Source organism: Streptomyces sp. NPDC040410, assembly GCF_055595715.1.
In genome coordinates this window covers 274301-330810 of the sequence record NZ_JBVIVK010000001.1, presented here as the reverse complement: position 1 = coordinate 330810, position 56510 = coordinate 274301, and the positions used below count along the sequence as shown (strand labels likewise).

The 56510-nt window shown below is 71.0% G+C and carries 53 protein-coding genes, 1 tRNA gene, 3 pseudogenes and 1 riboswitch (1 of these 58 cut by a window edge); of the genes and pseudogenes, 43 read left to right on the top strand and 14 right to left on the bottom strand.

Going from position 1 to position 56510, the window contains the following annotated elements; translation table 11 throughout:
- From ACZ562_RS01460 to ACZ562_RS01430, 7 genes are all read left to right on the top strand, one after another.
- Complete coding sequence (locus ACZ562_RS01460) at positions 1-1065, top strand: polyprenyl synthetase family protein (protein WP_471173944.1); 1065 nt, start codon at positions 1-3, stop codon at positions 1063-1065.
- A gap of 118 nt (positions 1066-1183) precedes the next feature.
- The gene (shc, locus tag ACZ562_RS01455) at positions 1184-3190 is read left to right on the top strand and encodes a squalene--hopene cyclase (protein ID WP_471172905.1); all 2007 of its coding nucleotides are present in this window, start codon (positions 1184-1186) and stop codon (positions 3188-3190) included.
- Positions 3190-3879 carry a 5'-methylthioadenosine/S-adenosylhomocysteine nucleosidase family protein gene (locus ACZ562_RS01450; protein ID WP_471172900.1) on the top strand — a complete coding sequence of 230 codons (690 nt, stop codon included), beginning with the start codon at positions 3190-3192 and terminating at the stop codon, positions 3877-3879. Before shc ends, ACZ562_RS01450 begins: the two co-directional genes overlap by 1 nt.
- 5 nt (positions 3880-3884) lie before the next feature.
- Positions 3885-4907: an adenosyl-hopene transferase HpnH gene (gene hpnH, locus ACZ562_RS01445; protein ID WP_471172897.1), complete on the top strand. Its 1023-nt coding sequence runs from the start codon at positions 3885-3887 to the stop codon at positions 4905-4907.
- Between the two features lie 4 nt (positions 4908-4911).
- On the top strand, positions 4912-6069 hold the full coding sequence (gene ispG / locus ACZ562_RS01440) for a flavodoxin-dependent (E)-4-hydroxy-3-methylbut-2-enyl-diphosphate synthase (RefSeq protein WP_471172894.1): 1158 nt from the start codon (positions 4912-4914) through the stop codon (positions 6067-6069).
- Between the two features lie 27 nt (positions 6070-6096).
- The gene (gene dxs / locus ACZ562_RS01435; protein WP_471172890.1) at positions 6097-8028 is read left to right on the top strand and encodes a 1-deoxy-D-xylulose-5-phosphate synthase; all 1932 of its coding nucleotides are present in this window, start codon (positions 6097-6099) and stop codon (positions 8026-8028) included.
- Positions 8025-9410, top strand: coding sequence for an aspartate aminotransferase family protein (locus ACZ562_RS01430; protein WP_471172888.1), 1386 nt, complete (start codon positions 8025-8027; stop codon positions 9408-9410). Before dxs ends, ACZ562_RS01430 begins: the two co-directional genes overlap by 4 nt.
- Positions 9411-9547: 137 nt before the next feature.
- Here the strand turns inward: ACZ562_RS01430 and ACZ562_RS01425 are convergent, their stop codons facing one another.
- Entirely contained in the window at positions 9548-10345 is a 798-nt protein-coding gene (locus ACZ562_RS01425) for a tyrosine-protein phosphatase (RefSeq protein ID WP_471172885.1), read from the bottom strand.
- Between the two features lie 316 nt (positions 10346-10661).
- On the opposite strand from ACZ562_RS01425, the pseudogene ACZ562_RS01420 reads away from it, so the two are divergent.
- The 3 genes and pseudogenes from ACZ562_RS01420 to ACZ562_RS01410 all read left to right on the top strand — a co-directional run.
- A pseudogene (locus tag ACZ562_RS01420) lies at positions 10662-11325 on the top strand (alpha-galactosidase); the annotation flags it as partial.
- A gap of 189 nt (positions 11326-11514) precedes the next feature.
- Positions 11515-11674: riboswitch (cyclic di-AMP (ydaO/yuaA leader) on the top strand.
- 2 nt (positions 11675-11676) lie between these two features.
- Complete coding sequence (locus ACZ562_RS01415; RefSeq protein WP_471172879.1) at positions 11677-12642, top strand: M23 family metallopeptidase; 966 nt, start codon at positions 11677-11679, stop codon at positions 12640-12642.
- Positions 12643-12912: 270 nt separating this feature from the next.
- Positions 12913-13698, top strand: a complete 786-nt coding sequence (locus tag ACZ562_RS01410; protein ID WP_471173942.1) for an SGNH/GDSL hydrolase family protein — start codon at positions 12913-12915, stop codon at positions 13696-13698.
- A gap of 409 nt (positions 13699-14107) precedes the next feature.
- On the opposite strand, the gene ACZ562_RS01405 is transcribed toward ACZ562_RS01410, so the two are convergent.
- Positions 14108-14728, bottom strand: coding sequence for a TetR/AcrR family transcriptional regulator (locus ACZ562_RS01405; protein WP_471172874.1), 621 nt, complete (start codon positions 14726-14728; stop codon positions 14108-14110).
- A gap of 113 nt (positions 14729-14841) precedes the next feature.
- A pseudogene (locus ACZ562_RS01400) lies at positions 14842-14996 on the bottom strand (glutamate dehydrogenase); the annotation flags it as partial.
- Positions 14997-15190: 194 nt separating this feature from the next.
- Here ACZ562_RS01400 and ACZ562_RS01395 point away from each other — a divergent pair.
- The 6 genes from ACZ562_RS01395 (at position 15191) to ACZ562_RS01370 (ending at position 21147) form a co-directional block, all read left to right on the top strand.
- Positions 15191-16369: an MBL fold metallo-hydrolase gene (locus ACZ562_RS01395; RefSeq protein WP_471172870.1), complete on the top strand. Its 1179-nt coding sequence runs from the start codon at positions 15191-15193 to the stop codon at positions 16367-16369.
- A gap of 488 nt (positions 16370-16857) precedes the next feature.
- A complete protein-coding gene (locus tag ACZ562_RS01390) occupies positions 16858-19056 on the top strand; it encodes a sensor histidine kinase (RefSeq protein WP_471172867.1) in 2199 nt (732 codons plus the stop codon).
- 68 nt (positions 19057-19124) lie between these two features.
- Positions 19125-19559, top strand: a complete 435-nt coding sequence (locus tag ACZ562_RS01385; protein ID WP_471172864.1) for a roadblock/LC7 domain-containing protein — start codon at positions 19125-19127, stop codon at positions 19557-19559.
- A gap of 2 nt (positions 19560-19561) precedes the next feature.
- A complete protein-coding gene (locus ACZ562_RS01380; RefSeq protein WP_471173940.1) occupies positions 19562-19933 on the top strand; it encodes a DUF742 domain-containing protein in 372 nt (123 codons plus the stop codon).
- A complete protein-coding gene (locus ACZ562_RS01375; RefSeq protein WP_471172861.1) occupies positions 19911-20510 on the top strand; it encodes a GTP-binding protein in 600 nt (199 codons plus the stop codon). Before ACZ562_RS01380 ends, ACZ562_RS01375 begins: the two co-directional genes overlap by 23 nt.
- A gap of 61 nt (positions 20511-20571) precedes the next feature.
- Positions 20572-21147 (top strand): GAF domain-containing protein, encoded by a 576-nt coding sequence (locus ACZ562_RS01370; RefSeq protein WP_471172858.1) that lies wholly within the window; start codon positions 20572-20574, stop codon positions 21145-21147.
- Between the two features lie 45 nt (positions 21148-21192).
- On the opposite strand, the gene ACZ562_RS01365 is transcribed toward ACZ562_RS01370, so the two are convergent.
- A complete protein-coding gene (locus ACZ562_RS01365; protein ID WP_471172855.1) occupies positions 21193-21789 on the bottom strand; it encodes a GOLPH3/VPS74 family protein in 597 nt (198 codons plus the stop codon).
- An 836-nt stretch (positions 21790-22625) separates the two neighbouring features.
- Here ACZ562_RS01365 and tdh point away from each other — a divergent pair.
- The 15 genes from tdh to ACZ562_RS01290 all read left to right on the top strand — a co-directional run bounded on the left by tdh (position 22626) and on the right by ACZ562_RS01290 (position 36585).
- Positions 22626-23654, top strand: a complete 1029-nt coding sequence (tdh, locus tag ACZ562_RS01360) for an L-threonine 3-dehydrogenase (protein WP_471172852.1) — start codon at positions 22626-22628, stop codon at positions 23652-23654.
- A gap of 52 nt (positions 23655-23706) precedes the next feature.
- Positions 23707-24900, top strand: a complete 1194-nt coding sequence (locus tag ACZ562_RS01355) for a glycine C-acetyltransferase (RefSeq protein ID WP_471172850.1) — start codon at positions 23707-23709, stop codon at positions 24898-24900.
- 30 nt (positions 24901-24930) lie between these two features.
- On the top strand, positions 24931-25833 hold the full coding sequence (locus ACZ562_RS01350) for a LysR family transcriptional regulator (RefSeq protein WP_471172848.1): 903 nt from the start codon (positions 24931-24933) through the stop codon (positions 25831-25833).
- A 46-nt stretch (positions 25834-25879) separates the two neighbouring features.
- The gene (locus tag ACZ562_RS01345) at positions 25880-26464 is read left to right on the top strand and encodes a helix-turn-helix domain-containing protein (RefSeq protein ID WP_471172845.1); all 585 of its coding nucleotides are present in this window, start codon (positions 25880-25882) and stop codon (positions 26462-26464) included.
- Entirely contained in the window at positions 26461-27039 is a 579-nt protein-coding gene (locus tag ACZ562_RS01340; RefSeq protein WP_471172842.1) for a GNAT family N-acetyltransferase, read from the top strand. The genes ACZ562_RS01345 and ACZ562_RS01340 overlap by 4 nt, the downstream gene beginning before the upstream one ends.
- Positions 27040-27069: 30 nt before the next feature.
- A complete protein-coding gene (locus ACZ562_RS01335; RefSeq protein ID WP_471172839.1) occupies positions 27070-27429 on the top strand; it encodes an MmcQ/YjbR family DNA-binding protein in 360 nt (119 codons plus the stop codon).
- Positions 27430-27560: 131 nt separating this feature from the next.
- Positions 27561-27634, top strand: a tRNA-Pro gene (locus ACZ562_RS01330).
- Positions 27635-28226: 592 nt separating this feature from the next.
- Positions 28227-29480: an ABC transporter substrate-binding protein gene (locus ACZ562_RS01325; RefSeq protein WP_471172836.1), complete on the top strand. Its 1254-nt coding sequence runs from the start codon at positions 28227-28229 to the stop codon at positions 29478-29480.
- A gap of 70 nt (positions 29481-29550) precedes the next feature.
- Positions 29551-30504, top strand: a complete 954-nt coding sequence (locus ACZ562_RS01320) for a carbohydrate ABC transporter permease (RefSeq protein ID WP_471172834.1) — start codon at positions 29551-29553, stop codon at positions 30502-30504.
- The gene (locus tag ACZ562_RS01315; protein ID WP_471172831.1) at positions 30504-31337 is read left to right on the top strand and encodes a carbohydrate ABC transporter permease; all 834 of its coding nucleotides are present in this window, start codon (positions 30504-30506) and stop codon (positions 31335-31337) included. Before ACZ562_RS01320 ends, ACZ562_RS01315 begins: the two co-directional genes overlap by 1 nt.
- Positions 31338-31370: 33 nt before the next feature.
- The gene (locus ACZ562_RS01310) at positions 31371-32561 is read left to right on the top strand and encodes an ABC transporter ATP-binding protein (protein WP_471172829.1); all 1191 of its coding nucleotides are present in this window, start codon (positions 31371-31373) and stop codon (positions 32559-32561) included.
- Between the two features lie 406 nt (positions 32562-32967).
- A complete protein-coding gene (locus tag ACZ562_RS01305; RefSeq protein WP_471172826.1) occupies positions 32968-33963 on the top strand; it encodes a branched-chain amino acid ABC transporter permease in 996 nt (331 codons plus the stop codon).
- 12 nt (positions 33964-33975) lie between these two features.
- Entirely contained in the window at positions 33976-34968 is a 993-nt protein-coding gene (locus tag ACZ562_RS01300) for a branched-chain amino acid ABC transporter permease (RefSeq protein ID WP_471172821.1), read from the top strand.
- The gene (locus ACZ562_RS01295; RefSeq protein WP_471172817.1) at positions 34958-35839 is read left to right on the top strand and encodes an ABC transporter ATP-binding protein; all 882 of its coding nucleotides are present in this window, start codon (positions 34958-34960) and stop codon (positions 35837-35839) included. Before ACZ562_RS01300 ends, ACZ562_RS01295 begins: the two co-directional genes overlap by 11 nt.
- A gap of 5 nt (positions 35840-35844) precedes the next feature.
- The gene (locus ACZ562_RS01290; protein ID WP_471172815.1) at positions 35845-36585 is read left to right on the top strand and encodes an ABC transporter ATP-binding protein; all 741 of its coding nucleotides are present in this window, start codon (positions 35845-35847) and stop codon (positions 36583-36585) included.
- 18 nt (positions 36586-36603) lie between these two features.
- On the opposite strand, the gene ACZ562_RS01285 is transcribed toward ACZ562_RS01290, so the two are convergent.
- Positions 36604-37860 carry an ABC transporter substrate-binding protein gene (locus ACZ562_RS01285; RefSeq protein ID WP_471172811.1) on the bottom strand — a complete coding sequence of 419 codons (1257 nt, stop codon included), beginning with the start codon at positions 37858-37860 and terminating at the stop codon, positions 36604-36606.
- Between the two features lie 232 nt (positions 37861-38092).
- Here ACZ562_RS01285 and ACZ562_RS01280 point away from each other — a divergent pair, with 232 nt between their 5' ends.
- Entirely contained in the window at positions 38093-39910 is a 1818-nt protein-coding gene (locus ACZ562_RS01280) for an ABC transporter ATP-binding protein (protein WP_471172808.1), read from the top strand.
- A 22-nt stretch (positions 39911-39932) separates the two neighbouring features.
- Here the strand turns inward: ACZ562_RS01280 and ACZ562_RS01275 are convergent, their stop codons facing one another.
- Positions 39933-40361: an ATP-binding protein gene (locus ACZ562_RS01275; protein ID WP_471172805.1), complete on the bottom strand. Its 429-nt coding sequence runs from the start codon at positions 40359-40361 to the stop codon at positions 39933-39935.
- A 148-nt stretch (positions 40362-40509) separates the two neighbouring features.
- Here ACZ562_RS01275 and ACZ562_RS01270 point away from each other — a divergent pair, with 148 nt between their 5' ends.
- Both ACZ562_RS01270 and glpK read left to right on the top strand, forming a co-directional pair.
- Positions 40510-41277: an IclR family transcriptional regulator gene (locus tag ACZ562_RS01270; RefSeq protein WP_471172803.1), complete on the top strand. Its 768-nt coding sequence runs from the start codon at positions 40510-40512 to the stop codon at positions 41275-41277.
- 42 nt (positions 41278-41319) lie between these two features.
- Entirely contained in the window at positions 41320-42855 is a 1536-nt protein-coding gene (glpK, locus tag ACZ562_RS01265; RefSeq protein WP_471172799.1) for a glycerol kinase GlpK, read from the top strand.
- A 48-nt stretch (positions 42856-42903) separates the two neighbouring features.
- Here the strand turns inward: glpK and ACZ562_RS01260 are convergent, their stop codons facing one another.
- A complete protein-coding gene (locus ACZ562_RS01260; RefSeq protein ID WP_471172796.1) occupies positions 42904-43317 on the bottom strand; it encodes a VOC family protein in 414 nt (137 codons plus the stop codon).
- A 103-nt stretch (positions 43318-43420) separates the two neighbouring features.
- Complete coding sequence (locus ACZ562_RS01255) at positions 43421-43576, bottom strand: hypothetical protein (protein WP_471172791.1); 156 nt, start codon at positions 43574-43576, stop codon at positions 43421-43423.
- Here ACZ562_RS01255 and ACZ562_RS01250 point away from each other — a divergent pair.
- Together ACZ562_RS01250 and ACZ562_RS01245 are read left to right on the top strand one after the other, a co-directional pair.
- On the top strand, positions 43575-44381 hold the full coding sequence (locus ACZ562_RS01250) for a DUF427 domain-containing protein (protein ID WP_471172788.1): 807 nt from the start codon (positions 43575-43577) through the stop codon (positions 44379-44381). The two genes, ACZ562_RS01255 and ACZ562_RS01250, sit on opposite strands and share 2 nt — an antisense overlap.
- Positions 44382-44386: 5 nt before the next feature.
- The gene (locus tag ACZ562_RS01245; protein ID WP_471172786.1) at positions 44387-44734 is read left to right on the top strand and encodes a nuclear transport factor 2 family protein; all 348 of its coding nucleotides are present in this window, start codon (positions 44387-44389) and stop codon (positions 44732-44734) included.
- 21 nt (positions 44735-44755) lie between these two features.
- Here the strand turns inward: ACZ562_RS01245 and ACZ562_RS01240 are convergent, their stop codons facing one another.
- The 6 genes and pseudogenes from ACZ562_RS01240 to ACZ562_RS01215 all read right to left on the bottom strand — a co-directional run bounded on the left by ACZ562_RS01240 (position 44756) and on the right by ACZ562_RS01215 (position 49367).
- On the bottom strand, positions 44756-45283 hold the full coding sequence (locus tag ACZ562_RS01240) for an NUDIX hydrolase family protein (RefSeq protein WP_471173938.1): 528 nt from the start codon (positions 45281-45283) through the stop codon (positions 44756-44758).
- Positions 45284-45309: 26 nt separating this feature from the next.
- Positions 45310-45654, bottom strand: a pseudogene (locus ACZ562_RS01235) (amidohydrolase family protein); the annotation flags it as partial.
- A 1-nt stretch (position 45655) separates the two neighbouring features.
- On the bottom strand, positions 45656-47059 hold the full coding sequence (locus tag ACZ562_RS01230; protein WP_471172783.1) for a glutamine synthetase family protein: 1404 nt from the start codon (positions 47057-47059) through the stop codon (positions 45656-45658).
- Between the two features lie 39 nt (positions 47060-47098).
- A complete protein-coding gene (locus tag ACZ562_RS01225) occupies positions 47099-47911 on the bottom strand; it encodes an SAM-dependent methyltransferase (protein WP_471172780.1) in 813 nt (270 codons plus the stop codon).
- 114 nt (positions 47912-48025) lie between these two features.
- Positions 48026-48892 carry a hypothetical protein gene (locus ACZ562_RS01220; RefSeq protein WP_471172774.1) on the bottom strand — a complete coding sequence of 289 codons (867 nt, stop codon included), beginning with the start codon at positions 48890-48892 and terminating at the stop codon, positions 48026-48028.
- Between the two features lie 235 nt (positions 48893-49127).
- Entirely contained in the window at positions 49128-49367 is a 240-nt protein-coding gene (locus ACZ562_RS01215; protein WP_471172771.1) for a hypothetical protein, read from the bottom strand.
- A 189-nt stretch (positions 49368-49556) separates the two neighbouring features.
- Here ACZ562_RS01215 and ACZ562_RS01210 point away from each other — a divergent pair, with 189 nt between their 5' ends.
- The 7 genes from ACZ562_RS01210 to ACZ562_RS01180 form a co-directional block, all read left to right on the top strand.
- Entirely contained in the window at positions 49557-50033 is a 477-nt protein-coding gene (locus ACZ562_RS01210) for a potassium channel family protein (protein WP_471172767.1), read from the top strand.
- A 654-nt stretch (positions 50034-50687) separates the two neighbouring features.
- Entirely contained in the window at positions 50688-51329 is a 642-nt protein-coding gene (locus tag ACZ562_RS01205; protein WP_471172763.1) for a helix-turn-helix domain-containing protein, read from the top strand.
- A gap of 45 nt (positions 51330-51374) precedes the next feature.
- Positions 51375-52703, top strand: coding sequence for a M24 family metallopeptidase (locus ACZ562_RS01200; protein WP_471172758.1), 1329 nt, complete (start codon positions 51375-51377; stop codon positions 52701-52703).
- Positions 52703-53683, top strand: coding sequence for a thiamine pyrophosphate-dependent dehydrogenase E1 component subunit alpha (locus tag ACZ562_RS01195; RefSeq protein ID WP_471172754.1), 981 nt, complete (start codon positions 52703-52705; stop codon positions 53681-53683). Before ACZ562_RS01200 ends, ACZ562_RS01195 begins: the two co-directional genes overlap by 1 nt.
- A complete protein-coding gene (locus ACZ562_RS01190; protein WP_471172748.1) occupies positions 53671-54678 on the top strand; it encodes an alpha-ketoacid dehydrogenase subunit beta in 1008 nt (335 codons plus the stop codon). Before ACZ562_RS01195 ends, ACZ562_RS01190 begins: the two co-directional genes overlap by 13 nt.
- 22 nt (positions 54679-54700) lie before the next feature.
- A complete protein-coding gene (locus ACZ562_RS01185; RefSeq protein ID WP_471172743.1) occupies positions 54701-56053 on the top strand; it encodes an amidohydrolase family protein in 1353 nt (450 codons plus the stop codon).
- Positions 56050-56510 carry the 5' portion of a cupin domain-containing protein gene (locus ACZ562_RS01180; protein WP_471172739.1) on the top strand. 421 nt of this gene lie beyond the right edge of the window, so 461 of the gene's 882 nt are visible here — the first part of the coding sequence; the start codon lies at positions 56050-56052; its stop codon lies beyond the right edge, outside the window. Before ACZ562_RS01185 ends, ACZ562_RS01180 begins: the two co-directional genes overlap by 4 nt.

Here is a 56510-nt window from a genome sequence, read left to right as displayed (position 1 = left end):
GTGCCCCCGGCCTCGACGGCCGCTCGAGAGACCGCGGTGGACGTGACCGCGCTCCTGGAGCGCGGCCGGACCCTGGCCACACCGGTACTGCGGGCGGCCATCGACCGCCTGGCACCTCCCATGGACACGGTCGCCGCCTACCACTTCGGCTGGATCGACGCCGAGGGCAACCCCGCGGACGGCGACGGCGGCAAGGCCGTACGTCCCGCCCTCGCGGTGCTCTCCGCGGAGGTCACCGGGGCCGCGCCCGAGGTGGGCATCCCCGGCGCGGTCGCCGTCGAGCTGGTCCACAACTTCTCGCTGCTGCACGACGACCTGATGGACGGCGACGAACAGCGCCGCCACCGCGACACGGTCTGGAAGGTGCACGGCCCCGCCCAGGCGATCCTGGTCGGCGACGCCCTGTTCGCCCTGGCCAACGAGGTCCTCCTGGAGCTCGGCTCGGTCGAGGCCGGACGGGCGACCCGCCGCCTGACCACCGCCACCCGCGCCCTGATCGACGGTCAGGCACAGGACATCTCCTACGAGCACCGGGACCGCGTCAGCGTCGAGGAATGCCTGGAGATGGAGGGCAACAAGACCGGAGCCCTGCTCGCCTGTGCCAGCTCCATCGGGGCCGTGCTCGGCGGCGCGGACGGCCGCACCGCCGACACGCTGGAGAAGTACGGCTACCACCTGGGCCTCGCCTTCCAGGCCGTCGACGACCTCCTCGGCATCTGGGGCGACCCGGTTTCCACCGGCAAGCAGACCTGGAGCGACCTGCGCCAGCGCAAGAAGTCCCTGCCGGTCGTGGCCGCGCTCGCCGCGGGCGGCCCCGCCTCCGAGCGGCTCGGCGAGATGCTCGCCGCCGACGCCAAGAGCAGTGACTTCGAGAACTTCTCCGAGGAGGAGTTCGCGGCCCGCGCCGCCCTCATCGAGGAGGCGGGCGGCCGAGAGTGGACGGCGCAGGAGGCGCGCCGTCAGCACACCGTCGCCGTCGAGGCCCTCGACGGCATCGACATGCCCGACCGGGTACGGGCGCGGTTCGCGGCGCTCGCCGACTTCGTCGTCGTACGAAAGAGATGATCACCATCGGTCGAATAGCCCTCGCGTAGTCGCCGGCCGGTGCACCGAGCGCGTGATCACCGGCCGACGGCGGACCCACAGCAGACGCACGGCATGCACACTGCAAGAAGGGGAAGCCATGACAGCGACGACCGACGGAAGCACCGGGGCCCTGCCGCCCCGGGCTGCCGCGGCCAGCGAAACCCGCGCCCACACCCCCGTGGCGGCCGGGGTGCACGACGCCGCCGTACGCGCCGTGCGACGCGCCACCGACTTCCTGCTCTCCCTGCAGGACGCCCAGGGCTGGTGGAAGGGCGATCTCGAGACGAACGTCACGATGGACGCGGAGGATCTGCTGCTCCGTCAGTTCCTGGGCATCCGTGACGAGGCGACGACTCACTCCGCCGGGCTCTTCATCCGCGGCGAGCAGCGCGAGGACGGCAGCTGGGCAACCTTCTACGGCGGACCCGGCGAACTCTCCGCCACCATCGAAGCCTACGTCGCCCTGCGCCTGGCCGGCGACGCGCCGGACGCGCCGCACATGGCGAGGGCCTCCGCCTGGATCCGCGAGCGGGGCGGAATCGCCGCCGCCCGGGTCTTCACCCGGATCTGGCTCGCCCTGTTCGGCTGGTGGAAGTGGGAGGACCTGCCCGAACTCCCGCCGGAGCTCATCTACTTCCCCAAGTGGGTACCGCTCAACATCTACGACTTCGGGTGCTGGGCCCGGCAGACCATCGTCCCGCTGACGATCGTCTCCGCGAAGCGCCCGGTACGGCCCGCACCCTTCCCGCTCGACGAGCTGCACACCGACCCCGAGCGGCCCAATCCGCCCAAGCCCCTTGCACCCGTGGCGAGTTGGGACGGCGCCTTCCAGCGGCTCGACAAGGCGCTGCACGCCCTGCGCAAGGTCGCACCGCGCAAACTGCGCAGGGCCGCCATGAACAGCGCCGCCCGCTGGATCATCGAGCGGCAGGAGAACGACGGCTGCTGGGGCGGCATTCAGCCGCCGGCCGTGTACTCCGTCATCGCGCTGCACCTGCTCGGCTACGACCTTCAGCACCCCGTGATGCGCGCGGGCCTTGAGTCCCTGGACCGCTTCGCCGTGTGGCGCGAGGACGGCGCCCGGATGATCGAGGCCTGCCAGTCGCCCGTGTGGGACACCTGCCTGGCCACCATCGCGCTCGTCGACGCGGGTGTGCCCGCGGATCACCCGCAGATCGTCAGGGCCGCGGACTGGATGCTCGGCGAGGAGATCGTCCGGCCCGGCGACTGGGCGGTCAAGCGGCCCGGACTGCCGCCCGGCGGCTGGGCGTTCGAGTTCCACAACGACAACTACCCCGACATCGACGACACCGCCGAGGTCGTCCTCGCGCTGCGCCGCGTCCGGCACCACGACCCGGAGCGGGTGGAGAATGCGATCGGGCGCGGGGTGCGCTGGAACCTCGGGATGCAGTCCAGGAACGGCGCGTGGGGCGCCTTCGACGTCGACAACACCAGCCCGTTCCCCAACCGGCTGCCGTTCTGCGACTTCGGCGAGGTCATCGACCCGCCGTCCGCCGACGTCACCGCGCACGTCGTCGAGATGCTGGCCGTCGAGGGGCTCTCCCGCGACCCCCGTACCCGGCGCGGTGTCGAATGGCTGCTGGCCGAACAGGAGCCGGACGGCTCGTGGTTCGGGCGCTGGGGCGTCAACTACGTCTACGGCACCGGGTCGGTGGTGCCCGCGCTGACCGCCGCCGGCCTCCCTGCCGCGCACCCGGCGATCCGGCGGGCGGTGACCTGGCTGGAGTCGGTGCAGAACGACGACGGCGGCTGGGGCGAGGACCTGCGCTCCTACAAGTACGTCGAGGAGTGGAGCGGCCGCGGTGCCTCCACCGCCTCGCAGACGGCCTGGGCGCTGATGGCGCTGCTGGCCGCGGGGGAGAAGGACTCCAAGGCCGTCGAGCGCGGCGTCGAGTGGCTCGCCGCCACCCAGCGCGAGGACGGCTCCTGGGACGAGCCGTACTTCACCGGCACCGGGTTCCCCTGGGACTTCTCCATCAACTACCACCTCTACCGGCAGGTGTTCCCGCTCACCGCACTCGGCCGGTACGTGCACGGAGAGCCCTTCGCCGAGAAGCCGCTCGCCAGGGCCGAGGGGGGCTGATGAGCTCCCAGCCCGCCCCGGTCCCGCTGCTGATCGCCTGTGCGCTCGGCATCGAGCACCTCGCCCTGCGCATGAGCGACCGCAGCGTGAGGCGGAGTGGCCTTCAGCGCCCCGGAGCCGGACCAGAGGAGTGGGCCGCCGGCGGGCCGGTCACCGTCCTGCGTACGGGCATGGGGCCCAGGGCCGCCGAGCGCGCGGTCACCCGGCTGCTCGCCGACCCCGCGCTCGACGGGGCCGCCGTCCTGGCCACCGGCTTCTGCGCGGGACTCGCCCCCGGTATGCACCCCGGCGACCTGGTCGTCGCCGAGGAGACCCGGGACCCGCGCGGGAACGTCCCCTGCGTGGGTACCGACCTGCTGGTCAAGGAGCTCGCGCGCGCCGTGCCCGGGCGCACGGTCCACACCGGACCGCTCACCGGCTCCGATCACGTCGTGCGCGGCCTGGAACGGCCGGATCTGCTCGCGACCGGCGCGATCGCGGTCGACATGGAGTCGGCGGCGACGCTCCTGGGCGCCCTGCGCACGGGCGAGCGCCCGGTTGCGGCCGTCCGGGTGGTGGTGGACGCTCCAGAACATGAACTCGTCCGGATCGGTACGGTGCGCGGTGGAATATCAGCTTTCCGTGTTCTTCGTTCGATCCTTCCCGCTTTCTTCGAATGGCACCGTTCTTTGCTGCTCCCCAGGAGGTGAGCCAGATGGCCATGCCGCTGCGTCAGTCCATCAAGGTCGCTACATACTTGGCTGAACAAAAGCTCCGCAAGCGGGACAAGTTTCCGCTCATCGTCGAGCTGGAACCTCTGTTCGCGTGCAACCTCAAGTGCGAGGGCTGCGGCAAGATCCAGCACCCGGCCGGGGTACTGAAGCAGCGCATGCCGGTGGCCCAGGCGGTCGGAGCGGTGCTCGAATCCGGTGCCCCGATGGTGTCCATCGCGGGCGGCGAGCCCTTGATGCACCCTCAGATCGACGAGATCGTAAGGCAGTTGGTCGCGAAGAAGAAGTACGTCTTTCTGTGCACCAACGCCATGCTGCTGCGCAAGAAGATGGACAGGTTCAAGCCCTCTCCCTACTTCGCCTTCGCCGTGCACATCGACGGGCTGCGGGAGCGGCACGACGAGTCGGTTGCGAAGGAGGGCGTGTTCGACGAGGCCGTGGAGGCCATCAAGGAGGCCAAGAAGCGCGGCTTCCGGGTGACCACCAACTCGACCTTCTTCAACACGGACACCCCGCAGACCATCATCGAGGTGCTCAACTTCCTCAACGACGACCTCAAGGTCGACGAGATGATGATCTCGCCCGCCTACGCCTACGAGAAGGCGCCCGACCAGGAGCACTTCCTGGGCGTGGAGCAGACCCGCGAGCTGTTCAGGAAGGCCTTCGCGGGCGGCAACCGGCGCCGCTGGCGGCTCAACCACTCCCCACTGTTCCTCGACTTCCTCGAGGGCAAGGTCGACTTCCCGTGCACCGCGTGGGCGATCCCGAACTACTCGCTCTTCGGCTGGCAGCGGCCCTGCTACCTGATGAGCGACGGGTACGTGCCGACGTACCGCGAGCTGATCGAGGAGACCGACTGGGACAAGTACGGCCGCGGCAAGGACCCGCGCTGCGCCAACTGCATGGCGCACTGCGGCTACGAGCCCACCGCCGTCCTCGCCACCATGGGGTCCCTCAAGGAGTCGCTGAGGGCCATGCGCGAGACGGTCTCCGGAAACCGGGAGTGACGTCATGACCGCCGTCTCCCTGGGCGTCCCCGAGGTACCGGTCCGGCCGATCGCCGAGCGGCGTGTGTCGCGGCGGATCCACGTCGGTCCGGTGGCGGTCGGGGGCGGCGCACCGGTGTCGGTGCAGTCGATGACGACGACCCGTACGTCCGACATCGGTGCCACCCTGCAGCAGATCGCGGAACTCACCGCGTCCGGCTGCCAGATCGTCCGCGTGGCATGCCCCACGCAGGACGACGCGGACGCCCTCGCGACCATCGCCCGCAAGTCGCAGATCCCGGTGATCGCGGACATCCACTTCCAGCCGAAGTACGTGTTCACGGCGATCGAGGCCGGCTGCGCGGCCGTACGCGTCAATCCCGGCAACATCAAGCAGTTCGACGACAAGGTGAAGGAGATCGCGCGGGCCGCCCGGGACCACGGCACGCCGATCCGGATCGGGGTCAACGCGGGGTCGCTGGACCGGCGCCTGCTCCAGAAGTACGGCAGGGCCACGCCCGAGGCGCTGGTCGAGTCGGCACTGTGGGAGGCGTCGCTCTTCGAGGAGCACGACTTCCGGGACATCAAGATCTCGGTGAAGCACAACGACCCCGTCGTGATGGTCAGCGCCTACCAGCTGCTGGCCGAGCGGTGCGACTACCCGCTGCATCTCGGGGTCACGGAGGCCGGTCCGGCCTTCCAGGGGACCGTCAAATCGGCGGTCGCGTTCGGGGCACTGCTGTCGCGGGGGATCGGGGACACCATCCGGGTGTCCTTGAGCGCCCCGCCCGCCGAGGAGGTCAAGGTCGGCATCCAGATCCTCCAGTCGCTGGGCCTTCGCGAGCGCCGCCTGGAGATCGTGTCGTGTCCCTCCTGCGGGCGCGCCCAGGTCGACGTCTACAAGCTGGCCGACGAGGTCACGGCGGGCCTGGAGGGCATGGAAGTCCCGTTGCGCGTCGCGGTGATGGGGTGCGTGGTCAACGGCCCCGGCGAGGCACGGGAGGCGGACCTGGGGGTCGCCTCCGGCAACGGCAAGGGTCAGATCTTCGTGAAGGGCCAGGTCATCAAGACCGTCCCGGAGTCGAAGATCGTGGAGACGCTCATCGAGGAGGCGATGAAGATCGCCGAGCAGATGGACAAGGACGGCGTCGCGTCGGGGGAGCCGGCCGTCATCGTGAGTTGAACAGCACGGACCTGGAGGGGGCCCGACGTGACGATTCTGGAGAACATCCGGGGACCACGCGACCTGAAGGCGCTGTCCGAGCCGGAACTCGGTGAACTGTCCGAAGAAATCAGGGAGTTCCTGGTGCACGCGGTCGCCAGGACCGGCGGACACCTCGGGCCCAATCTGGGCGTGGTGGAACTCTCCGTCGCGCTCCACCGGGTCTTCGAGTCACCGGTGGACCGCATCCTGTGGGACACCGGCCACCAGAGCTACGTGCACAAGCTGCTGACCGGCCGTCAGGACTTCTCCAAACTGCGCGGCAAAGGAGGGCTGTCCGGCTACCCCTCGCGCGAGGAGTCCGAACACGACGTCATCGAGAACAGCCACGCCTCCACCGCGCTCGGCTGGGCCGACGGGCTCGCCAAGGCCCGCCAGGTGCAGGGCGAGAAGGGGCACGTAGTCGCGGTGATCGGCGACGGGGCGCTGACCGGCGGCATGGCCTGGGAGGCGCTCAACAACATCGCGGCCGCCAAGGACCGGCCGCTGATCATCGTCGTCAACGACAACGAGCGGTCGTACTCCCCGACCATCGGCGGACTCGCGAACCACCTGGCCACCCTGCGGACCACCGACAGCTACGAGAGAGTGCTCGCCTGGGGCAAGGACGTGCTGCTGCGCACGCCCGTCATCGGCACCACGGTCTACGAGTCGCTGCACGGTGCGAAGAAGGGGTTCAAGGACGCGTTCGCGCCGCAGGGCATGTTCGAGGACCTGGGCCTGAAGTACGTGGGCCCGATCGACGGGCACGACGTGGGGGCCGTCGAGTCCGCGCTCCGGCGCGCGAAACGCTTCCACGGGCCGGTCCTCATCCACTGTCTGACGGAGAAGGGCCGAGGGTACGAGCCCGCGCTCGCCCACGAGGAGGACCACTTCCACACGGTCGGCGTGATGGACCCGCTCACCTGCGAACCCCTCGCGCCGTCCAACGGCCCGTCCTGGACCTCGGTGTTCGCCGACGAGATCGTCAGGATCGGCGAGGAGCGGGAGGACGTCGTGGCGATCACGGCGGCCATGCTGCACCCGGTGGGCCTCGGCAAGTTCGCCACCCGGTTCCCGGACCGCGTGTGGGACGTCGGCATCGCCGAGCAGCACGCGGCGGTCTCCGCGGCCGGCCTCGCCACCGGCGGACTGCACCCGGTCGTCGCCGTGTACGCCACCTTCCTCAACCGTGCCTTCGACCAGCTCCTGATGGACGTGGCGCTGCACCGCTGCGGGGTCACCTTCGTCCTCGACCGAGCCGGTGTCACGGGCGTCGACGGACCCTCCCACAACGGCATGTGGGACATGTCGATCCTCCAGGTCGTGCCGGGCCTCAGGATCGCCGCACCGCGCGACGCCGACCAGTTGCGGGCGCAGTTGCGGGAGGCCGTCGCCGTCGACGACGCGCCGACGGTGGTGCGCTTCCCGAAGGAGTCGGTGGGGCCGTCGCTGCCGGCGATCGACCGCGTCGGCGGAATGGACGTCCTGCACCGCGGGCCGGACACGCCCGAGGTGCTGCTCGTCGCCGTCGGTGTGATGGCACCGGTGTGCCTCCGGGCCGCCGAGCTGCTGGAGGCCCGCGGGATCAGCGCCACGGTGGTCGACCCCCGCTGGGTCAAGCCCGTCGACCCGGCGCTCCCCGGCCTCGCCGCGGGACACCGTCTTGTCGCGGTCGTCGAGGACAACAGCCGCGCGTCCGGGGTCGGCGCCGCGGTGGCGCTGGCGCTGGGGGACGCCGAAGTCGACGTACCCGTACGGCGGTTCGGCGTTCCGGAGCAGTTCCTCGCGCACGCCAAGCGCGGGGAGGTGCTGGCCGACATCGGGCTCACGCCCGTCGATGTGGCCGGCCGGATCAGCGCGAGCCTGGCCGTCAAGGATCAGGCCGGAGGCAGCCACGACGGTCCAGCCGTCGTGCCAGTCAAGGAGAAGGCCGAATGACCAAGGAGTTCGATCTCGGTGCCCTCCTGGCCGGGCGCGGAGCCGAGCGCTACGAGCTGTACAGCAGGTACCTCAACCACCAGCTCCCGCGCATGCTGCACACCATCGGCTTCGACAAGGTCTACGAGCGGGCCGAGGGCGCGTACTTCTGGGACGCGGACGGCGACGAATACCTGGACATGCTCGCCGGGTTCGGGGTGATGGGCCTGGGCCGCCACCACCCCGTCGTCCGCAAGGCGCTGCACGACGTCCTCGACGCCCAGCTCGCCGACCTCACCCGTTTCGACTGCCAGCCGCTGCCCGGACTGCTGGCGGAGAAGCTGCTCGCGCACAGCCCGCACCTGGACCGCGCGTTCTTCGGCAACAGCGGTACGGAGGCGGTCGAGACCGCGCTGAAGTTCGCCCGCTACGCCACCGGCAGGCCGCGGGTCCTGTACTGCGACCACGCCTTCCACGGGCTGACCACGGGGTCGCTCTCGGTCAACGGCGAGGGCGGTTTCCGGGACGGCTTCGCCCCGCTGCTGCCCGACACGGCCGTCCCGCTCGGGGATCTCGACGCCCTGGCACGGGAGCTGAAGAAGGGCGACGTCGCCGCCCTGATCGTCGAACCGATCCAGGGCAAGGGCGTGCACGAGGCCCCGCCCGGATACCTGCGTGCCGCCCAGGAGCTGCTGCGCAGGCACAAGGCGCTGCTCATCGCGGACGAGGTGCAGACTGGCCTCGGCCGGACCGGCGACTTCTACGCCTACCAGCACGAAGAGGGCGTCGAGCCGGACCTGGTGTGCGTCGCCAAGGCCCTGTCCGGCGGCTATGTACCGGTGGGCGCCACCTTGGGCAGGGACTGGATCTTCAAGAAGGTCTACTCGTCGATGGACCGGGTGCTGGTCCATTCGGCCAGCTTCGGGTCCAACGCGCAGGCCATGGCGGCGGGCCTGGCCGTGCTGTCCGTCATGGAGAACGAGCAGATCGTCGCCAACGCCCGCGCGACGGGGGAGCAACTCAGGTCCCGGCTCGCGGCGCTGATCGACAAGTACGAGCTGCTCGCCGACGTCCGCGGCCGGGGCCTGATGATCGGCATCGAGTTCGGCAGGCCCAGGTCGCTGAAGCTGCGCAGCCGCTGGGCCATGCTGCAGGCCGCGCGCAAGGGGCTGTTCGCGCAGATGGTGGTGGTCCCGCTGCTGCAGCGGCACCGGATCCTCACCCAGGTCTCCGGCGACCACCTGGAGGTGATCAAGCTGATCCCGCCGCTGATCGTCGGCGAGCGGGAAGTGGACCGGTTCGTGGACGCGTTCACCGCGGTGATGGACGACGCGCACAGCGGCGGCGGGCTGATGTGGGATTTCGGCAAGACACTGGTGAAGCAGGCGGTGGCGAACCGCTGAGCTTTTGCCTCTCGGGCAAGGCCGTCTCGCAGCGATGAGACAGTTGCCGAGGGACGCGGCGTGCGGGCACTGTCCGTCCGCGTCCCGGTCGGGTGCCCGGCGACAGCGCGCACCTCGACTCGCAAGAGGCTGAGGAGTCAGTCGAGCAGCCGCTCCCGCAGCCGCTCGCGGATCTCCGGGGTGACGCACAGCCCCTTCTCCAGGTAGGCGTCGACGCCGCCCCACGTCTCCTCGATGGTCTCGAGGGCCGCCGTAAGGTACTCGGCGCGGGCGTCGAACAGGGGGCTGAGCAGCTCCATGACCTCGGGGGAGTAGGCCGCGGCGGACTTGCTGCTGCGGTGCACCTTGTAGCGGCGGTGCGTGGCGTTGGACTCCAGGTAGTCGGCGAGGATCGCCTCGCGCTCCACGCCCAGGGCGAGCAGGGTCACCGCGATGGACAGTCCCGCCCGGTCCTTGCCCGCCGCGCAGTGCATCAGGGCGGGGACGCTGTCCTCGGCGAGCGAGCGAAGCACCCGGGAGTGCTCGGCCGTCCGTTCCTTGATGATCCTGCGGTAGGAGGTGATCATCCGGTTCGCGGCCTTGCCGTCGGCGAGGATCGCGCGCAGCTGGTCGATCTCGCCGTCTCGGACCATCTTCCAGAACTCGGCACCGTCCGCGGGGTCGCTCAGCGGCATGTTCACATTGCGCACGCCGGGCAGCTCGACGTCGTGGCCTTCGAGCCGCTGGTCGGCCGCGTTGCGGAAGTCGAAGATCGTGTGCAGGCCCAGGGAGCCGAGGAAGGCGGCGTCCTCCTCCGTCGCATGGGCGAGGTGGCCGCTGCGGAACAGCACTCCGTGCCGCACCCGCCGCCCGTCCGCCGTCGGCAGTCCGCCGACGTCACGGAAGTTGCGCACTCCGGCCAGCTCGGGCTCGGTCGACGGGACCTGCTGCGTCACGGGGGCTCCTCCCAATCCAGCCCGTCGACGCGGCTCATCGACGGGCGCGCTCTCGACGATACGACATGGATTCCTGGGGCAATGAGTTGTCCACAGGCGTTGCCTCACACCCCCGCGACCATTGATGATGTTGGGCCTTGATTGCACCTGTTCGGATCTGCAAGGTCCTGATGCTGGAGATTGCCGAAAACGGCTCTATGCGGCTTCTGTCCGGGCCGACCGGCAGTGAGGACGGCGCGGCATCGAGTGGACCTTCGAGCGGCACGAGGTGGCGGACGACGGGCTGCGGCTGGTGTTCCGGGACACCGGGCCGGCCGTGCACGCGCTCGGCATGCGGTTCGCCCTCTGGGATCGAGCCGGAAATGGCCGATCGGACAGCGACCTGCACCGCGTGCACCCCGACTGGGTGCAGTTCCAACCCGGACGAAAGCGCATGGAAGCCGCAATCAGCTTGTATCGCACCTCGCCTGTGAAGACGTCCAGGAGTACCTCCGGGGGCAGCCCCACGGCCTGCTCTCCAGCGCGCCGGTCGACTACGTCACATAGGACTTCAGCCGCTGCTTCACCGACGCCGGCTGGCCCGGCGAGCCGTGTCCGCGGCGCCTCCGGGTCGACCATGTGCGGGCCTCGTACGGCCTGTTGGACCGGCTGTGGGCGACACACCCCGGCGTCGCTTCGAGCCCTGCTCCGGCCACGGCGAGCCCGTGCCGGCGCTGCGGCTGTGCGGTCCCGGCCCGACAGTGCCGTATAAATGCCGCTAAACGGGCGGAGTTCACCGTGGTGCGGTGTTGCCGCATCACGGATTGCGGACCGGACTGCATGGCGACCTCGATGCGGCGGTTTTCCGGCTCGGCCACATCTGGGCCTTCTGTCCGAATTGCAGCCTTCATTCCAACTCCTTCTGGAATATGGCGTCCTGGGGTGAGGCGCGTGAGCAGCGTCATATTCGTGACCGTGCGTCGCCCGTCATGTTCACGTAATTCAGGTGCTTTTCAAGGGCTTTTGAGGAGAGTGGCGGCCGCTTGATTCACGCACGGTGACCGTAAATTCCCGTAAGGGATCTAGTAAAACGCATTCGCACGGAACCTGTTGGTTGTCCCATTGCGTCTTGGTCGCTTACGTTCGCCACCGATCCGGACGGACGCCCAATCCTGCCGCCGCCCGGAGCCCGCACACACTCACCCGTGCACGGCAGGAGCGGGGGACCCACAGGTACAACCGCCTGTTCCGGTCTCCGGAACGGCTAGGGGTAAAGCCGCGTTTCGACGTGGCCGGGCATCTCCAGTCCGCACCCGACAGCTCACCTCGCAGGCGCCGGAGAGGAATTCGCCATGCCCGCGAAGGGTAAGCATCGCCGTCCCAAGTCCCGTCGTTTCACCCGCTCGATCGCCGTCGCCGGAACCGGTGGCGCCGCACTCGCCCTCCCCTTCATGGGAGCCACCGGCGCCCATGCGGCCACTGCCCAGTCCGTTTCCCAGAATGTTTCGGAAAAGGTCGTGCAGTCAGCTCCGGCCGCGAAGAAGGCGACCGGGAAGAAGGACACCGCGCAGAACGTGGATGTGCGGATCTATTCGGTGCGCGTGGGCGATTACCTCTCGAAGATCGCCGCGGAGCAGCATGTCAGCGGTGGCTGGCAGAGGATCTACCAGGACAACCGTGATGTCGTCGGCGACAACCCGTCGCTGATCCACCCCGGGCAGCGGCTCAGCATCAACAAGAAGGCCGCGACGAGCAAGCCGAAGGCAAGGCCGTCGTCCTCATCGGCGAATTCGTCCGCCGCGAAGTCGTCCTCGGCCAAGCCCTCTTCCGCGAAGGCGTCTTCGTCTTCGTCCGCCTCGAAGAAGACGACGGCCACCACCCAGGCCGCCCAGTCCGCTGCCACCTCCAGCGGCTACGCCCTCCCGGTGAGCGGTGCCTCCGTCGGCACGGCGTACCACGTGGCGGGCAGCATGTGGTCCAGCGGCTACCACACCGGCGTCGACTTCGTCGTCCCGACCGGCACGTCGCTCAAGGCCGTGGCCGCCGGTACGGTCGTCTCCGCGGGCTGGGGCGGCGCATACGGCAACCAGGTCGTCATCAAGCTGAACGACGGCTACTACGCGCAGTACGGCCACCTGTCCTCGCTCTCCGTCTCGGCCGGCCAGACCGTCAGCGCGGGCCAGCAGGTCGGCCTCTCCGGAGCGACCGGCAACGTCACCGGACCTCATCTGCACTTCGAGATCCGCACCACACCGGACTACGGCTCGGACGTGGACCCGGTCGCGTACCTCCGCTCGCACGGCGTCGCCGTCGGCTGAGGCCGGCGTACGACCACACCTGCCCGACACGCTGCCGAAGGCCGGACCCCGATCCCCGGGTCCGGCCTTCGGTGTGTCCCGGCGGCGACTTCCGAGTGCGGCAGTCCACGCCGCAACATCCTTGATCAGAGGCTTATTCCTGGTTTGGTGAGCCCTTTAGGAGTGGCTTATCTCACCGGTCGTCAACCCTTTCCTACGATCGCGTAGGTCACAACCGAAGGTGAATCATGGGCCGATGTGGCAGACGATTCGAAGAGTGACAGCAGATCAGTGATCGGGTCGTACGTGTCGGTGGGGGACAGCTTCACCGAGGGCGTCGGCGACCCCGGCCCCGACGGGGCGTTCGTCGGCTGGGCCGACCGGTTCGCGGTACTGCTCGCGGACCGGCGGCCCGAGGGCGACTTCAGATACGCGAACCTCGCGGTGCGCGGCAAACTCCTCGACCAGATAGTCGAGGACCAGCTTCCGCAGGCCGTCGAACTGGCCCCGGACCTGGTGTCGTTCTCTGCCGGCGGCAACGACATCATCCGGCCCGGCACCGACCCCGACGAGGTCGCCGAGCGCTTCGAGCGGGCGATCGCCCGGCTCACCGAGGTCTGTGGCACCGTCATGGTGACCACCGGCTTCGACACCCGTGGCGTACCCGTTCTCAAGCACCTGCGCGGCAAGATCGCCACCTACAACGGTCATGTGCGGGCCATCGCCGACCGGTACGGCTGCCCGGTGCTCGACCTGTGGTCCCTGAAGACCATCCAGGACCGCCGGGCCTGGGACGACGACCGGCTCCATCTGTCGCCCGAGGGCCACACGCGGGTGGCGCTGCGCGCGGGTCAGGTCCTCGGCCTGGAGGTCCCGGCCGACCCGGACCAGCCGTGGCCGCCCCTCCCGCCGCGCGGCACCCTCGACGTCCGGCGGGACGACGTCCACTGGGCGCGCGAGTACCTGGTTCCGTGGATCGGACGCCGGCTGCGCGGGGAGTCGTCGGGGGACCATGTGACGGCCAAGGGGGCGTTGTCGCCGGACGACATCAAGATGCGGATCGACTCGGTGGCGTGAGGGCCGGGGCCCTCCCGTCCGCCGGACCGCGTCCGTCGTGGCGGGTTCCACGAGCACCGGCAGGGGCAGGAGCGGGGGGGTGTTCCGGCCGGAGGCGAGGGCCCGGCCGAGCGGCTCCGCCGCCCGCCGCGGTGCGAAGCCGGCCGCGCCCGGACGAGTCCGTCGACGGGCCCGCCGTGTTGATCGGCCCGGTCGAGCCGGCGCCGTGTTGCTCGACGGCGCGCCCGCGGCCGCAACGCCGGCGATGCCGGTCAGCGCGACCTCCCCCGGCGTGCTCCCGGGCACCGGAGCGGCCGGGGCGCCGTCGGGCGATCCGGTGTCCACGGCAGTCGTGCCGAGCGCCGTGCCACGGGTCGTCAAGTGACCCGGGAGGACGATCATTTGAGGCGGGGCAGAGGCGGGTGGCGGCTCACCGGGCCGCTGCCGTCAACGCCTCCCGTGCCAGGCCCAGTTCGCGGGCGAGTGCCTCGTCCACCCACGTCAGTGCCCGGGTACGTGAAACCGTGCCCGCGTAGGTCGTCATCTGTACGGCGAGCCCGTCGAGCAGGGCGGTCAGGCGCAGGGCCGCGCCCGTCGGGTCGGGGCACTGGAACTCGCCCGCGGCCACCCCCTCCGCGACGACCTCGGTCAGGGCCGCCTTCCACTGCCGGTCGAGGTCACGGATGACCTCCCGCAGCACGGGCTCGCGCAGGGCCACCGCCCAGCCCTCGATCCACAGCCGCCAGCCCTTGGCCTGGCCGGCGGGGGCGTACCAGCGTACGGCCGACCGCAGCCGGCGCAGCGCGGTGGTGCGCTTGCCGAGAAGCTTGCGCAGCTGCGCGAGGTCGTCCTCGGCCGCATGGGTGAACGCGGCGGCGACCAGCTTCTCCTTGGTCGAGAAGTGATAGAGCACCAGCGCGCTGCTCACGCCGAGCACCGAGGCCACGTCGGCGATCCGGACCGCCGCCACGCCTCGCGCCTCGATCTGCTCGACGGCGGCCCGCAGCAGTTCCTCCCGCCGCTCAGCCACGCTCAACCGCACTCTCGTCACGGCGTCACCCTACACAGCCCTTTCCCGGCTGTGACGTGCGCCGACGTCCGCATCTCGGCAGCCCGCGGGCGGGGCCGCCAGGAGGTCCCGGGGCGGGGCCGTGCCGGGACGGCGCCGTCACCGGTACCGGCGACCTCGTCCAGGGTGCAGCCCCGGCGCATGCGCAGCCCGCCGCTGGACACACCGCGCACCAGCCGGTCGACGACCAGGAAGCCCTGCGGCCGGAGAGGTGGTCGGTCCAGGTGAGCGACATCAAAGGGGTGGACACGCGGTCTCCTCGGGGGGCGATCAGAGCCGGTTACTGAATCGTGAGTCAGTGTCCGAACCGGCGTCACGGCCTGTCGACGCGGCGAGGTGAGCACCGTCGGCGCCCCGGGCGGACCGGCCGAGATCGGTCCGGCCCCGTGCTGTCGGATCGGCCGACCATAATGGAATGTCTCACCGACTCCATCTGGAGGTACCGTGGCCGGTTTCCGTTCCCTCAGCTCCCGGCTCCGCGCGCTGCAGCCCGCGGCCTTCGGTGTGGACCCCAGTGGTGAGCGCATGGCACGCATCCGCAGATCCCCCCACTTCAAGGACGGCGTCTTCCAGAACCCCGGAGGCACGGCCCGGACCCGGCCCTCCGGCTCGGCGCCGTCCTTCGCGAAGGTCTTCTTCGACAAGGACTCCCGGTTCCGCCGCGCCCCCAGCGGCACCATCCCCGTGCACGGAACCACGCTCGCCGACATCGCGCGGCCGCCCGCCACCGGACTGCGGCTGACCTGGATGGGCCACTCCAGCGTGCTCGCGGAGATAGACGGACAGCGGGTGCTGTTCGACCCCGTCTGGGGCGAGCGCTGCTCCCCCTTCCCCTTCGCCGGACCCCGGCGACTGCATCCGGTGCCCCTGCCGCTGGCCGCTCTCGGCCCCGTAGACGTCGTCGTCATCTCGCACGACCACTACGACCACCTCGACATGCCGACGATCAAGGCGCTGGCCGGCACGGACACCGTGTTCGCCGTGCCGCTCGGCGTCGGCGCCCATCTGGAGCACTGGGGCGTGTCGGCCGGCCGGCTGCGCGAACTGGACTGGCACGAGACGACGAAGGCCGGCGGACTCACCCTGACCGCCACACCGGCCCGCCACTTCTGCGGCCGCGGCCTGCGCAACACCCAGCACACGCTCTGGGCCTCCTGGGTCGTCGCCGGAGCGGAGCACCGGATCTACCACAGCGGAGACACCGGGTACTTCGAGGGCTTCCAGGACATCGGCGCCGCGCACGGCCCGTTCGACGCCACGATGATCCAGATCGGCGCCTACTCGGACTTCTGGCCCGACATCCACATGACCCCGGACAAGGGGGTCCGCGCGCACCTCGACCTGCAGGGCGGAGATCCGGCCGTGGGCGTCCTGCTGCCGATCCACTGGGGGACCTTCAACCTGGCGCCGCATCCGTGGGCGGAACCCGGGGAGTGGACGATGCGGGCGGCGCACAAGGCCGGGGTGACGATGGCGGCACCACGGTGCGGCGAGCCGTTCGAGCCGGGCGACGCTCCGTCCGCGACGCCGTGGTGGCGCGCCGTCGCACGGCCGCCCGCCGGGGGCTGGCCGACGTGGCCGCCGGTGGCGTCCGGTCCGGAACAGACCCTCGTGGGGGAGTAGGCGGCCCGGCGCACGGCTCGATTCGGCCCCGCACCGCCGTCTCCGGTGACCGTCGGCCGGATACGGCCGGTGATGATCTCGGGGCGAGGCTCCGTGGGCGCGAGAGCCCCGGCGGCCGTGGGCGTGGGCCGGGCGCAGGCTGAGGAGCGGCTGTCGAAGGGGGGCGGGGGTGTGAGCGGCCCGACCCCGCCGTCTGTTCGCGACCGCTTCTGAGCAGGTGCGATCAGTCCCTGCCGTGTCGTGGACGCGAGGTCGCCGGGGTTTATCGGTCTGTCGTACGAGGCCTCATACCAGAGCAGGACGCTGTGGGCGGGACTTTGCCAACTGCCCACCGCACCTGATGCGTTGCCGACTACTGTGAGTGTCCGTCGGGCGACGCAGGGACGAATTCATCGGCTCTGCCGACCGGCACAGCGATGGCGCATGCCCGAGACGCGCAGACCGCGCGAGCCCATGCCCACGACCGACGGACCAGTACGAGGACGCCGATGTCTCACCTCCGCGCCCCGGCCGCCCGTGCAGACCGCCGAGAGGGCGGACGGCACGGCCGGCCGCCGGCCGCCCGCACCGCACCCGTGCTGCCCGAGGCCCACATACGGCCCCAACTGCTGCGTCTCGCCGTGCTTCCCCCCGTCGCGGTCGCCCTCAGCGCCTGCGCGGCCGTCCTGTTCACCGTCCGCTCCACCGGGGCGCGCCCCGGTCTCACCCTGTGGGGCGTACTCGCCGGCGCGGTCTCCGTGGCCCTCGCGGGCATCCTGATCGCCGCCGTGGCCGCGAACCGTACCGCCGCCTGCGTACGCGACCGCATCGGCGCACTGCGCCGCAGCAGCGCGCGCGGCGAGGCCGAGCTGCGGGCCCTGGTCGAGGCGTTGCGCCGGGGCGAGGGCCCGCCCAAGCGGAAGCCCCGCAGCGGTCCGCCCGAGGACGCCGACGACTTCGAACTGCTCGCCGCCGACCTGGCCCGCGCGCACGACGGCGCCGTCACCGCCGTCGTCCAGGCCGCACAGCTCTCCAGCCAGGCGGGCAGCGAGCAGAAGCTCGAGGTCTTCCTCAATCTCGCCCGGCGCCTGCAGTCGCTGGTGCACCGAGAGATCTCGGTCCTCGACGAGCTGGAGAACGAGATGGAGGACCCCGACCTCCTCAAGGGCCTCTTCCACGTCGACCACCTGGCCACCCGCATCCGGCGCCACGCCGAGAACCTCGCCGTGCTCGGCGGCGCAGTCTCCCGCCGGCAGTGGAGCAACCCGGTCGACATGACCGAGGTGCTGCGCTCCGCCATCGCCGAGGTCGAGCAGTACTCACGGGTCAAGCTCGTCCCGCCGATCGACGGCACCCTGCGCGGCCACGCCGTCGCCGACGTCATCCACCTGCTGGCCGAACTCGTCGAGAACGCCACGGTGTTCTCCGCCCCGCACACCCAGGTCCTGCTGCGCGCCAACCTCGTCACCTCGGGACTCGCCGTCGAGGTCGAGGACCGCGGACTCGGCATGCCCGTCGCCGAGCAGAACAGGATGAACGCCCTGCTCGCCGACCCCGACCAGGTCAACGTCGCCAGCCTGCTGGCCGACGGCCGGATCGGCCTGTTCGTGGTCTCCCAGCTCGCCAAGCGGCACGGCATCCACGTCCGCCTGCAGACCAACATCTACGGCGGGGTGCAGGCCGTACTCGTCGTTCCGCAGGAGCTGTTGGGCCCGGTTCCGGGTGCCGCCGGGACCGCGGCCGGGCCGCCGGCGCAGGAGACGCCGGGGGTGGCGGGAGTGCCCGGGGCACCCGGTGCCGCCGTACCGCACTGGCAAGGGCAGGGACACGGACACGGTCGGGGCGTTCCGGGCGCCCCCGGAACCGTATCCGTACCGCCGGGACCCTCCGTACCGCCGCCGCGGCAGCATCCGCAGCCCGGTCCGGAGGCGGGGCAGCGTGTCCCGTCAGCACGTCCGGCCGTCGACCCGCGTCCGCGGCACCAGGAGGCCACGGCGCCCGGTGACCGGCGACCGCTCCCGCGGCAGCCGGAGACCGCGCGGCCCGCTGTGCCGGCGGCCGACGGGAGCGGGCCGGCTCCCCTGCCCCGGCGCGGGGCCCAGGACGAACGGCCCCACCCGGCGGACGCCCCGCCCGGCATCCGGCCCGACGAACGGCGGCTCGTCGCGGACAACACGGCCGCGCCGCCCACCCCCCGCCCAGGTGCCGTACGCGGCACCATGGGCAAGCCGCAGCTGCCCCGGCGCCGTGCCCAGGAACACATCGTGCCCCAGCTGCGCGGTGGCCCGGCGCCCCGTCAGGACACCGAGCACGTGGCCGGTCACGACCCGGGGCTGATGGCCGCCTTCCAGCGCGGCATCGGCCTCGCCGAGGCCCAGCAGCACGCGGAGTCGACGTACACCGAACCGACTCCACCGACCGCGTCGGCGTCCGTGCAGACGGAGTCCGCACACACGGAGGCGGGCCACATGGTGTCCGCCCCCATGGAGCCGACGTCAATGACCCTGCCGTCGGCCCTGGAGGCTCTCCACACAGACGCGAGACCCGTCACCCGGCCGCGTGCCATGGAGGCACCACCCATGGACGCGTCGCCCGCGGCCCCTCGCAGGAGCGAGGCAGCGCGCGGTGCGCGGGACAGCGGGTCCGCGCCCGCCCTCGACCGGTTCGACCACCCCACCCGGCACGACGGGAGCGCGCCGGCCGGATGACCGCCCCCGCCACCACCCCCACCCCCAGCGCTCCCGCAGACCTTCGTACCTCAAGGAGTCGATCCACCATGGCGAGCGATGCGCCGACCGGCCACGTATCCGATCTCGACTGGCTGATGAGCGGCCTCGTGCAGCGCGTACCGCACACCACCAGCGCGGTACTCCTGTCCTGCGACGGACTCGTGAAGTCGGTCCACGGCCTCGACCCGGACAGCGCCGACCACATGGCGGCCCTGGCCTCCGGCCTCTATTCCCTCGGCCGCAGCGCCGGCGTCCGCTTCGGCGACGGCGGGGACGTCCGTCAGGTCGTCGTCGAACTCGACTCGACCCTGCTGTTCGTGACCACCGCCGGCTCCGGCACCTGTCTCGCGGTGCTCGCCGGCCGCGAGGCCGACGCGGCGGTGCTCGGCTACGAGATGGCGATGCTGGTCAAGAGCGTCCGCCCCTACCTGTCGACCGCGCCCCGCCAGCACGCCGTCGAACCGCCGGCGATGAGGCCTTGAGCGTGGCGGCGGCCGGCGACGGGCCCTGGCTCGACGACGCGGCCGGACGGCTGGTGCGCCCCTTCACGGTCAGCAACGGCCGCACCCGGCCCAGCATCGCGCTCGACCTCCTGTCGCACGTGATGGCCACCGGCGCCACGCCCCTCGGCTACCTGGGCCCCGAGCACACACAGGTGCTCGACCTGTGCCGGGCGCCCGTCTCGGTCGCCGAGGTCGCCGCTCATCTCAAGCTGCCGGCGGTGGTCACCAAGGTGCTGCTGTCGGACCTCCTCGACGGCGGGGCGCTGACCACCAAGCCCCCCGAGTTCCACCACAACCCGACTGACCGGGCCCTTCTGGAGGCAGTGCTCGATGGACTACGACGACAGCTCTGATGCCTTCCCCACCGCGCTCAAGATCCTCGTGGCGGGAGGTTTCGGAGTAGGCAAGACCACCTTCGTGGGCGCGGTCAGCGAGATCGCGCCGCTCAGCACCGAGGAGCTGCTCACCACGGTCAGCGCCGCGACCGACAACCTCGACGGCATCGAGAACAAGGTCGAGACGACGGTGGCCATGGACTTCGGCCGCATAACCCTCGACCCGGAACACGTCCTGTACCTGTTCGGAACGCCCGGACAGGAGCGGTTCTGGTTCATGTGGGACGAGCTCTCCGAGGGCGCGCTCGGCGCGGTCATCCTCGCCGACACCCGGCGCCTGGAGGAGTGCTTCGCAGCCGTCGACTTCTTCGAGCAGCGCGGCCTGGGGTTCATCGTCGCGATCAACGAGTTCGACGGCTCGTACCGCTACGACCCCGAGGAGGTCCGCGCCGCCATCGACCTCGACCCGGTGATCCCCGTCATCCGCTGCGACGCCCGGATCTCCAGCTCCGGCGTCCAGACCCTGCTCACCCTCGTCCGGCACCTCATCGCCCACGCCCCGGCGCACGCGCCGAGCCACGGCGCCCACATGTGACCCCCGAACACCCGCCACGGAGCCCCTGTATGAGGTACGTCCACAGCGACGGAGCCCGCCCATGAGGTACGACCCGTCGCGCCCGGCCGGCCGTCTGCTGCTCACGCCGGAGGACAAGGAGGCCCCCGCCCGGGCCCTGCGACTGCGCCGGCTGGGTCTGGGGCAGCACCCCGAACCCGCCCTGGACGCCTTCACGGACCGCCTCGCCGAGGCCACCCGCACGCCGTACGCCATGGTCAACTTCATCGACGAGAACGGACAGTTCTTCGCGGGCCTGCACACCCCGCCCGCCGGTCTGGTCGTGAAGAGCGACGGCACCAGGCCCGAGGTCGGCCGCTTCATGCCCCGCGACCACGGGTTCTGCCCCCATGTGGTGGTCCGGCGCAAGGCGCTGGTGCTGGAGGACGTCTGCGACTACCCGAGGTTCGCCGGCAACCCGGTCGTCGACGAGTACGGCATCCGCTCCTACCTCGGCGCTCCCCTCATCGACACCACAGGGATGGTCCTGGGCACCGTGAGCGTCGCCGACATCCAGCCGCGCCCCTGGGGGAAGATGGGTCTGGAGGCCATCAAGTCGACGGCCGCGGACCTCGCGGCGCGGCTGGAGCGGCGGGAGGACGACGGCTTCCCGCTGTGAGTCCCCTGCCGCCGCGTCCGCCGTCGCCGTGGCGCCCGTGCTTCGTCACAGGCCTCGCCAGACGTTGTCGAAGGCCGCGTCCTCGACCTTTCGCCGCTGCCGCACGGCTTCCAGCTCCGTCACCGCGTCGCCGACAGCCGCCAGCACGCTCACGAGCGCGTCGTCCGCGGGGCCGTCCGTCGGCTCGTCACGGATCCCGGCGGCGGCAGCCAGGGCGGCGAGGACGGGCTCACCCGCTGCCCGGCGTTCCTCGGCCTGCCGACGGGCCGGCGAGTCGGCGAGTGTCGTCCGGCCGGTCGGGACCGGAATCCAGCGGCCCCGCGACCGCGTGATCAGGCCGTCCTCTTCCAGGCCGGCGAGATGCGCCGAGTACAGGCCGCGGCCTCGGCGCCACAGCCAGTCCTCGACCGTCTCGTACGGCTTCTGCCGGACGAGGGACGACGCCGCCCGGTCCAACAGGCGGTCGTCCGTTGCCGGTTGCGGGCCGGGCACGATGCGGTCACCGTCCAGGGCGACGGCTTCGGCCTCCAAGAGGTCGATCAGTTCGGCCCCCGCGAGGGCGAGGGACAGATCGCCCGGCTCCACAGGTCGGCCGGGTTCCACGTCCATGGCGACGATCATCAGATCCCGTGCTGTGGTCATCGGGGCTCCGCGTCGGTGTGCCGGCTTCGGGCGGCTTCGTCGGGCAGTGGCTCCCCGGTCCGGACTTACGGAACGGGCGTTGTCCCTGGTGACGCGTCGCCGTCCAGAGGGCGAGTGTTCGAGGGGCGAGTGTCGTACGACCACCATCTCGTGCGGGAGGCAGATCCGCACCACGGCGGCGGCCCCGGCCCGCCGAGGATCACGACGGCGGCTGGTACCAGGGCACGGTGGCATCTGTGGCGGAGCGTCGGGGCGACGGCGCACCCGGTGTCCGGCCGACGGACACGCGCAGCCTCCCGGCCCGCCGGGCAGGGCCCGACGTGGAGCTGCGCCGACTGCGGTACTTCGGCGCGGTCGCCGGGGAACCGAACTCCGGCCGGGCCCCCGAGCGGCTCCTCATCGCCGGACCCTCGCTCTCCCGGCAGCTCAAGGGCGCTCGAACGCGACCTGGGTGTCCGGCGGTTCGACCGCGACCGTCGCTAGGTGTCCTTCGCCCCGGCCGGTGCCACGCCCGCGCCGGGTCCCGCCTCGACCGACCGCCGGGGGGAGGGGGCACGGTGCCGCGCGGGCGGCACACCCAAGGGGCCGGGTGCGGGGCGACCCGGTCGCCGCGCGCGGCAGGAGTCGTACGAGAAGTGCCGCCGCCGGACCCGGAGCTGACCGCCTGCATCGAGCCGGGGGCGGGTGTGAAGCAAAGCTGTGGCGCCGCTTAAGAAATCCTCGATGGACCGGGGTGCCGCCGGTACGGCAGATTGCTACGCGATCCCACCCCTCTCCCCGGAACGGGCTTCTTCGGCATGCCCGGACCCGGGACCTCACCCACAGGAGCCGTAGCGTTGAAGGCGCTGGTCAAGGAGAAGGCCGAGCCCGGGCTGTGGCTCGCGGACGTCCCGGAACCCGCCGTCGGACCCGGCGACGTGCTGATCAAGGTGTTGCGGACCGGTATCTGCGGCACCGATCTGCACATCCGGTCCTGGGACGGCTGGGCGCAGCGGGCGATCCGCACCCCGCTCGTGCTCGGGCACGAGTTCGTCGGCGAGGTCGTGGAGACCGGCCGGGACGTCACCGACATCAAGGCGGGCGACCGGGTCAGCGGCGAGGGCCACCTGGTGTGCGGCAAGTGCCGCAACTGCCAGGCCGGCCGCCGGCACCTGTGCCGGGCCACGGTCGGACTCGGCGTCGGCCGGGACGGCGCGTTCGCCGAGTACGTGGCGCTGCCCGCGTCCAACGTGTGGGTGCACCGGGTTCCCGTGGATCTCGACGTGGCGGCGATCTTCGACCCGTTCGGCAACGCGGTGCACACCGCGCTGTCGTTCCCGCTGGTGGGCGAGGACGTCCTGATCACCGGTGCCGGCCCGATCGGCCTGATGGCGGCGGCCGTCGCCCGGCACGCGGGTGCCCGGAACGTCGTCGTCACGGATGTGAGCGAGGAACGGCTGGAGCTGGCCCGGAAGATCGGTGTGAGCCTGGCGCTGAACGTCTCGGACGCCACGATCGCCGACGGACAGCGGGAGCTGGGGCTGCGCGAGGGCTTCGACATCGGCCTGGAGATGTCCGGCCGTCCGGAGGCGATGCGCGACATGATCGCCAACATGACCCACGGCGGCCGGATCGCGATGCTCGGCCTGCCGGCCGAGGAGTTCTCCGTCGACTGGGCTCGGATCGTCACCTCGATGATCACCGTCAAGGGCATCTACGGGCGGGAGATGTTCGAAACCTGGTACGCGATGTCCGTGCTTCTGGAGGGCGGCCTCGACCTCGCCCCCGTGATCACCGGCCGGTACGGTTACCGCGACTTCGAGGCGGCGTTCGCCGACGCGGCGAGCGGCCGCGGCGGCAAGGTCGTCCTGGACTGGAGCGCGTAGGCCGTGAACCGCGTAACTCCCTTTCCGCGCAAGCACTTTTAGGAGCTTTCCGATGTTCGACTCCGTGCGCGACGACCTCCGCGCCACCCTCGACGAGATCCGTGCCGCCGGCCTGCACAAGCCCGAGCGTGTGATCGGCACGCCACAGTCCGCGACCGTGCAGGTCACCGCGGGCGGCCGTGCCGGCGAGGTGCTCAATTTCTGCGCCAACAACTACCTCGGCCTCGCCGACCACCCCGAGGTCGTCGCCGCCGCCCACGCGGCCCTGGACCGCTGGGGCTACGGCATGGCGTCCGTCCGCTTCATCTGCGGCACGCAGGAGGTGCACAAGCAACTGGAGTCACGCCTGTCCGCCTTCCTCGGCCAGGAGGACACGATCCTCTACTCCTCCTGCTTCGACGCCAACGGCGGTGTCTTCGAGACGCTGCTCGGCGAGGAGGACGCGGTGATCTCCGACGCGTTGAACCACGCGTCGATCATCGACGGCATCCGCCTGTCGAAGGCCCGCCGCTTCCGGTACGCCAACCGCGATCTGGCGGATCTGGAGGCGAGGTTGAAAGAGGCGTCCGACGCGCGGCGCCGTCTGATCGTCACCGACGGCGTCTTCTCCATGGACGGCTATGTCGCACCCCTCCGCGAGATCTGCGACCTCGCCGACCGTTACGACGCCATGGTCATGGTCGACGACTCGCACGCCGTCGGCTTCGTCGGCCCCGGCGGGCGCGGCACCCCCGAGCTGCACGGCGTCATGGACCGCGTGGACATCATCACCGGCACCCTCGGCAAGGCGCTCGGCGGCGCCTCCGGCGGCTACGTCGCCGCCCGCGCGGAGATCGTCGCCCTGCTGCGCCAGCGCTCCCGCCCCTACCTCTTCTCGAACACCCTCGCCCCCGTGATCGCTGCGGCCTCGCTGAAGGTGCTCGACCTGCTGGAGTCGGCGGACGACCTGCGCGTCCGTCTGGCCGAGAACACGGCCCTGTTCCGCCGTCGCATGACGGAGGAGGGCTTCGACGTCCTGGCCGGCGACCACGCCATCGCGCCGGTGATGATCGGCGACGCGGCAAAGGCGGGCCGCCTGGCCGAGCTGCTCCTGGAGCGAGGCGTGTACGTGATCGGCTTCTCCTACCCGGTCGTGCCGCAGGGCCGGGCCCGCATCCGCGTGCAGCTGTCCGCCGCGCACTCCACGGACGACGTCGACCGGGCCGTGGACGCCTTCGTCGCGGCCCGCGCCGAGCTCGAAGGCTGAGCTGCCCCGACATATTGCGATAATCGATCCATGATCGAAGCGCGGCGGCTCCACATCCTCCGTGCGGTGGCCGACCACCGTACGGTGACGGCGGCTGCCGCCGCGCTGTACCTCACGCCGTCGGCGGTGTCCCAGCAGCTCACCGCGCTGGAGCAGGAGACCGGCCACCGTCTGGTCGAGCGCGGCGCGAAGGGCGTCCGGCTGACCCCGGCCGGCGAGATCCTGCTCAGCCACACCAACGCGGTCCTCGCCCAGCTGGAGCGGGCGGAGGCGGAACTGGCCGCGTACGGCTCGGGCGCGGCCGGCACGGTCACGGTCGCCTCCTTCGCGACCGGTATCGCCCTGGTCGTCGCGCCCGCGGTGGCCCGCCTCGCCGTGTCGGCGCCCGGCATCCGCATCCGCGTCCAGGACGCCGAGGGCGACGCCAGTCTGCCGATGGTCCTCGACCGGCAGGTCGACGTCGCCGTCGCCGTCGAGTACCGCGGGGCCCCGCCGGCCGACGACCCGCGGCTGAGCCACTTGCCGCTGTACGCCGAGCCCTTCGACGCGGTGGTCCCGGTGAGCCACCGATTGGCCGGCGCGAGCGACGTGCCGTTGGCCGAGCTGGCCAAGGACTCCTGGATCGGCCCCTACCCGGGCAACCCCTGTCATGACGTGGTCGTCCTGGCCTGCGAGGCCGCCGGCTTCCAGCCGCGTATGGAGCACAGTTCGGACGACTTCCGCGCGGTCGTGGCACTGGCGTCCGCCGACGCGGGAGTGGCACTGGTGCCCCGCTCGGCGCTGCGCGGCATGGACCTCGCGGGGGTGGTCGTGCGTCCGGTCGACGGTGTGGCGCCGACCCGCCGGGTGTTCGCCGCCGTACGGCGGGGGGCCGAGGAGCATCCGCTGATCCGTCCCGTGCTGGAGGCGCTGGGAGAGGCCGCGCGGGCGTGAGCCTCCCGTAACAACGGCGTTTCATATCTGGGATAGCGTCCCAGATATGAAACAAGCAGAGAGTGCACCCGCTCCTGATCCGGTCGACTCCATGCTGGGCACCCGCCTCGCCGAACTACGGGCAGAACGCGGCTGGTCACTCGGGGAACTGGCGGAGCGCAGCGGGGTGAGCCGGTCGACCCTGTCCCGGGCCGAGCGCGCGGAGATCAGCCCCACCGCCTCGCTCCTCAACCGCCTGTGCGGCGTCTACGGGCGCACCATGTCCCAGCTGCTCAGCGAGGTCGAGGCCGAGCCCGCGCCGCTGGTGCGGGCCGCCGAGCAGCCGGTGTGGGAGGACCGGGCCTCCGGGTTCGTACGACGGTCCGTGTCCCCGCCGCACTCCGGGCTGCGCGGCGAACTCGTCGAGGGACGGCTCGCCGTCGGCGCCGACATCGCCTACGACCGCCCGCCCGTGCCCGGCCTGGAGCAGCACATCTGGGTCCTGGACGGGGCGCTCGACGTGATCGCGCAGGACGTCGGGCACCGTCTCGACACCGGGGACTGTCTGCGGCTGCGCGTGTGGGGGCCGACGCGCTTCCGGTGCGCCGGCCCCGGGGAGGCGCGGTATGTGCTGGCGGTGGTGCTGCCGTGATCGTGACCCGGCTGGACGACGCTCACCTGCGCTCGCGTGTGGACGAGTTGGCCGGTCTGCTGGTCGACACCGTCGACGGCGGCGCCTCGGTCGGCTTCCTCGCGCCGCTCCACCACGCGGCGGCCGTCACCTGGTGGAAGGGGCGTGCCGGCCCGGTGCGCGCCGGGCAGCTCGCCGTATGGGCGGCGTACGACGGCTCCCGGGTGGTCGGCACCGTCAGCCTGGCCTTCGCCGACAAGCCCAACAGCCGCCACCGCGCGGAGCTGGTCAAGCTGATGGTGCACCGGGACGCCCGTGGTCGGGGGCTCGGCCGCAGACTCCTGACCACCGTCGAGGAGGCGGCCGTCGCGGCGGACGTCACCCTGCTCCACCTGGACACCGAGACCGACAGCCCCGCCGAGCACCTCTACCGCTCGGCCGGCTGGACCCGGGCAGGCGTGATCCCCGACTACGCGGCGGACCCGGCCGGAGTGCTGCGGCCGACGACGCTCTACTACAAGCACGTGGGTGCGACGGGAGCAGTCGCGGCTGCCGGTACGGGCGCCGGCGCGGGTCCGGGGGCTCCCGCCGGGTGACTGTCAGTGGCAGCGGCTACGGTGCCTGTCATGCCGGACGCCGAAGACGTACGCCGTATCGCCCTGTCCCTCCCGGACACGACGGAGAAGATCGCCTGGAGCATGCCCACGTTCCGGGTGGCGGGCAAGATGTTCGCCACGCTGCCCGAGAACGAGACCTCCCTCGCCGTGCGCTGCCCGAAGGAGGAGCGTGACGAACTGGTCCTGGCGGAGCCGGAGAAGTTCTGGATCGCGGACCACGAGGCCCAGTTCGCCTGGGTGCGGGCCCGCCTCGCCGCGATCGAGGACGAGGGTGAACTGCGGGACATCCTCGCCGACTCCTGGCGCCAGGCGGCGCCGCCCCGACTCGTCGACGCCTACCCCGAGTTGGGCCTGCCGGGCGCCGGGTGACCGTCCCCTCGCCCGCCGCGGCGCCCCGGCTGTCCGCCGGTCACGAACAAAGGAGTGCGCGATCACCGACCCGAGTGCGGTATTGTTTCCATGCACGCTCGGCCAGGGAAAACACCAGGTCAGACGGGCATCGGGACGTGGCGCAGCTTGGTAGCGCACTTGACTGGGGGTCAAGGGGTCGCAGGTTCAAATCCTGTCGTCCCGACTTGCGAAGTAGCAGGTCAGAGGCCGTATCGGAGCAGTCCGATACGGCCCTCTCGCTGTCCCGCCTCAGAGGGCGCTCTCGTGTGCCCGCGATGGCTCCGGGATCCCCGGAGGCAGCCGGCGCGCCCGTGTGACGGTCGACTCCCACAGCCGTTCGTGGTGTCGGCCGGCTCGACGCGGCGCGTCACGACCCGGTTGAGCTCACGTGCCCGGAACCGCGCCCCGTCGAGGCTCACCGGTGAACCGAGTCCCCGTCATGTCCGCGTGCTCGAACGCCTTGCCGCGCGGATCGGCGAAGCCGCTGTCGCCCGTCGGCGGTCAGACCAGGGCACGAGCAGTGCCCACCCGGATCAGTGGTGCCTTCGTCCGACATCCGACGCTGCCTCTCGGCCGTTCCGGGTTCGACCGGACGACATGAGCGATTTGCAGCGATATGTGCTTGATGTTGCTCTTCGCAATGCTTAGCGTCGCCGGAAGAGGAACCGCTGCGGGGTGTGAGTCCCGTGTCACCGTCCCGGAAGCGAGGTGTGGAGCGCGTGCACGTGAGGTGCGGCTGCCGGCCCATTTCGGGGAGAAAGGCGCGTCCCAAGGGGATGCGGCGGCTGCGGGCGTTCGCCGTGCTGCCGTTGCTGGCATCGGTGCTCGCCGCCTGCGGCGGCGACGAGGGCACCGGCCGGCCGACCCTCAACTGGTACAACTTCCCCGACGACTCCGGTGCGCTGCAGAAGGCGGCCGACAGGTGCAGCCAGGCATCCGGCGGCCGCTACCGGATCGTCTACAACAAACTCCCGCGCGCCGCCGACGGCCAGCGCCAGCAGCTCGTCCGCAGGCTCGCCGCCGAGGACGACTCGATCGACATCCTGGGCCTGGACGTCACCTGGGCGGCGGAGTTCGCCGAGGCCCGCTGGATCCGTGAGTGGACGGGGGCGGCGAGGCGGCAGGCCACCGAGGGCACCCTGCGGGTACCGCTGCAAACCTCGACCTGGAAGCGCAGGCTGTACGCCGTCCCGTACAACACCAACACCCAACTCCTCTGGTACCGCAAGGACTTGGTGCCTACCCCGCCCAGGACCTGGGCCGAGATGCTGGACATGTCCCGTAAGCTCGCCCAGCAGGGCAAGCCGCACTTCGTGGAGATCCAGGGCGCCCAGTACGAGGGCCTGACCGTCTGGTTCAACACACTGATCAACAGCGCGGGCGGCTCCATCCTCAACCGCAGCGCCACCGAGCCCTCCCTCGGCCCTCCCGCTGTGCGGGCCGCCGGGATCATGCGCGAGCTGGCGAACTCTCCGGCCGCGGACCCCTCCCTGTCCAACCAGATGGAGGACCAGAACCGGCTGGCCATGGAGGCGGGGACGGCGGCGTTCGAGCTCAACTACCCGTTCGTCTATCCGTCGATGAAGGCCAACAACCCCGAGCTGTTCAAGAACTTCCGCTGGGCGCCGTACCCCCGGGTCGACGCGAACCGCCCGTCACGGCCCACCATCGGCGGCATCGACCTGGCCGTGAGTGCCTACTCGCGCCACCCCGGCCTGGCCTTCGAGGCGGCCCTGTGCCTGCGCAACCGGGAGAACCAGCTCACCGCCGCGATCGACGGCGGCCTGCCGCCGACCCTGCGTGCCCTGTACGACGAGCCGGCGCTCATCAAGCAGTACCCGTTCGCCAAAGAGGTTCTGGCCGCCCTGGAGACTGCGAGCGTCCGCCCGCTCACTCCGGCCTACCAGAACATCTCGATCGCGATCTCCCACACGCTGTCCCCGCCGTCCGGGATCAAGCCGGTGAGCTCGGTCAACACCATCAGGGAACAGATCGACGAGGCTCTGCGATCCGAGGGCGTGATCCCGTGAACCACCTCCACCTCCACCACCCCGCCGGCCGGTCACCCCGCGCGCGGGTCTCACCCCCGGGCGGTCCGAGATGAGTATGCAGGCGGAACCGGCCGGAGCCCCGCCGCCCCCGGAGGCGGAGCAGACACGCAAGGGACCCGCGGCGCTCTCGGTCGGCGCCCGGCAGGAGCGGCGGCTCGGCTGGCTGCTGTGCGCACCGGCCGTCGTCGTCATGCTCGCGGTGACCGCCTACCCCATCGGATACGCCATCTACCTCTCCCTCCAGCGCTACGACCTGCGCTTCCCGGGACAGGCGAAGTTCGTGGGCCTGAGCAACTACGGGGCGGTGCTGACCTCCCCGTTCTGGTGGGACGCCTTCTGGGTCACGCTGTTCATCACCGTGGTGTCCGTGGTCATCGAACTGGTCCTCGGCATGGGGCTCGCGCTGGTGATGCACCGCACGATCTTCTGGCGCGGCGTGGTCCGCACGTCGGTCCTGATTCCGTACGGCATCGTCACCGTGGTCGCCGCCTTCTCCTGGCAGTACGCCTGGACCCCGGATCTCGGCTACCTCGCCGAGCTGCTGCCCAGCGGAGACGCCCCGCTGACCGAACAGTGGCCTGCCCTGTGGCTGATCATCCTCGCCGAGGTGTGGAAGACGACACCGTTCATGGCCCTGCTGCTGCTCGCGGGCCTCGCCCTGGTCCCCGAGGAGACCCTGAAGGCGGCCATGGTGGACGGCGCCACCCCCTGGCAGCGCTTCACCAAGGTCATGGTGCCGCTGATGAAGCCGGCCATCCTGGTGGCCCTGCTCTTCCGCACCCTGGACGCGTTCCGGATCTTCGACAACATCTACATCCTGACCGCGGGCGCCCAGGGAACCGGCTCCGTGTCGATCCTCGGGTACGACAACCTGTTCACCGCGCTGAACCTGGGCATCGGGTCGGCGATCTCGGTCCTGATCTTCATCTGCGTCGGGATCATCGCCTTCACCTTCGTCAAGCTGTTCGGCGCGGCCGCACCCGGCGCGGAGGTGAAGCGCTGATGGCCGCCGTAGGCAAGACGCATGCCACCCGCTGGGGTGTCCTGAACGTGGTGGTGGTGCTGTACGCCCTGTTCCCGGTGTGGTGGATCGCCGCGCTGTCGTTCAAGGACCCCAGCACCCTCACCGACGGCGACTACATCCCCAGGGACTGGACCTGGGAGAACTACCGGGGCATCTTCGAGACCTCGGAGTTCACCCGGGCGCTCGTCAACTCGATCGGTATCGCCCTGATCGCCACGGTGATCGCGGTGGCGCTGGGCACGATGGCCGCCTACGCGGTGGCCAGGCTGCGGTTCCCCGGCAAAAAGGTGCTCATCGGCATGTCTTTGCTGATCGCGATGTTCCCGCCGATCTCCCTCGTGTCACCGCTGTTCAACATCGAGCGGATCATCGGGATCTTCGACACCTGGATCGGGCTGATCATCCCGTACATGACCTTCTCCCTGCCGCTCGCGATCTACACCCTGTCGGCGTTCTTCCGGGAGATCCCCTGGGACCTGGAGAAGGCGGCCAAGGTGGACGGGGCCACACCCGCGCAGGCCTTCCGGATGGTCATCGTGCCGCTGGCCGCGCCCGGCGTGTTCACCACGGCCATTCTCGTGTTCATCTTCTGCTGGAACGACTTCCTGTTCGCGATCTCGCTGACCTCCACCGAGTCCGCGCGTACCGTGCCGGCGGCGATCGCGTTCTTCACCGGCAGCTCGCAGTTCCAGCAGCCCACCGGGTCGATCGCCGCCGCCGCGGTGGTGATCACCATCCCGATCATCTTGTTCGTTCTGTTCTTCCAGCGACGGATCGTCGCCGGACTGACCTCCGGGGCGGTCAAGGGATGACCCCGAAGGCATGAAGGCAAGGAGGCACCACCCATGGCCGAGATCGTCCTTGAGGGAGTCACCAAGCGTTTTCCCGACGGATCCCTCGCCGTCAAGGACGTGGACCTCGACATCGCCGACGGCGAGTTCGTGATCCTGGTCGGTCCGTCCGGATGCGGCAAGTCCACCACCCTGAACATGATCGCCGGACTCGAGGACATCACCGACGGCACGCTGCGCATCGGTGACCGGGTCGTCAACGACCTTGCACCCAAGGAACGCGACGTCGCCATGGTGTTCCAGAGCTATGCCCTGTACCCGCACATGACCGTCCGGGAGAACATGGGCTTTCCGCTGCGCTTGGCCAAGGTGGACAAGGCCACCATCAACACCAAGGTCGAGGAGGCCGCCCGGGTTCTCGACCTGGCCGAGCACCTGGACCGCAAGCCCGCCAACCTCTCGGGCGGCCAGCGCCAGCGCGTGGCCATGGGGCGGGCGATCGTGCGTGACCCCAAGGCGTTCCTGATGGACGAGCCGCTGTCCAACCTGGACGCCAAACTCCGGGTGCAGATGCGCACCCAGATCTCCCGGATCCAGCGGCGCCTCGGTACCACCACCGTGTACGTCACCCACGACCAGACCGAGGCGATGACCCTCGGCGACCGGGTCGTGGTCATGAGGACGGGCCTGGTCCAGCAGATCGGCACGCCCGCGGACCTCTACGACCACCCGCGCAACCTGTTCGTCGCGGGCTTCATCGGCTCCCCGGCGATGAACTTCCTGAATGCCACCCTGGAGAACGGTGTCCTGCGCTCGCCCCTGGGCGACCTGCCCCTGGACGACCGTACGCGGCAGGCGCTGGAACGGCAGAACGCGCCCCGCGAGCTCATCGTCGGGCTGCGGCCCGAGGCGTTCGAGGACGCGGCCCTCTCGCACGACCGGGAGCGGGGCGGCCCCGTCTACACCGCCACCGTTGACGTACTGGAGTCGCTGGGCTCCGACGTGTACGTCTACTTCAGCGCGGAGGGCGGGCCCGTGACCACCGCCGAACTCGAGGAGCTCGCCACGGACTCGGGCCTGCGCGACACCGGCGCCGAGGCCGGCCAGCAGATCGTGGCCCGCCTGGACGCCGCCACGCGCGCCCGCGAAGGCGAACCCGTGGAGCTGCAGGTCGACATGGGCAAGGCCCATGTGTTCGACCCCGCGACCGGAGCGAACCTCACACATCCGGAGAGCGTCGGCTGACGATGCGTCACCGCATCGGCGTCTTCGTCGGGTCCAGGACCCCGGCCTGACCGGTCGGGGCCCTCGCCCGGGTCTGCGCGGCCGGTGACGAACGGTCCCGCCCGGCGACAGCCGCCTCGTCTGCCTCCCCGCGCTGCTCCGGCGCTAGTCCCGCACCGGATTCCGTACCTCTCGGCCAGGCTGCTCAGGCTGCGCGCGCCCGGTGTGCCGTCCCCTGACGACGGGCCCCGTGGGGAGGGGGTGGCCGTCCGGCTTCTCGCCGGGACGTGGGGCGCCGTTCCGCACCCGGTGGGAGAGCGGCTTGCGCAGGCTGTTCTCGCCCCTGGCAACGAACGTGGGAAGCCACGACGGTGGGGGATGCGTTTACACTGTGTAACAGGAGCATTCAGGGCATACCGGGAGCATCATGTCCCGTCCGCGCATTCTCCTTCCGGTGCTCGCTCTGGCACAGGTGCTGTTGTTCGCATCCCCCGCTTGGGGACAGGGCGAGGAGGTCCCGCACGGCCGGGGGTTCGGAGCACGGCTGCTGCAGGCGCTGATCGACGGCATCCAGTTCGGCGTGATCATCGCCATCACCGCCGTCGGGCTGTCACTGATCTTCGGCACCATCCACCTGATCAACTTCGCGCACGGCGAGTTCGTCACGATCGGCGCCACGTTCGCGTTCTTCCTCAACGTCTCCCCGGCGGGCCCGGGGTGGCACCTCGTGCCGGCCACGATCGCGGCCGTCCTCGTCGGTGCGCTGCTGGGCGCGGCCGTGGACCGCACCATCTGGCGCCCCCTGCGGGCACGGGGCACCGGGCTGATCAACCTGTTCATCGTCACGATCGGACTGTCCCTGCTGCTGCGGCACATCGTGCTCGTCCTGTACGGGACACGGCCCGCCTCCTTCGCCCAGTACGACATCCAGAAGGCGTTCGACTGGGGGCCGGTCGGCATCACCCCGCGGGACCTCACGGTCACCCTGCTCTCCGTCCTCGTGCTGCTCGGCGTCGCCGTCCTGCTGCAGCGGACCCGGGTCGGTACGGCCGTCCGCGCCGTCTCCGTCAACCGCGATCTCGCGGAGGCCTCGGGCATCGACGTTCAGCGGGTGGTGCTGTTCGTGTGGATGCTCGGCGGCGGCCTGGCCGCCCTCGGCGGGGTCTTCCTGGGTCTGGTGGAGATCATCACCTGGGACATGGGGTTCAAGCTGCTGCTGCTGATGTTCGCCGGGATCATCCTGGGCGGACTGGGCTCCGCCTACGGCGCGATGGTGGGCAGCCTGGTCATCGGGATCGTCGCCCAGGTGTCCAGCCTGTGGTTCCCGGTCGACCTTCAGTACGCCTGGGCGCTGCTGGTCCTCATCGTCGTGCTGCTCGTCCGGCCGCAGGGCATCCTCGGCCGCCGCGAACGCGTGGGATGAGGAGGCGGGCCCATGGACTGGTCGGTCATCTTCTCCGACGCACTGCGGTCCGGCATCGGTCCGATCGCCGCCGTCTACGCGCTCGCCGCGATGGGGCTGAACCTGCACTTCGGCTACACCGGCCTGCTCAACTTCGGCCAGGTCGGCTTCATGCTGGTGGGCGGCTACGGGCTGGCGGTCACGGTGGCGACGTACGACGGGCCCATGTGGCTCGGGGTGCTGGCCGGACTCGCCTGCGCCGTCGTGCTGGCCCTCCTGCTGGGTGTCCCCACGCTCCGGCTGCGGGCCGACTACCTCGCGATCACCACCATCGCCGCCGGGGAGACGCTCCGGCTGTTCTACCGCTCCAGCTGGGCCGAGGACGTCACCGGCGGGGTGTTCGGCCTGCAGAGGTTCGCGAGTGACTTCTACGACCTCAGCCCGATACCGCGGGGCACCTACGGGGTGTGGCGGGTGGAGTTCAACTCCCGTGACGTGTGGGTGCTCATCATCGGATGGGGACTGGTGGCGGTGGTCGCGGTACTGCTCGCCCTGCTGGTGCACAGCCCGTGGGGCCGCGTCATCCGCTCCATCCGCGACGACGAGAACGCCCCCCGCAGCCTCGGCAAGAACGTCTACGCGTACAAGATGCAGAGCCTGGTCCTGGGCGGAGTGATCGGGGCGGTCGCGGGCATGCTGCAGGCCATCCAGGTGCAGTCGGTGAACCCCGACAGCTTCGACCCGGCCGTCACGTTCTTCCTGTACACGCTGCTCGTGCTGGGGGGTGCCGGGCGGATCCTGGGGCCGGTCATCGGCTCCATCCTGTTCTGGTTCGTGCTCAGCTTCCTCGACAGCGCGCTGCGGCAGGCCATCGACGCCGGCTACATCTCGTCCGACGTGATCAGCACGTCCGAGATCGGGGCCGTGCGCTTCGCGCTGGTCGGCCTCGCCCTGATCCTGCTGATCGTGTTCCGGCCGCAGGGCATCCTCGGCAGCCGGAAGGAGATGCTGCTCAGTGAGCGATGATCAGGCACCCCCCACGGGCGGGTCCGCCGCGGCCGGCCCGCGGCTCGCCGGGACAGCGCCCGAGCCGGGGGCACCCAAGCCGGACGCGCTGCTCGTCCTGGACCGGGTTACCCGCAGCTTCGGCGGACTCGCCGCCGTACGGGTGGAACACCTGGAGGTGCAGCGAGGGGCCATCACGGCGCTCATCGGCCCGAACGGCGCCGGCAAGACGACGCTGTTCAACATCGTGAGCGGATTCGACCGGGCCGACGGCGGCCACTGGTGGTTCGACGGGCATCCCCTCGCCGGCCGCCCCGCGCACCGGGTGGCGCGGCACGGCCTGGTCCGTACGTTCCAGCTCACCAGGGTCATTCCCCGGCTGTCCGTGCGGGAGAACATGATGCTCGCGGCCTCCGGACAACGCGGCGAGAAGCTGCTGCCCGCACTGCTGCGGCCGCTGTGGCACGGGCAGGAGCGGGAGGCCCGGCGCAGGGCGGACGAGCTGCTGGAGCGGTTCAGGCTCGGGCAGCTCCGCGACGACTACGCCGGCACCCTGTCGGGAGGACAGCGCAAACTCCTCGAGCTGGCCCGCGCGCTGATGGCCCGGCCCGTCATGGTGCTGCTCGACGAGCCGATGGCCGGCGTCAACCCGGCGCTGACCCAGAGCCTGCTCGGACACATCACCGAGCTGCGGGACGAGGGAATGACCGTCTGCTTCGTCGAACACGACATGGACGTGGTGATGGGCATCAGCGACTGGGTGGCCGTCATGGCCGACGGCCGGCTGGTGGCGGAGGGCCCACCGCACACGATCGCCCGGAACCCCGACGTCGTGGACGCCTATCTGGGCAGACGGCACGACGAACCAGGAACGCCCCGAGGCCAGGAGTGACGCTCATGCCCACCGACGACCAGGTACCGATGCTGACGGCCGAGGGCATCGTCGCCGGTTACCTCCCAGGAGTCGACGTGCTGCGCGGATGCAGTGTCCGGGTGGACCCCGGCGAACTGGTCGGTGTGATCGGCCCCAACGGAGCCGGAAAGTCGACCCTGATCAAGGCGGTCTTCGGCCTGCTGCGCGTGCGCGGGGGGACGGTACGGCTGCTCGGCGAGGACGTCACCAACCGGCCCGCGCACGAGCAGGTCCGCCGGGGCGTGGGATACGTACCGCAGCTGCAGAACGTCTTCCCGGCGCTGACCGTCGAGGAGAACCTCCGGATGGGTATCTATCTGCGGCCCAAGGCCTTCGCCGGGCGGGCCGCGGAGCTGGAGGAGCTCTTCCCCGTGCTGGCCGCCCGCCGCAAGCAGAAGGCCGGATCCATGTCGGGCGGCGAGCGGCAGATGCTGGCCATGGCACGGGCGCTGATGATGGAGCCACGGCTGCTGCTGCTCGACGAGCCGTCGGCGGGCCTGTCCCCGGCCCATCAGGACCTCGTGTTCGAGCGGGTGAAGGAGATCAACGGCGCGGGAGTCGCCGTGCTCATGGTCGAGCAGAACGCCCGCCGATGCCTGCAGATCTGCCACCGCGGCTACGTTCTCGACCAGGGCCGGAACGCGTACACCGGTACGGGGCCGCGTCTGCTGCGCGACGAGAAGGTGATCGAGCTCTATCTCGGCACCCTCGCCCGCGTCCGCTGATCTCCTCGGCTCGTCGTCTCAGTCCTGGGCGGTGCTCACCTCGGTGCGGACGGTGCGCAGCTTGCCCTGGTCGTCATAGGCGTACACCTCGATCGTGGCCCGGCCCGGTTCACCCTTGTCGGTGAAGTCCAGCGGACCGCTCACTCCGTCGTAGTCGATGTCCCTCCCGGCCGCGATCAGCTTCTTGCACGCGGCGAACGTGTTGCACTTCTCGCCGTCCTTGGTGACCCCGACCATCTCCTTGGAGAAATCCTCAGGGTTGTCCGACTTGGCCTGCTCAGTGGCGAGGGCGATGGTCGTCGCACAGTCGAACACCTGCGGCGCGAACTGCAGCTCCCTGAGTTTGGGCGCGAACTTCTTGAGATCCTTCACGAACTGCGCGTTGGACGCCGACGCGGGCGCCGTCCCCTTCATCCCGGCGAGCCGCTGCGGGTTGCCGGGGGCGACGATCGACGGCAGTTCCTCACTGCGCAGGCCGTCGGCGCCGTAGACGCCGACCTGGTCGGGACCGAGGCCCGCCTCGATCAGCGCCTGCAGTACCTGTGCGCCCTCCTCGAACGCGATCACCGCGACCGCGTCAGGATTGGAGTCCTTGGCCTTCTGCACGATCTGGTCGAAGTTCGTCGCCTTCGGGTCGTAGGTCTCCGCGAGCGTCACGGTCGCGCCGGCGTCCTCCAGTTCCTGCTTGGTGGAGTCGACCAGGCCGCGCCCGTAGTCGTCGGCCCGTCCGATCAGTGCCACCCGGTTGTGGCCGTCCCCGCGTATCAGCTTCGCCAGGACCGGCGCCTGGAGCACGTCGCTCGGCGCGGTGCGGAAGTAGAACCCGCCGTCGTCGTAGTCGGTGAAGGTGGGTGCCGTGTTAGACCCCGAGCACTGGACCACGCCGGCTCCCGTCACCCGGTCGATGAATGCCAGCGACATCCCGGAGGCCGCCGCGCCGATGATCGCGTCCACGCCGGACGCGAGGACCCGGTCGGCCGACTCTGCCGCGACGGCTTCCTGACCGGCTTCGTCGCCGCCGACCGGCGTCGGAACCGGCTCGCCGAGGACACCGCCCGCGTCGTTCATCGTCTTGATCGCGAACTTCAGGGACTCGATCTGCGGCGGCCCGAGGAAGGCGAGCTGACCGGTCTCCGGCAGCACGTAGCCGAACTTGAGCTCACCGTCTTCGTCGGCCGGGGCCACGGCCCCGGCACTGCCGGTCGCGCCGACGGCCGCCCCCAGCAGGGCCGCCGCGCCTGCGAAGATCGCGAACCGTTGCACTGACGCTTTCATGTCCGCCTCCTCTCGGTGAGGCGGACGTCGGTCGAGGGGCCGGCCGGCGCCCGCCCTCACTACAGAGGGTAAGACTTGCAGGTCGCGGGCGGCGAGGGCCGACCCTGCTGCGGCCGCCGGGCGGTCAAGCGGCAACGGTCCGGGAACCGGGCCGCCGGCTGAGAAAAACGCTTGGACTCCGGCGGCGCCGTCGCGGGACACTGCGACTTCACTCGACAACACAGGGTTTGGGATGGGATCGCCTGAATCGCGCAAGTCCTTACCGGGCAGGGGCTCGGTGCTCCTCGCACTCCGTTACTACGGACGGGAGTTGTCCCGTCTCCGCCGGCTGGCCGTACCCGCGATGCTGCTGCCGGCGCTGGGCAACACAGGCATCGCCTACATCGCGCCGCTGGTCGTGGCGAAGCTCGTCGGCCGGATCGCCGACGACGACGCCGGAATCACGATCGGCGCGACGCTGCCCTACGTCCTCGGTTTCGCCGGTGTCCTGCTGCTCGCGGAGGCGCTGTGGCGCCTCGGTCTGCACTGCCTGAACCGCCTCGACGGCCTCGGCATCGAGCATCTGTACGTGATCGGCATGGACGAGCTGTTCGCCAAGGACGCCGCGTTCTTCCACGACAACTTCGCGGGGTCGCTGACCAAGCGGGTGCTGAGCTTCGCCTCCCGCTTCGAGGAGTGCGTCGACACCCTGACGTTCCAGGTCGTGGGCAGTCTCGTGCCCCTGCTGTTCGGCTCGGTGGTCCTGTGGAGCTACGAACCGCTGCTCGTGGTCGGGCTCCTGGTGATGATCGCACTGACGGCACTGTGCGTGGTGCCCCTCATCCGTCGCCGCCAGGCGCTGGTCGACCAGCGTGAGGAGGCGATCGCCCGGGTGTCGGGCCACGTCGCCGACAGCCTGATGAACATGGACACGGTCCGGGCGTTCGCCGCCGAGGAACGTGAGGCCGCGGAACACCGGGCCCGCGTCGCGGAGTCGCGGCGGCTCATGCTGAGGTCGTGGGACTACGGCAATCTGCGCATCGACACGCTGGTCGCGCCGATGTCGGTGCTGACCAACGCGCTGGGCCTGCTGCTCGCCGTCACGCTCGGCGGGGGAGGGCACGGCGTGGAGGCGGTCGTCGTCGCCTTCACCTACTACAGCAACGCGACGCGGATCATGTTCGAGTTCAACCAGATCTACCGCCGTCTGGAGAGCTCGATGACTGAGGCCGCCCAGTTCACCGAGCTGCTGCTGACACCGCCGACCGTGCTCGACCCGGCGCTGCCGGAGCCTGTGCCGTCGGGGGCCGCCGACGTCCGCTTCGAGCGGGTGACCTTCGCCCACGGGGGCGCGGAGCCGCTGTTCGAGGGCCTCGACCTGGCCGTCCCCAGCGGGACGAAGATCGGTCTCGTCGGCCGGTCCGGCGGAGGCAAGACCACGCTCACCCGGCTGCTGCTGCGGATGACGGACATCGACGCCGGCCGGATCCTGATCGCAGGCCAGGACATCAGCAAGCTGCGCCAGGCCGACCTGCGCAGTCTGCTCGCCTACGTGCCGCAGGACCCGGCGATGTTCCACCGCACGCTGCGGGACAACATCGCGTTCGCCCGGCCGGACGCCACCGAGGCCGAGATCCGCCGCGCGGCCGAGGCGGCACACGTCACGGAGTTCGCCGACGCACTGCCGGAGGGCTTCGACACCATGGTGGGCGAGCGCGGCGTCAAGCTGTCCGGCGGACAGCGCCAGCGGGTCGCTCTCGCCCGGGCGATCCTGCGAGACGCGCCGATCCTGCTGCTCGACGAGGCGACCAGCGCCCTCGACTCCGAGAGCGAGATCCTCGTCCAGGAGGCGCTGTGGCGACTCATGGAAGGGCGGACTGCGCTCGTGGTGGCGCACCGGCTGAGCACGGTCGCCACCATGGACCAGCTGGTCGTCCTCGACCGCGGACGGATCGTCGAGCAGGGCACGCACCAGGATCTGCTCGCCTGCGACGGCGCCTACGCCAAGCTCTGGCAGCACCAGTCGGGAGGCTTCCTCGAAGACCGCCCCGCACGGGCCGACCTGCACTGAACCGGGCGACCCGGACCACGGCTCAGACGAACTGCACCTCTGCCCACCTGCTGGTTCCGCCCGGGTGCACGTGTATGCCGCACCGGGCGGACAGCGCGTGGACGATGCCGAGGCCGCGGCCGTGCTCGTCCGGGTCGACGGCGGAAGCCGCCAGCGCGGCCGGGGCCGCGGGCCCGTTGTCGGTCACCTCGACGCGTACGGCGCCGTCCCGGTCCACATGGTTCCGCGAGAGCGTCAGCGTCGCCGGGGGCACGGCGTGCACGATCGCGTTGGTGAGCAGCTCCGAGACCACCAGCAGCACATCCTCGGCGACGTCCGCGGCCAGGCTCCAGTCGGTGAGGACCCTGCGCACGCTTCGACGTACGGCCGAGACGGCGCCCGGGGCGTGCGGAAGCGGGAAGACGTGTTCGACTTCCCCGTGCGGCGCGGCGTCGAGCTGCGCTGTTGTCATTGTGCCCTCCTCCAAGGGGAAGTGTTGCCCCCGGCCGTGTGCCGAGCTCATAGCACGCTAAGGAGGGAGAAGCCGTGAGTCAACGAACAGGGGTCGGCATTATCGAACGACAGTCCCGAATGGGGAAGATTCGGACTACCATCGCTACATGGCCGGCCCAGTCCAGTCCATAGAGCGGGCGGCGGCGATCCTGCGTCTGCTCGCCAGTGGATCCCGCCGGCTTGGGCTGGGCGAGGTGGCCTCGTCGCTGGGGCTGGCGAAGGGCACCGCCCACGGCATTCTGCGCACCCTACAGCACGTCGACTTCGTGGAGCAGGACGCGGCGACCGGAAAGTACCAGCTCGGGGCCGCACTGCTGCACCTCGGGACCAGTTACCTCGACGTCAACGAACTGCGCTCGCGCTCCATCAACTGGGCCGACGCCCTGGCCGCCCGCAGTGGAGAGGCGGTCCGCCTGGGGACGCCGCTGGAGGGCAAGGTGCTCGTCATCCACCACGTCTTCCGGCCGGACGACACCCTCCAGACCCTGGACGTCGGCGCACTGCTGCCGCTGCACGCCTCCTCGCTCGGCAAAGTCCTCCTGGCCTTCGGGACCACCCCGGTCGAGCCCGTGCTGGAGAACGAACCGGAGGCGTACACCCGCCACACCCTGGTCCACCCGGAGCAGCTCAACCGGGCGCTCGGCGAGATACGGGACTTCGGCTGGGGTGCCGAGGTCCAGGAGATGAGCATGGGCGAGGCCGGAATCGCCGCGCCCATCCGGGGGCACGGCGGTCTGGTGGTGGGCGCGATCGGAGTGTCAGGCCCCGTCGAGCGGATCTGTGACACCAAAGGCCGGCCTATGCCGGCCCTGATCACCGTGCTGCGGGAGGCGGCACGCGCGATCTCCAGAGACCTGGGCGCGGCCCGCTGGTAGGTCCCCAGCACCTCCGCGACGCATCGGAAGGCAGGGCCGATCATGGTGGAACGGTATGTGATGTCCATCGACCAGGGCACCACGTCCACGCGATGCATCCTGTTCGACCACGGCGGGCGGCTGGTGTCGGTCGCCCAGCGGGAGCACGAGCAGTACTTCCCCCGGCCCGGCTGGGTCGAGCACGACGCGGTCGAGATCTGGCGCAACCTCCAGCGCGTCGTACCCGAGGCCCTGTCGAACGCCCGTATCGACGCGGGACAGATCTCCGCCATCGGGATCGCCAACCAGCGCGAGACGACAGTGCTCTGGGACCGGCGGACGGGGATCCCCCTGGGCAGGGCGATCGTCTGGCAGGACACCCGCACCGCCCCGCTCGTCGAGGAGCTGAGGAGAGAGCCCGGAGACGACTTCTTCCTCGAACACTGCTGCCTCCCTCCTTCGACCTACTTCTCCGCACCCCGTATCCGCTGGCTGTTCGAGAACGTCGACGGGCTGGAGAAGCGCGCCTGGGACGGCGAGGTGCTGTTCGGCACCATCGAGAGCTGGCTGATCTGGAACCTCACCGGCGGTACGAACGGCGGCCTGCACATCACCGACGCCACCAACGCCAGCCGCACCATGCTCATGGACATCCGGACGCTGACCTGGGACGAAGCGCTGATGGACTTCTTCGGGGTGCCGCGCCCCATGCTGCCGGAGATCCGGTCCTCGGCCGAGGACTACGGCGAGGCCCGTGCGCTGCTGCCGGGCGTCCACATCACAGCCGCCCTCGGTGACCAGCAGGCGGCCCTGTTCGGACAGACCTGCTTCTCGCCCGGCGAGGCGAAATGCACCTACGGGACCGGCAGCTTCCTGGTGATGAACACAGGCACCGACCTCGTACGTTCCCGGCACGGGCTCCTCACCACGGTCGCGTACAAGATCGCGAACCAGCCCACGGTCTACGCCCTGGAAGGCCCGATCGCCGTCACCGGCTCGCTGGTGCAGTGGTTCCGCGACCGTCTGGGCCTGATCCACAGCGCTCCCGAGATCGAGACGCTGGCGCGCACCGTCGAGGACAACGGCGGCTGCTACATCGTCCCGGCGTTCTCCGGTCTGTTCGCACCCCACTGGCGCAGCGACGCCCGGGGCGTCATCGTCGGCCTCACCTCGTACATCACGAAGGGCCATCTGGCCCGAGCCGTCCTGGAGGCCACCGGCTGGCAGACGCGGGAGGTCGTCGACGCCATGAACGCCGACTCGGCGCTCGCCCTGAAGCAACTCAAGGTGGACGGCGGCATGACCTCCGACCACCTGCTCATGCAGATCCTCGCCGACGTGCTCGACGTTCCCGTCGTACGGCCCCTCGTCCACGAGACGGTGTCGCTGGGCGCGGCCTACGCGGCCGGACTCGCGGCCGGCTACTGGCCGGACCTGCAGGTCCTGCGCCGCAAATGGCACATGGCCGCCCAGTGGCTGCCGGACATGGACCCCGAACGGCGGGAGTGGGAGTACGAATCCTGGCAGCGGGCCGTCGAGCGGTCCCTGGGGTGGATCCGGCCGCCGAGGCGAAAAGGGGGGAGCGAGCCGGACGGCTGAGTCCAGGTCCCGGCGGCCGTCGGTCGGCGGGACCCGGGTGTGGCCCGCTCAGCTCTGCGGCTGCACGATGTCGACCATCCAGGCGATGCCGAAGCGGTCCGTGCACATGCCGAACACGTCGCCCCACATCTGCTTCTCCAGCGGGACGGACACGGAGCCGCCGGCGGACAGCTGCTCCCAGTAGCCGCGCAGCTCGGCGTCGTCGTCACCGCTGACGCTCACCGCGAAGTTGCTGCCCGGCGTGTGCTCCATGCCCGGAGGTGCGTCGGCACCCATCAGGGTGAAGCCGCTGTCGGTCTCCAGCATGCCGTGCATGATGTTGTCGGCCCCCGGGGCGTCCTTCTGGCCGAAGTCCCCGAAGGTGTTGAGCTTGAGGGTGCCGCCGAAGACCTCCTTGTAGAACTCCATCGCCTGCCGGGCGTCGCCGCCGAAGCTGAGATACGGGTTGAGTCGCGAGGCCATGAAAACCTCCTGAAACGGGCAAACGGTCTTCTCCGGGCACACTAGCGCGGGCCGCCGGCATCGGCCCGCCCGCGCCGGCAGGACGTGGGGCTTACGGCGATCATCACCCGGCCGGCGAGCGGTGGTCGCGCCGGAGCATGCCGCCCGGCAGCATCAGCTGGACGCCCTGGGTGTCCTGGCAGACGGGGGAGCGGTGGCCCTGGCGGTCGCCGGCGTCGTGTGCCTGACTGGAAGGAGCCGACGGAAGGAGAACCGTCATGAGCACCCTGCCCAACGAGCGATCCCCCAGGAGCACCCCCGAGGGCCTCCTGTGGGAGCCGAGCGAACGCTGGGTGCGCGGACTCAAGGGTGATGTCACCGTCGTCGACAGCCGCCACCCCGTCCTGGTGTGGGAGCCGGCACTGCCCGTTCCCCAGTACGCCTTCCCGCGCGAGGACGTCCGTCAGGACCTGCTGCGCCCGGCGAAGAACCCGCGCACGGGCACCCACACCGGATCGCGGATCTTCTACGACCTCCAGGCCGGCGGCGAACTGCTGGAGAACGCGGCCTGGACCTTCCCCGCCGAGGATCTGGCCGGACACATCGCCTTCGAGTGGTTCCGGCACCGGGGCAACGGCCTCGACCACTGGTACGAGGAGGAGGAAGAGATCTTCATCCACCCCCGCGATCCCCACAAACGCGTGGACGCGATGCCCAGCAGCCGCCATGTCCGGGTCGAGATCGACGGCACGACCGTCGCCGACACCCGCAGCCCGGTGCTGCTCTTCGAGACGTCCCTGCCCACCCGCTACTACTTCCCCCGCGAGGACGTCCGCCTCGACCTGCTCGCCGCCACCGACCACCACACCGGCTGCCCGTACAAGGGCACGGCGAGCTACTGGTCCTGGCGGGGCGAGGCCGACGTACCGCCGAACATCGTCTGGAGCTACCCGGAACCGCTGCCCGGGGTGCGGGCCGTGAAGGGGCTGCTCGCCTTCTACAACGAGGCGGTCGACATCACCGTGGACGGCGAACGCATGGAACGCCCGGTCACCCCGTTCACCGCGATGCTCGCGAAGCGGTGACCGACATGACCGACCGTACGGCCGGCCCGACGCAGGTCGTCGAAGCCGCGTTCCGGGCTCACCTCGCCCAGGACCGCGGCGCCGCCTTCCCCCTCTACGCCGACGAATTCTCCTTCACCAGCCCGCAGGACGACCACATCGACAAGACCGCGTTCTTCGAGCGGTGCTTCCCGACGGCCCACCGGCTGAAGGAGCAGCGGCTGCTCCACGTCACTCCGGCCGACGGCGAACTCGTCTTCGCCCACTACGAGTACGAGCTCACGACGGGCGGCCGGCACCGCAACGTCGAGGCCATCACCGTCCGGGACGGACTCATCCGTCAGGTGCAGGTCTTCTTCGGCGGCAAGGCGTGACGGAAGGAGGAGGCAGCGGCCTCAGATCACGCAGCCCGCATGCGCCAGCGCCTGCTTGAGCAGCACCCCGTGCCCGCCCGGCATCTCACTCTGCACCGCGGGTGACAGGGCCTCCTGCGGGCTGAACCACACCAGGTCGAGGGCGTCCTGCCGGGGGCGGCAGTCGCCCGTCACCGGGACGACATAGGCGAGCGACACTGCGTGCTGGCGGGGGTCGTGGTACGCCGTGATGCCCTGCGTCGGGAAGTACTCCGCGACGGTGAAGGGCTGCAGGGAGGCCGGGATCCGGGGCAGCGCCACCGGCCCGAGGTCCTTCTCCAGGTGCCGCAGCAGGGCGTCGCGCACCCGCTCGTGGTGGAGCACCCGGCCGGAGACCAGGGTCCGGCTGACCGTTCCGTCCGGCCCGATGCGCAGCAGCAGGCCGACACTCGTGACTTCGCCGCTGTCGTCCACCCGCACGGGCACGGCCTCGACGTACAGGATCGGCATGCGGGCGCGTGCCATCTCCAGTTCGTCGCTGGTCAGCCAACCGGGCGTGGTTTCGGTCATGTCAGACATTGCTAGATCATACTTTCCGGTGGGTGCGGGCGCTCAGTCGCGGTCGTCTTCTTGCCGGCGGCGGTGAGGAAGCGGCGGTTGACCTCGCGCGCGCCGAGTCCGGCCCGGCGCGCCAGGTACTCCTCGGCGGGTGCGTGCCGCGGCAGGTCCAGCAGGGGAGCGCAGTGTCGCCGGACGGCCACGCCGACCGGGCTGTCGAAGGGCGAGATCCCGGGCCAGGCCGCGCCCTCCGTGATCAGCGACTCGAAGCGCTCCCGGCTCAGGCCGGCGGTGACGACTCCGTGGCAGTGGTGGTCCACGAGCGGCAGGGCGGCGAGGGCCTCGTGCACCGGCCCCTGCCGCGCGGCCGTGGTCGCACCCATGTCAGTACTTCCAGCGGTACGCGGCCGCCGTCCGCTCGTCGTCCAGCCCCTCCACCGCCGCGAGTTCCCCCTGTCGTACGGCGATCACCGCGTCGGCGAGGACCGGCCCCAGAGCTGCCCGCAGCGTTTCGTCCTCGCGGAACTCCGCGACGGCCTCGTCGAGCGAGACGGGCAGCCGGCGCACGCCCAGGGCTGCCGCCTCCTCAGCGCCGAGGCGGGCCGGATCGCCGGTGATCTCGCCGGGCAGGACCGCGGACGACGCCAGCCCGTCGAGCCCCGCCGCGACCAGACAGCCGAGCGCCAGGTAGGGGTTGGCGGCCAGGTCGACCGGCTTCACCTCCAGGTTCGCCGCCCGGTCGCGGTGCCCCACCGTGCCGGTGATCACCCGCAGCGCCGCCTCGCGGGTCTCGCGGCCCCAGGCGGTGAACACCCCGGCCCACTGCGAGGGTTTGAGGCGCAGATAGCTGACCGGGCTGGGCGCGGTCACCGCGGTCAGGGCCGGCAGATGGGCGAGCACTCCGGCCGCGAACGACTCGGCCTCGGCGGTCATCCCGTAGCGGCGCGCGCCCCCGGAGTGCAGGTTCACCCCGTCGCGCCACGCGGAGAGGTGGACGTGACCGCCGTTGCCGACGCCCTGGGCGACGACGGCCGGGGCGAAGGAGACGGCGAGCCCGTGGCGCTGCGCCACCGCCCGGATCGTCTGCCGCACCAGCACGCTCCGGTCGGCCGCCGCCACGGGGTCGAGAGCGCCCACGGACACCTCGAACTGCCCGGCCGCGTACTCGGGATGGAGCTGGTCGACGTCAACGCCCTGTTCCGCGAGGGCCGCCAGCAGGTCCGCGGTGCAGTCACCGAGTTCGGTCTGCCGGATGGCGCCGTACGCCGGACCGCTCGTCGCGGGGACGAAGCCGCCCTCGGCCGTGGGTGCTCGGGCGACGGTCCACTCGACCTCGACGGCCGCCTTGAACGTGATGCCATGGTGCTCGGCCGTGTCCGCGACGATCCGGCGCAGAAAGGTGCGGGCGCACCCCGGATGCCGCTCGCCCTCCTGTGTGATCCGGTCGACCGGGGCCCACGCCCAGCCGGGCTGCCCGGACAGCACCACCAGCCGGCCGAGGTCGGGATACAGCCGCAGATCGCCGTCCGGGGAGCCGAGGACGTCGGTCGTGACGATCGAGTCGTTCGCCAGGAAGGTGTCGAACACCGGCGACATGCCGACTCCCCAGGCCGCGGCCGAGGCCAGCTTGGCCGTCGGGATCGTCTTCACCCGGCCGATGCCCGCGGTGTCGACATAGGCCAGGACCACGCCGTGCACGCCCCGTCCGGACAGCTCCCCGGCGAGCGCGGTGGCCCGCTCGACGTCGCCGGGCCGCCCTCCGGGCACGGGGTCGGCAAGCGTGGTCATACGTCCTCCTCGACTGGCTCGGCGAGTGACGGCCGTGCGTCAGGGTTTCACGGCCACCGCGCCGAACTGCGGTACCGCTGCGGGAGAGCCGGGCTCGGCACGCCATTGCGCACACGACACCAGGCCCGGTTCGAGCAGCTGAAGGCCGTCGAAGAACACGGCGATGTCCGCCCGGCTGCGGGCGGTGATCGGCGGAGTGGCGTTCTCGTTCCAGAACTTCATCGCCGGGATCTGGCCTTCGCCGCCCAGATCGGCCTCGAAGGTGGGGTGCGTCAGGACCAGGAAGCTGCCGGAGGGCACCGCGGCCATGATCTTCCGGGCGATGTCGCGCGCCTTGTCGGTGTCGAGGACGAAGTTGAGGATGCCGAGCATCATGACGGCGACCGGCCGCGTGAAGTCGAGGCTCCGCGTGGCGCGTTCGAGGATGGCTTCCGGGTCGTGCACGTCGGCGTCTATGTAGTCGGTGACGCCCTCGGACGTGCCGGTCAGCAGGGTGCGCGCGTGCACGAGCACGATCGGGTCGTTGTCGACGTAGACGATCCGTGAGTCGGGCGCGATCCGCTGGGCGATCTCGTGGGTGTTCTCCGCCGTCGGCAGCCCGGTGCCGATGTCGAGGAACTGCCGTACCCCGCGCTCGCCCGCCAGGTGCCGCACCGCCCGGCCGAGGAAGTCGCGGTCCGCGCGCGCGATCTCCCGGATCACCGGGAACATCGCGGCGACGTGCTCGCCGACCCGCTGGTCGACCTCGTAGTTGTCCTTGCCGCCGATCCAGTAGTTCCACACGCGCGCGTTGTGCGCCACACCGGTGTTCAGCCTCGCCGACCCGCCTGACGGGATGTGGCTCTCGCTCACGTCTCTGCTCCTTCGCACGCCTGTGGCCGTCGTCGCCATTGTGACGTCACGGTGATCACATTGTCCCGTGAATGCCATGAGCGGCCGCGGCCCCTCGGCGTCAGGCGCCTGGGTTCAGTCCAGCTCTCCGGGATCCGGTGAGGGGGTCTTTCCCGCGAGTACGTCCTCAAGGCGCGGGGTGCCCTCCGTGACCGCTTGCTGGACCGAGTCGGCCTGGTCCCCGGAGAGGCCGCCGCCCGTGACCGTGATCGCGTCCGTGCCGACGCGGACGGCGGCCACGTCCAGGGTCAGCGTGGCGGGCTCGCCGTCGGCCGTGCCCTGCACCGTGACGCGCAGCCCCTGCCGGGCGTCGCCCTCGTCGGGCACCGAGGTCTCGATCACCTCGACCGTCCGCTTGTCCGAGCCGTCGGTCAGGGTGAACCGGTCGCACTCGGCCGGGAGGGACTTCAGCCAGTCGAAAGAGGAGTCCAGCGCGGCCTTGTCGTAGGCGGCGACCTGGTAGAGCAGGCGGGAGTCGCCCTGCTGGAAGCCGGTGAGGGCGGACGCCCCGGACGGCTTGCCGAGGAGGTCGTCGTCGTACAGCGAGTCCAGCAGCTTCTGGCAGTCGGCGGCGTCCGTCTTGCCGGTGACGAAGTCGGAGACGTCGACCGTGCCCACGAGCAGGCTCTCGTGCCAGGAGGCGGCGTCCTTGGACCGCGACCAGTCGTCCTCGATGTCGGCCGCGGTGATCAGCGCGGCCTGCGCGCCGGCGCCGGTGAGGGCGCCGCCGGCCGCGGTGAAGGCGCCGGACGGCGAAGGGGTGGGCGACTTCCCGGTCAGGGGCTTCGCGGCCCGGGACTCCCCGGCGACGGGGGACGCGGACATGTCGGAGGCGCCCGAGCCGCCGTCGCCGCCGTCCGCGCAGGCCGCGGTGGTCAGCAGCGCGCCCGCCGCCAGGGCCGAGGCGAGGAGTCGGGCGGGGCCGGACGGACGAGGGCTCATCGCGGATGCCTCCTGAGAACGTGGTGCCTGCCGTCCTCAGGCCACCATCGGCCCTGCGGGCGCACCAGCGCACCGGACCGTTCGGGTGAGGTGCCGGAGCGGTGGGGTGCCTGGGGGTGCGTGGGGTGCCTCGGGGGTGCCTGGTGGTGGGTGGGGTGCCTCGGGGGTGCCTGGTGGTGGGTGGGGCGCATGGGGTGCGTGGAGCGCGTGCGGTGCGTGTGGCGCGCCCACCGCGTCAGTGTGTGCGGGCCTCCCGGATCCGCACCCTGCGTGCGCCGCACCGGGGGCAGACGGCGTCGGTGAGCGGTGACCTGATCGCCCGGCCCGCCTCGTCGACGTACTCCTGGGTGGTCAGGCCCGAGGCGTCCAGGGGGTCGGTGAAGAACATGACCTGGAAGGTGGCCTCCCAGCTGTGGCCGCACACGCCGCAGGTGAACGCGAAGGTCTCCGGCACGGATCGGGGCTGCGCCGCCATGGGCTCGCTCCTCCGTCCTGAGTCGGGTAGCGGGACGCCCCCCTCTCTCCAGGGCACAACGCCGCACGTCGTACGGCAACTCGAACGCCCCGCCCGGCATGCCCGCCCGCCTCCGCGCGACGACACTGGCCGTATGCCGGCGCCCGACGTCCGGCCGCCGGCGCGGCACCCCGACCGGAAGGAGCGGCCATGCTGCCCGGATTCCTCGCCAGGACGGTCGAGTTGCTGCGCGGCCGGGAGCACTCGCTCCACCTGAAGGCGGCGGGCGGCGCCATGCTCGTTCTCCTGCTGGTGATGCTCTCGGGTTCGTGGGCCGTGGTCGTCGCCGAACACGGCGCGCAGCGCGCCAATCTCACGTCGTATCCCAAAGCCCTGTGGTGGTCGATCGAGACAGCGACCACCGTCGGATACGGCGACTTCTATCCGGTGACCCTGTGGGGCCGGATCGTCGGCTCGGTGGTGATGGTCGTCGGCATCACCACGTACGGCATGGTGACCGCTGCCCTGGCCACCTGGTTCGTCGGCCGGGAACAACGCCGACGTCACCGACTCGCCCACGGCGCCCGGGAGTTGGGTGACGAGGCAGCACGCGCCCTGCACGAGCGCTTCGACCGGTTGGAGCGGCTGCTGGCCGCGAAGGTTTCCGCCCGGGAGAAGGACGGCTGACCGGTGGCGGCGGCCGCGTGCCGCCGAAGCCGCACACGTCACCGCGGCGCGGGAACTGCATCCCGTCCCTGCCGGCATCGAGCGTGCCGCCACCGAGGCGCCGGCCTCCATGCGCCGTACGGTCGGCGTGCTGCCGGGCACCGGCCCGGGGGCGGCCGGCCGCCCCCGGTGGGCGACCTCGCGGGCATCGCCGGCCCCACCGACGGATTCGCGACCCCGGGCCATGCGGTCCCCCTGCACCGTGATCCCGCCCTGCCCGGCGACCTCCCCGCACGCGGTGCAGGCGGCTGCCTTCCGCGTCGTCCAGGAGGGCGCGGCCGATGTCCGGCGGCACACGGCCGCCGCCACCGCGATCACCGTCCGCCGCGCCGGGACGACGATCGCCCGGAGGCGACGGTGTCCGACGACGGCCGCCGCGGCACCCGGCTCCCGGATGCGGCCCATGGCGGCGGCTTGGCATCGTCGCGCTGAAGGAGCGGGTGACGGCCCTGGGCGGACAACTGCGCGCCGGGCCGCGCAGCGGGGACGGCCGGGAGCTCGGCGCGGTGCTTCCGGCGGACAGGTCCTGGCGAGGCCGTGGGGCGGGCCTTCCGCAGTGCTCGGCCGCCGCTGTTCAATGGAACTTCACGCACCGGGCCGGGAGAGGAGGCGCCCGTGTCCCCCGCCTCCGTGCCGTCGTTGGGCGCGCGCATCCGGCAGGCGCGTCTCGCGCGCGGGATCAGCCTGCGCGGACTCGCGCGGGACATCGGGGTGTCCGCGAGCCTGGTCTCCCAGATCGAGACGGGCAAGAGCCAACCGTCGGTCCGCACGCTGTACGCCATCACGACGGTCCTCGGCATCTCCGTCGAGGCGCTGTTCGAGGGAGGGGGTGGAGCGGTCCGGGCCCGGCCGGCCGCCGGCCCTCCCGGCGCCGCCCTGCGCGCCCTCGCCGCCTTCGCCGCCGACCCGGGGCGCCGGATGGGCCCGCTGGTGGGTCCGGACGAGCGGGAGACGCTGGAGCTGGACCCGGGCGTCGTCTGGGAGCGCCTCGGCCATGTCCCGGGCAGGGACGTCGACTTCCTGCTCGTCACCTACCGGTCCGGTGGTTCCTCCTCCGGCGGCGGGGGTCTGATGCGGCATACGGGCACCGAGTACGGCTACCTGATCTCCGGGGAGCTCGTCCTCACCCTCGGTTCCGACGAGCACACGCTGCGTCCCGGCGACGCGGTGTGTTTCGAGTCGACGACCCCGCACCGGTACCGCAACGACGGCGACGAGCCGGCCGTGGGCGTCTGGTTCGTGTTCAGTCCCGCTTGACACCCGCTGTGCGTGGTCGTTGACTCCGAAGTGGGGGTGGTCGCCATGGCGATCCGTACATACGGCCCCAACGCCGTCGACTGGGAAGAACGCGTCGACCTGGACCGGCTGCGCCGGCAGCGGCTGGCCCTGCTGCACGACTCGCTGAACCGCTCCCACCTGGGCGCCGTGCTCAGCTTCGACTTCGCCAGCATCCGTTACATGACCGCCACGCACATCGGCACCTGGGCGATGGACAAGCTGATCCGCTTCGCCCTGCTGGTGCGCGGCGGCGAGCCGGTCGTCTGGGACTTCGGGTCCGCGGCCCGCCACCACCAGCTCTACAACCCCTGGCTGGACTACAGCGACGGCAAGGGCGGCCCGCCCACCGGCGCCCGCGCCGGCATCTCCACGCTCCGCGGCGCCTTCCACCCGGACGCGGGCATCGCCGAGGACGTCGCCGCGAAGATCGCCGGCGAGCTGCGCGAGCACGGCCTCATGGGCGAGCCGCTCGGCGTCGACGTGGCCGAGATGCCGGTCCTCGCCGCCCTGCGCGCCGAGGGCATCGACGTCGTCGACGGACAGCAGGTCTTCCTGGAGGCCCGCCGCATCAAGACCGGCGACGAGATCTCGCTGCTCACCCAGGCCTGCGCGATGGTGGACGCGGCGTACGAGGAGCTCTACGGCCACCTGCGCCCCGGCGTGCGCGAGAACGAGTGCGTCGGGCTGGTCAGCAAGGTCCTGTACGACCTCGGCAGCGAGTACGTCGAGGGAGTCAACGCCATCTCCGGTGAGCGGTGTTCACCCCACCCGCACGTCTACAGCGACCGGCTGATCCGCCCCGGCGACCCCGCCTTCTTCGACATCCTGCACAGCCACCTCGGCTATCGCACCTGCTACTACCGCACCTTCGCCGTGGGCAGCGCCTCCCGCGCCCAGCGCGACGCGTACGTCCGCTGCCGGGAGTACATGGACGAGGCGATCGCGCTGGTCCGGCCGGGTGCGACGACCGCCGACATCGTCCGGGTGTGGCCGCGCGCCGAGGAGTTCGGTTTCGCCGACGAGACCGCCGCCTTCGCCCTCCAGTACGGCCACGGTGTCGGCCTGTCGATATGGGAGAAGCCCATCTTCAGCCGTCTGGTCTCGCTGGAGCATCCCGAAGTCCTCGAAGAGGGCATGGTGTTCGCCCTGGAGACGTACTGGCCCGCCGCCGACGGCTGGTCCGCCGCCCGCATCGAGGAGGAGCTGGTCGTCACCGCCGACGGCTGCGAGGTGATCACCAAGTTCCCGGCGGAGGAGCTGCTGGTCGCGGGCCGCAAGTACTGGACCGTGGGCGGCGAGCTCGACACCCGGCGCGAGGCGCAGTCGCACCTCAACACGCGCGGGGGCGACTGATGGCCGGCGGGGACGAACTCCTCTCGCTGTACGAGCAGATGGCCCTCATCCGCCGTACGGAGAAGGCCGCCCACGACCTGTTCCTGTCCGGACTGGTCAAGGGCACCACCCACCTCGCCGCGGGACAGGAGGCGATCGCCGTCGGCGCGAGCGCCGCCCTGCGCCCGGACGACTACGTCTTCGCCACCTACCGCGGCCACCACCACGTGATGGCGCGCGGCGCCACACCGGAGGAGTGCCTCGCCGAACTCATGAGCCGGGCCACCGGGTTGTGCGGAGCCAAGGGCGGCTCCATGCACCTGACCAAGGCGTCCACCGGCATGCTCGGCTCGTACGCCATCGTCGGCGCCCATCTGCCGATGGCGGCCGGCGCCGCATGGTCGGCCCGGCTGCGCGGCACCGGGCAGATCGCGGTCGCGTTCTTCGGCGACGGAGCCACCAACATCGGAGCCTTCCACGAGACGCTCAACCTGGCCGCCGTATGGAAACTGCCGGCGCTGTTCGTGTGCGAGAACAACCTCTACATGGAGTACACGCCCATCGCCGACGTCACGGCGGTCGCCCGGCCCGCCGCCGACCGGGCGCCCTCGTACGGGATCCCCGGCGAGGTCGTCGACGGCAACGACGTCGAAGCCGTCCAGGAGTCGGTGGCCCGGCACGCGGGCCGGGCCCGGGCAGGAGACGGGCCCGCCCTGCTGGAGGCGCGGACCTACCGCCACTTCGGGCACAGCCGCGCCGACCCGGCGACGTACCGTCCCGCCGAGGAGGTCGCACGGTGGCTGAAACACGACCCGTTGGACGTCGCGCGCGGACGGCTCACCGAGCTGGGGGTGCCCGAGGAGAAGGTCACCGAGGCCGACGAACGCGCCCGTGACGCCGTGGAGAAGGCGGTCGAGGCGGCGAAGAGCGCGCCGGCGCCCGATCCGCGTCAGGCGCTGACCGACGTGTGGGCGGACGGAGGTGCCGCATGGCGGACGTGACCGGGGAGCGGACAGCCGCGCGGCAGATCACCTATCGCGAGGCGGTGGCCGAGGGCATCGCACGGGAGATGCGCCGGGACACGGCCGTCGTATGCCTCGGGGAGGACATCGGGCGGGCCGGCGGCGTGTTCAAGACGACCGTCGGTCTGTTCGAGGAGTTCGGTCCCCAACGGGTGTGGGACACGCCCATCTCCGAACAGGCCATCGTGGGCGCGGCGATGGGTGCCGCGATGACCGGGATGCGGCCGGTCGTGGAGGTCATGTTCTCCGACTTCCTGGCCTGTTGCTGGGACTACCTCGCCAACGAGATACCGAAGGTGCGGTACATGACGGGCGGACAGGTCACCGTGCCCCTCGTCGTGCGCACCGCCAACGGCGGCGGGCTCGGCTTCGGCGCCCAGCACTCCCAGGCCACCGAGAACTGGGCGTTCACGGTCCCCGGCCTCAAGATCGCGGCACCGGCGACGCCCTCCGACGTGATCGGCATGATGGCGGCCGCGATCCGCAGCGACGACCCGGTGGTCTTCTTCGAGCACAAGGGACTGCTGGCGGGCAAAGGGCCTCCGCCACCGCCGGACCACGTGGTCGAGCTGGGGCGTGCGGCCGTCGTGCGCGAGGGCGCCGACGTGACCCTCGTCGCCCTCGCCTCCATGGTGCCGGTGGCCCTGGCGGCCGCCGGTCGGCTCGCGACGGAGGGCATCGAGGCCGAGGTCGTCGACCTGCGGTGTCTCGTCCCGCTCGACGTCGCCACCGTCCTCGCCTCGCTCGGCAGGACCTCGCGCCTGGTGACCGTCGAGGAGAACCCGTACCAGGGCGGATGGGGCGCCACCCTCGTGTCGGTCGTCGCCGACGAGGGATTCGGCCTGCTGGACGCGCCGGTGCGGCGGGTGGCGGGGGAGTGCGTCCCGCTGCCCTTCGCCGACGCGCTGGAAGAAGAGGTCATCCCCACCCCAGACAAGGTCGCGGCGGCCGTCCGGAGCCTCGCCGCGTACTGAACACCCCAAGGGAGGAAGCGCGATGACCAATCGGATACTCCTTCGCGCCGGGCACGTGATCCCGATGGATCCCGCCGTCGGGGACCTGCCGAGGGGTGACGTCCTCGTCGAGGACGGGAAGATCGCGGCGGTCCGGCCGGACATCGACGCGGACGCCGAGGTCCTCGACATGACGGGACGCATCGTGATGCCCGGCTTCGTCGACACCCACCGCCACACCTGGGAGGCCTCGATCCGGGGCGTCGCGCCCGACGCCACCCTCGACGACTACTTCGTCGACATCCTCGACACCTTCGCGCCGCTGTACACCCCGGAGGACGTCTACGCGGCCAACCTCGCGGGCGCCCTGGAATGCCTCAACGCCGGCATCACCACCCTCGTCGACTGGTCGCACATCAACAACACGCCGGAGCACCCGGACGCCGCGATCCAGGCCCTGACCGAGACCGGTATCCGCGCGCAGTACGCGTACGGCAGCGCCAACACCTCCCTTGCGGACTACTGGTTCGAGAGCAAGATCGCGATACCGGCCGACGACGTGCGCCGGATCCGCGCCGCATACTTCGCCTCCGACGAGAGCCTGCTCACCATGGGGCTCGCCACCCGCGGCCCCGGCTTCTGCGTGGGCGACGTCGTCACCGCCGAATGGGGCCTGGCCCGGGAACTGGGCATCCCCCTCACCGTCCACGTGGCCATGGGGCGCCTCGCCGGCCGCTTCGGCATGGTGAAGCAACTCCACGACCTCGGCCTGCTCGGCCCCGACACCACCTACATCCACTGCTGCCACTTCAGCGAAGAGGAGTGGCGGCTGGTCGCCGACAGCGGCGGTACGGTGTCGATCGCCCCGCAGGTGGAGACGCAGATGGGGCACGGCTGGCCGCCCGTGATGAAGGCGATCGAGCACGGGCTGCGGCCGTCCCTGAGCATCGACGTGGTCACCACCGTGCCCGGTGACATGTTCACCCAGATCCGCGCGGCATTCGGCGCCGAGCGGGCGCGGGTCAACGCCCAGTGCTGGCAGGCCGACGTCCCCGTGCCGGACACGATGCTGACGGCACGTCAGATACTGGAGATCGCGACGCGCAACGGCGCGCACGTCGCGGGACTGGAAGACCGCACCGGTTCCCTGACCCCCGGCAAGCGCGCCGACGTCGTCGCGATCGACGCCACCGCGCTGAACGTCGCGCCGCTGCACGACCCGGTTGCCGCGGTGACGCTGTCGGCCGACGTGTCCAACGTGGAGACCGTGATCGTCGACGGTGTGATCCGCAAGCGGGACGGCCGGCTGACGGCCGATGTGGCCCGTGCGCGGCGACTGGTCGAGGAGTCCCGCGACCGGCTCCTCGCGGCGAAGGAGGTGAAGCGCACGGCATGACCCGGCATCTGGTGCACCGGACCGCCGACGTGCCGGCACCGCCGTACGACCGGCAGGGGTACCGGCGACGGACGCTCGTCGGCGAGGACGACGGCAGCGTGCACACCGGCTTCGGCGTCTGCGAACTGCGGCCCGACGGCACGGTCGGCGCCCATGTGCACTCGTACGAGGAGAGCTTCCACGTCCTCGGCGGAGCCGTGATCCTCGACGTGCCCGAAGGGTCGTACCACCTCGGAGAAGGCGACTACGGCCTCCTGCCGGCCGGCGTCCCGCACGCCTGGCGCGGCGCCGGGGACACCGCCGCGCGCTGGGCCGACATGCTCGCCCCGGTACCACGGGCCCGCTACGGGTACGACACGCAGGCGGTACCCGGACTGCCCCCGGGCAACCCCGTCCGCATCGATGTCCGCGACCCGCGCAACCGGTCCTTCGGCCATTTCGAGTCCGCACAGATGGA

Coding starts and splice junctions, on each gene's coding strand:
- ispG (WP_471172894.1), top strand. CDS start 4,912: ATGACCGCCGTCTCCCTGGGCGTCCCCGAGGTACCGGTCCGGCCGATC.
- ACZ562_RS01415 (WP_471172879.1), top strand. CDS start 11,677: ATGCCCGCGAAGGGTAAGCATCGCCGTCCCAAGTCCCGTCGTTTCACC.
- ACZ562_RS01315 (WP_471172831.1), top strand. CDS start 30,504: ATGGCCGCCGTAGGCAAGACGCATGCCACCCGCTGGGGTGTCCTGAAC.
- ACZ562_RS01215 (WP_471172771.1), bottom strand. CDS start 49,367: ATGGCGGCGCAGCCCCGATCCGTGCCGGAGACCTTCGCGTTCACCTGC.
- ACZ562_RS01370 (WP_471172858.1), top strand. CDS start 20,572: ATGAGGTACGACCCGTCGCGCCCGGCCGGCCGTCTGCTGCTCACGCCG.
- ACZ562_RS01375 (WP_471172861.1), top strand. CDS start 19,911: ATGGACTACGACGACAGCTCTGATGCCTTCCCCACCGCGCTCAAGATC.
- ACZ562_RS01365 (WP_471172855.1), bottom strand. CDS start 21,789: ATGACCACAGCACGGGATCTGATGATCGTCGCCATGGACGTGGAACCC.
- ACZ562_RS01285 (WP_471172811.1), bottom strand. CDS start 37,860: ATGAAAGCGTCAGTGCAACGGTTCGCGATCTTCGCAGGCGCGGCGGCC.
- ACZ562_RS01305 (WP_471172826.1), top strand. CDS start 32,968: ATGTCCCGTCCGCGCATTCTCCTTCCGGTGCTCGCTCTGGCACAGGTG.
- ACZ562_RS01240 (WP_471173938.1), bottom strand. CDS start 45,283: ATGACCGAAACCACGCCCGGTTGGCTGACCAGCGACGAACTGGAGATG.
- shc (WP_471172905.1), top strand. CDS start 1,184: ATGACAGCGACGACCGACGGAAGCACCGGGGCCCTGCCGCCCCGGGCT.
- ACZ562_RS01310 (WP_471172829.1), top strand. CDS start 31,371: ATGGCCGAGATCGTCCTTGAGGGAGTCACCAAGCGTTTTCCCGACGGA.
- ACZ562_RS01335 (WP_471172839.1), top strand. CDS start 27,070: ATGCCGGACGCCGAAGACGTACGCCGTATCGCCCTGTCCCTCCCGGAC.
- ACZ562_RS01270 (WP_471172803.1), top strand. CDS start 40,510: ATGGCCGGCCCAGTCCAGTCCATAGAGCGGGCGGCGGCGATCCTGCGT.
- hpnH (WP_471172897.1), top strand. CDS start 3,885: ATGGCCATGCCGCTGCGTCAGTCCATCAAGGTCGCTACATACTTGGCT.
- glpK (WP_471172799.1), top strand. CDS start 41,320: ATGGTGGAACGGTATGTGATGTCCATCGACCAGGGCACCACGTCCACG.
- ACZ562_RS01200 (WP_471172758.1), top strand. CDS start 51,375: ATGGCGATCCGTACATACGGCCCCAACGCCGTCGACTGGGAAGAACGC.
- ACZ562_RS01195 (WP_471172754.1), top strand. CDS start 52,703: ATGGCCGGCGGGGACGAACTCCTCTCGCTGTACGAGCAGATGGCCCTC.
- ACZ562_RS01450 (WP_471172900.1), top strand. CDS start 3,190: ATGAGCTCCCAGCCCGCCCCGGTCCCGCTGCTGATCGCCTGTGCGCTC.
- ACZ562_RS01290 (WP_471172815.1), top strand. CDS start 35,845: ATGCCCACCGACGACCAGGTACCGATGCTGACGGCCGAGGGCATCGTC.
- ACZ562_RS01320 (WP_471172834.1), top strand. CDS start 29,551: ATGAGTATGCAGGCGGAACCGGCCGGAGCCCCGCCGCCCCCGGAGGCG.
- ACZ562_RS01245 (WP_471172786.1), top strand. CDS start 44,387: ATGACCGACCGTACGGCCGGCCCGACGCAGGTCGTCGAAGCCGCGTTC.
- ACZ562_RS01300 (WP_471172821.1), top strand. CDS start 33,976: ATGGACTGGTCGGTCATCTTCTCCGACGCACTGCGGTCCGGCATCGGT.
- ACZ562_RS01385 (WP_471172864.1), top strand. CDS start 19,125: ATGGCGAGCGATGCGCCGACCGGCCACGTATCCGATCTCGACTGGCTG.
- ACZ562_RS01190 (WP_471172748.1), top strand. CDS start 53,671: ATGGCGGACGTGACCGGGGAGCGGACAGCCGCGCGGCAGATCACCTAT.
- ACZ562_RS01255 (WP_471172791.1), bottom strand. CDS start 43,576: ATGACGGTTCTCCTTCCGTCGGCTCCTTCCAGTCAGGCACACGACGCC.
- ACZ562_RS01185 (WP_471172743.1), top strand. CDS start 54,701: ATGACCAATCGGATACTCCTTCGCGCCGGGCACGTGATCCCGATGGAT.
- ACZ562_RS01430 (WP_471172888.1), top strand. CDS start 8,025: ATGACCAAGGAGTTCGATCTCGGTGCCCTCCTGGCCGGGCGCGGAGCC.
- ACZ562_RS01280 (WP_471172808.1), top strand. CDS start 38,093: ATGGGATCGCCTGAATCGCGCAAGTCCTTACCGGGCAGGGGCTCGGTG.
- ACZ562_RS01275 (WP_471172805.1), bottom strand. CDS start 40,361: ATGACAACAGCGCAGCTCGACGCCGCGCCGCACGGGGAAGTCGAACAC.
- ACZ562_RS01230 (WP_471172783.1), bottom strand. CDS start 47,059: ATGACCACGCTTGCCGACCCCGTGCCCGGAGGGCGGCCCGGCGACGTC.
- ACZ562_RS01220 (WP_471172774.1), bottom strand. CDS start 48,892: ATGAGCCCTCGTCCGTCCGGCCCCGCCCGACTCCTCGCCTCGGCCCTG.
- ACZ562_RS01260 (WP_471172796.1), bottom strand. CDS start 43,317: ATGGCCTCGCGACTCAACCCGTATCTCAGCTTCGGCGGCGACGCCCGG.
- ACZ562_RS01325 (WP_471172836.1), top strand. CDS start 28,227: ATGCGGCGGCTGCGGGCGTTCGCCGTGCTGCCGTTGCTGGCATCGGTG.
- ACZ562_RS01210 (WP_471172767.1), top strand. CDS start 49,557: ATGCTGCCCGGATTCCTCGCCAGGACGGTCGAGTTGCTGCGCGGCCGG.
- ACZ562_RS01250 (WP_471172788.1), top strand. CDS start 43,575: ATGAGCACCCTGCCCAACGAGCGATCCCCCAGGAGCACCCCCGAGGGC.
- ACZ562_RS01390 (WP_471172867.1), top strand. CDS start 16,858: ATGTCTCACCTCCGCGCCCCGGCCGCCCGTGCAGACCGCCGAGAGGGC.
- ACZ562_RS01355 (WP_471172850.1), top strand. CDS start 23,707: ATGTTCGACTCCGTGCGCGACGACCTCCGCGCCACCCTCGACGAGATC.
- ACZ562_RS01345 (WP_471172845.1), top strand. CDS start 25,880: ATGAAACAAGCAGAGAGTGCACCCGCTCCTGATCCGGTCGACTCCATG.
- ACZ562_RS01350 (WP_471172848.1), top strand. CDS start 24,931: ATGATCGAAGCGCGGCGGCTCCACATCCTCCGTGCGGTGGCCGACCAC.